Origin of the sequence: Pseudomonas sp. 20P_3.2_Bac5, assembly GCF_025466035.1 — a bacterium.
Classification (GTDB): domain Bacteria; phylum Pseudomonadota; class Gammaproteobacteria; order Pseudomonadales; family Pseudomonadaceae; genus Aquipseudomonas.
Window position 1 is genome coordinate 1 of sequence record NZ_JANLOA010000051.1, and the last position, 57671, is coordinate 57671.

The 57671-nt window shown below is 65.9% G+C and carries 42 protein-coding genes and 1 tRNA gene (1 of these 43 running past the window's edge); 9 read left to right on the forward strand and 34 right to left on the reverse strand.

Annotated features, from left to right (window positions below; all coding sequences use genetic code 11):
- From NTD88_RS08780 to NTD88_RS08795, 4 genes are all read right to left on the reverse strand, one after another.
- Nucleotides 1-158, reverse strand: a 158-nt coding sequence (locus tag NTD88_RS08780; RefSeq protein ID WP_262155147.1) for a transposase, incomplete at its 3' end; no start/stop codon positions are given.
- A 6-nt stretch (nt 159-164) separates the two neighbouring features.
- Nucleotides 165-1178: a hypothetical protein gene (locus NTD88_RS08785; RefSeq protein ID WP_262155064.1), complete on the reverse strand. Its 1014-nt coding sequence runs from the start codon at nt 1176-1178 to the stop codon at nt 165-167.
- Nucleotides 1179-1263: 85 nt separating this feature from the next.
- The gene (locus NTD88_RS08790) at nt 1264-2289 is read right to left on the reverse strand and encodes a hypothetical protein (RefSeq protein WP_262155065.1); all 1026 of its coding nucleotides are present in this window, start codon (nt 2287-2289) and stop codon (nt 1264-1266) included.
- 325 nt (nt 2290-2614) lie between these two features.
- Nucleotides 2615-3682: a helix-turn-helix transcriptional regulator gene (locus NTD88_RS08795; RefSeq protein ID WP_262155066.1), complete on the reverse strand. Its 1068-nt coding sequence runs from the start codon at nt 3680-3682 to the stop codon at nt 2615-2617.
- A 97-nt stretch (nt 3683-3779) separates the two neighbouring features.
- Between NTD88_RS08795 and NTD88_RS08800 the strand changes: the two genes are divergently transcribed.
- Complete coding sequence (locus NTD88_RS08800) at nt 3780-4790, forward strand: hypothetical protein (protein WP_262155067.1); 1011 nt, start codon at nt 3780-3782, stop codon at nt 4788-4790.
- Between the two features lie 45 nt (nt 4791-4835).
- Here the strand turns inward: NTD88_RS08800 and NTD88_RS08805 are convergent, their stop codons facing one another.
- The 3 genes from NTD88_RS08805 to NTD88_RS08815 form a co-directional block, all read right to left on the reverse strand.
- The gene (locus NTD88_RS08805; RefSeq protein WP_262155068.1) at nt 4836-7295 is read right to left on the reverse strand and encodes a TonB-dependent siderophore receptor; all 2460 of its coding nucleotides are present in this window, start codon (nt 7293-7295) and stop codon (nt 4836-4838) included.
- 109 nt (nt 7296-7404) lie between these two features.
- Complete coding sequence (locus tag NTD88_RS08810) at nt 7405-8373, reverse strand: FecR domain-containing protein (protein WP_262155069.1); 969 nt, start codon at nt 8371-8373, stop codon at nt 7405-7407.
- The gene (locus NTD88_RS08815) at nt 8370-8885 is read right to left on the reverse strand and encodes a sigma-70 family RNA polymerase sigma factor (protein ID WP_262130023.1); all 516 of its coding nucleotides are present in this window, start codon (nt 8883-8885) and stop codon (nt 8370-8372) included. The genes NTD88_RS08810 and NTD88_RS08815 overlap by 4 nt, the downstream gene beginning before the upstream one ends.
- A gap of 258 nt (nt 8886-9143) precedes the next feature.
- On the opposite strand from NTD88_RS08815, the gene NTD88_RS08820 reads away from it, so the two are divergent.
- The gene (locus NTD88_RS08820) at nt 9144-9410 is read left to right on the forward strand and encodes a hypothetical protein (RefSeq protein ID WP_095158760.1); all 267 of its coding nucleotides are present in this window, start codon (nt 9144-9146) and stop codon (nt 9408-9410) included.
- Nucleotides 9411-9467: 57 nt separating this feature from the next.
- Here NTD88_RS08820 and NTD88_RS08825 read toward each other — a convergent pair whose 3' ends face one another.
- The gene (locus NTD88_RS08825) at nt 9468-11168 is read right to left on the reverse strand and encodes an amidase (RefSeq protein ID WP_262155070.1); all 1701 of its coding nucleotides are present in this window, start codon (nt 11166-11168) and stop codon (nt 9468-9470) included.
- Nucleotides 11169-11476: 308 nt separating this feature from the next.
- Nucleotides 11477-11551, reverse strand: a tRNA-Gln gene (locus NTD88_RS08830).
- Nucleotides 11552-11841: 290 nt separating this feature from the next.
- Between NTD88_RS08830 and NTD88_RS08835 the strand changes: the two genes are divergently transcribed.
- From NTD88_RS08835 to NTD88_RS08845, 3 genes are all read left to right on the forward strand, one after another.
- A complete protein-coding gene (locus tag NTD88_RS08835) occupies nt 11842-12468 on the forward strand; it encodes a LysE family translocator (RefSeq protein ID WP_095158762.1) in 627 nt (208 codons plus the stop codon).
- 173 nt (nt 12469-12641) lie between these two features.
- Nucleotides 12642-14333, forward strand: coding sequence for a molecular chaperone HscC (locus NTD88_RS08840; protein WP_262155071.1), 1692 nt, complete (start codon nt 12642-12644; stop codon nt 14331-14333).
- Nucleotides 14334-14339: 6 nt separating this feature from the next.
- Nucleotides 14340-15650 (forward strand): J domain-containing protein, encoded by a 1311-nt coding sequence (locus NTD88_RS08845; RefSeq protein WP_262155072.1) that lies wholly within the window; start codon nt 14340-14342, stop codon nt 15648-15650.
- A 274-nt stretch (nt 15651-15924) separates the two neighbouring features.
- On the opposite strand, the gene NTD88_RS08850 is transcribed toward NTD88_RS08845, so the two are convergent.
- Together NTD88_RS08850 and NTD88_RS08855 are read right to left on the reverse strand one after the other, a co-directional pair.
- Nucleotides 15925-17790: a CocE/NonD family hydrolase gene (locus NTD88_RS08850; RefSeq protein ID WP_262155073.1), complete on the reverse strand. Its 1866-nt coding sequence runs from the start codon at nt 17788-17790 to the stop codon at nt 15925-15927.
- A 15-nt stretch (nt 17791-17805) separates the two neighbouring features.
- Complete coding sequence (locus NTD88_RS08855; RefSeq protein WP_262155074.1) at nt 17806-18534, reverse strand: TorF family putative porin; 729 nt, start codon at nt 18532-18534, stop codon at nt 17806-17808.
- A gap of 208 nt (nt 18535-18742) precedes the next feature.
- Here NTD88_RS08855 and NTD88_RS08860 point away from each other — a divergent pair, with 208 nt between their 5' ends.
- Complete coding sequence (locus tag NTD88_RS08860; protein ID WP_095158767.1) at nt 18743-19612, forward strand: helix-turn-helix domain-containing protein; 870 nt, start codon at nt 18743-18745, stop codon at nt 19610-19612.
- Nucleotides 19613-19714: 102 nt separating this feature from the next.
- Here the strand turns inward: NTD88_RS08860 and NTD88_RS08865 are convergent, their stop codons facing one another.
- The 3 genes from NTD88_RS08865 to NTD88_RS08875 all read right to left on the reverse strand — a co-directional run bounded on the left by NTD88_RS08865 (nt 19715) and on the right by NTD88_RS08875 (nt 24269).
- Nucleotides 19715-22033 carry a TonB-dependent receptor gene (locus NTD88_RS08865; RefSeq protein ID WP_262155075.1) on the reverse strand — a complete coding sequence of 773 codons (2319 nt, stop codon included), beginning with the start codon at nt 22031-22033 and terminating at the stop codon, nt 19715-19717.
- A gap of 78 nt (nt 22034-22111) precedes the next feature.
- The gene (locus NTD88_RS08870; RefSeq protein ID WP_262155076.1) at nt 22112-23230 is read right to left on the reverse strand and encodes an aryl-sulfate sulfotransferase; all 1119 of its coding nucleotides are present in this window, start codon (nt 23228-23230) and stop codon (nt 22112-22114) included.
- A gap of 61 nt (nt 23231-23291) precedes the next feature.
- The gene (locus NTD88_RS08875) at nt 23292-24269 is read right to left on the reverse strand and encodes an ABC transporter substrate-binding protein (protein WP_262155077.1); all 978 of its coding nucleotides are present in this window, start codon (nt 24267-24269) and stop codon (nt 23292-23294) included.
- A gap of 85 nt (nt 24270-24354) precedes the next feature.
- Here NTD88_RS08875 and NTD88_RS08880 point away from each other — a divergent pair, with 85 nt between their 5' ends.
- Nucleotides 24355-25440: a GlxA family transcriptional regulator gene (locus tag NTD88_RS08880; protein WP_262155078.1), complete on the forward strand. Its 1086-nt coding sequence runs from the start codon at nt 24355-24357 to the stop codon at nt 25438-25440.
- 97 nt (nt 25441-25537) lie between these two features.
- Here the strand turns inward: NTD88_RS08880 and NTD88_RS08885 are convergent, their stop codons facing one another.
- Genes NTD88_RS08885 through NTD88_RS08945 form a run of 13 tightly spaced genes read right to left on the reverse strand, consistent with a single transcriptional unit; the run spans nt 25538 to nt 45721 of the window.
- Nucleotides 25538-27370: a hypothetical protein gene (locus NTD88_RS08885; RefSeq protein ID WP_262155079.1), complete on the reverse strand. Its 1833-nt coding sequence runs from the start codon at nt 27368-27370 to the stop codon at nt 25538-25540.
- A gap of 14 nt (nt 27371-27384) precedes the next feature.
- A complete protein-coding gene (locus NTD88_RS08890; RefSeq protein WP_262155080.1) occupies nt 27385-31062 on the reverse strand; it encodes a hypothetical protein in 3678 nt (1225 codons plus the stop codon).
- Nucleotides 31059-31916, reverse strand: coding sequence for a hypothetical protein (locus tag NTD88_RS08895; RefSeq protein ID WP_262155081.1), 858 nt, complete (start codon nt 31914-31916; stop codon nt 31059-31061). The genes NTD88_RS08890 and NTD88_RS08895 overlap by 4 nt, the downstream gene beginning before the upstream one ends.
- A complete protein-coding gene (locus NTD88_RS08900; protein WP_262155082.1) occupies nt 31913-33430 on the reverse strand; it encodes a hypothetical protein in 1518 nt (505 codons plus the stop codon). Before NTD88_RS08900 ends, NTD88_RS08895 begins: the two co-directional genes overlap by 4 nt.
- Nucleotides 33427-37983: a DUF6603 domain-containing protein gene (locus NTD88_RS08905; protein WP_262155083.1), complete on the reverse strand. Its 4557-nt coding sequence runs from the start codon at nt 37981-37983 to the stop codon at nt 33427-33429. Before NTD88_RS08905 ends, NTD88_RS08900 begins: the two co-directional genes overlap by 4 nt.
- 31 nt (nt 37984-38014) lie before the next feature.
- Nucleotides 38015-40171 (reverse strand): ComEC/Rec2 family competence protein, encoded by a 2157-nt coding sequence (locus tag NTD88_RS08910; protein ID WP_262155084.1) that lies wholly within the window; start codon nt 40169-40171, stop codon nt 38015-38017.
- A 1-nt stretch (nt 40172) separates the two neighbouring features.
- On the reverse strand, nt 40173-40436 hold the full coding sequence (locus tag NTD88_RS08915) for an acyl carrier protein (RefSeq protein ID WP_262155085.1): 264 nt from the start codon (nt 40434-40436) through the stop codon (nt 40173-40175).
- Between the two features lie 14 nt (nt 40437-40450).
- The gene (locus tag NTD88_RS08920) at nt 40451-41191 is read right to left on the reverse strand and encodes an SDR family NAD(P)-dependent oxidoreductase (RefSeq protein WP_262155086.1); all 741 of its coding nucleotides are present in this window, start codon (nt 41189-41191) and stop codon (nt 40451-40453) included.
- A complete protein-coding gene (locus NTD88_RS08925; RefSeq protein ID WP_262155087.1) occupies nt 41188-42480 on the reverse strand; it encodes a beta-ketoacyl-[acyl-carrier-protein] synthase family protein in 1293 nt (430 codons plus the stop codon). Before NTD88_RS08925 ends, NTD88_RS08920 begins: the two co-directional genes overlap by 4 nt.
- The gene (locus tag NTD88_RS08930; RefSeq protein WP_095158781.1) at nt 42473-42997 is read right to left on the reverse strand and encodes a 3-hydroxyacyl-ACP dehydratase FabZ family protein; all 525 of its coding nucleotides are present in this window, start codon (nt 42995-42997) and stop codon (nt 42473-42475) included. Before NTD88_RS08930 ends, NTD88_RS08925 begins: the two co-directional genes overlap by 8 nt.
- Nucleotide 42998: 1 nt before the next feature.
- The gene (locus tag NTD88_RS08935) at nt 42999-43613 is read right to left on the reverse strand and encodes a hypothetical protein (protein WP_262130053.1); all 615 of its coding nucleotides are present in this window, start codon (nt 43611-43613) and stop codon (nt 42999-43001) included.
- Complete coding sequence (locus NTD88_RS08940) at nt 43610-43996, reverse strand: hypothetical protein (protein ID WP_262155088.1); 387 nt, start codon at nt 43994-43996, stop codon at nt 43610-43612. The genes NTD88_RS08935 and NTD88_RS08940 overlap by 4 nt, the downstream gene beginning before the upstream one ends.
- Nucleotides 43997-44032: 36 nt before the next feature.
- Nucleotides 44033-45721: a M64 family metallopeptidase gene (locus tag NTD88_RS08945; protein WP_262155089.1), complete on the reverse strand. Its 1689-nt coding sequence runs from the start codon at nt 45719-45721 to the stop codon at nt 44033-44035.
- A 496-nt stretch (nt 45722-46217) separates the two neighbouring features.
- On the opposite strand from NTD88_RS08945, the gene NTD88_RS08950 reads away from it, so the two are divergent.
- Together NTD88_RS08950 and NTD88_RS08955 are read left to right on the forward strand one after the other, a co-directional pair.
- On the forward strand, nt 46218-47093 hold the full coding sequence (locus NTD88_RS08950) for an AEC family transporter (RefSeq protein WP_262155090.1): 876 nt from the start codon (nt 46218-46220) through the stop codon (nt 47091-47093).
- 135 nt (nt 47094-47228) lie between these two features.
- Nucleotides 47229-47405 (forward strand): DUF6021 family protein, encoded by a 177-nt coding sequence (locus NTD88_RS08955; protein ID WP_177454477.1) that lies wholly within the window; start codon nt 47229-47231, stop codon nt 47403-47405.
- Nucleotides 47406-47520: 115 nt separating this feature from the next.
- Here NTD88_RS08955 and NTD88_RS08960 read toward each other — a convergent pair whose 3' ends face one another.
- From NTD88_RS08960 to NTD88_RS08990, 7 genes are all read right to left on the reverse strand, one after another.
- Complete coding sequence (locus tag NTD88_RS08960) at nt 47521-48996, reverse strand: ricin-type beta-trefoil lectin domain protein (RefSeq protein WP_262155091.1); 1476 nt, start codon at nt 48994-48996, stop codon at nt 47521-47523.
- Nucleotides 48997-49143: 147 nt separating this feature from the next.
- Nucleotides 49144-49890 (reverse strand): thioesterase II family protein, encoded by a 747-nt coding sequence (locus tag NTD88_RS08965; protein WP_262155092.1) that lies wholly within the window; start codon nt 49888-49890, stop codon nt 49144-49146.
- Nucleotides 49877-51646 (reverse strand): fatty acyl-AMP ligase, encoded by a 1770-nt coding sequence (locus NTD88_RS08970; protein ID WP_262155093.1) that lies wholly within the window; start codon nt 51644-51646, stop codon nt 49877-49879. Before NTD88_RS08970 ends, NTD88_RS08965 begins: the two co-directional genes overlap by 14 nt.
- The gene (locus tag NTD88_RS08975) at nt 51639-51911 is read right to left on the reverse strand and encodes an acyl carrier protein (RefSeq protein WP_262155094.1); all 273 of its coding nucleotides are present in this window, start codon (nt 51909-51911) and stop codon (nt 51639-51641) included. Before NTD88_RS08975 ends, NTD88_RS08970 begins: the two co-directional genes overlap by 8 nt.
- Nucleotides 51908-53710: an acyltransferase domain-containing protein gene (locus NTD88_RS08980; protein WP_262155095.1), complete on the reverse strand. Its 1803-nt coding sequence runs from the start codon at nt 53708-53710 to the stop codon at nt 51908-51910. Before NTD88_RS08980 ends, NTD88_RS08975 begins: the two co-directional genes overlap by 4 nt.
- Nucleotides 53707-56484, reverse strand: coding sequence for a beta-ketoacyl synthase N-terminal-like domain-containing protein (locus tag NTD88_RS08985; protein WP_262155096.1), 2778 nt, complete (start codon nt 56482-56484; stop codon nt 53707-53709). The genes NTD88_RS08980 and NTD88_RS08985 overlap by 4 nt, the downstream gene beginning before the upstream one ends.
- Nucleotides 56472-57671, reverse strand: partial view of a flavin-containing monooxygenase gene (locus tag NTD88_RS08990; protein ID WP_095158793.1) — the 3' portion only. The gene runs 297 nt beyond the window's last position; the window shows 1200 of its 1497 coding nt (coding positions 298-1497); its start codon lies off the right edge, out of view; its stop codon occupies nt 56472-56474. The genes NTD88_RS08985 and NTD88_RS08990 overlap by 13 nt, the downstream gene beginning before the upstream one ends.

Below are 57671 nucleotides of genomic sequence, written 5' to 3' on the forward strand. Positions count from 1 at the left end.
TGCGCCTGGCGCTTGATCCACTTCTCACTCAACGTCGAGAAAAAGCGCTCAACCATATTCAACCAAGATGCCGAGGTCGGTGTGAAATGGACCTGGTAGCGCGGGTGTGCTGCAAGCCTCTGCGAATGCCGCAACTCACGAGCATTCGCGAACTTAATGAAACCTCACCCCAAGCCCTCTTTACTCTCACGACTCGACCAACAAAACCCAAACAACACCAACCCCTCCACCGGCTCATAAAACATCATCACCAGATCCGCCCCCCAACTCTGGTAGTGATACGCCGGCACGCTAGCCACATGATGGAACGGATTACCCGCAGGGCTACACGGATACCCCGCCGTGATTCCACTCTTCTCACATTCCGCATAACCCAGCGTCAGGCTGGACACCGGGAACTTCATGAAGTCCGCCACACCGCCAATCTGCTCGACGAACGTCATCTGCTCAACCCGGTGCAGGGGCACCTTCCTCGCCAGCTCCGACGGGCAAAACAGCAACCCTGATTCGCGATACTTCTCTCGGGCCGCCTCAAAAGCCGCTTTCTGGTCAGAATAATGAGCCTGCAAACTTTCCCGCGCTTCGACATACGGATCAGCAAGGTGCTCGTTACCTGCATGCAGGAAGAAATAACGCGGATCACCCATCAGTCGGTAGCGTCCGTCTTCGACCTTGAAACCAATCCAGTTGGTGTGCAACAACCGGGTGTGCCACGGGGTGTCTTCTGTCGCCTGACCAACGTACTCGTGCTCGGTTGGCTCCAGCGGCCCCAACATTGTCAGATAGCCCGACCACTCTGGGTTCACCACACTCAGGTCAATGCCGAAAAACGGCTGCAAGTGCTCGATGAGGTCGGCCTGATCATCCACGAACACCGTCTCCGGGTCGGGGAACGGGTACAGGCCATAAGGGACGTTTCGGTAGTCCGGCCAGTTCTTCGCTACTTCTCGGAGCACACTCATGGCCTCCCGGTCTGTACTCAAGCCTTCCTTGTAAACCTTCAACAGGGCCTGCGCTGCCTCGAAATGTTCCGGGCTGAGCTGTGCCAGATCATCCGCGTTGACGGTATAGCCGGAACACTCCTGCATCGACAGTACGATCGCGCGTAAACACCTAGCGGACGCCCGATGGTCATGGACGAGGGCGTCCTTGTATTTGAGAAAGGGGGATTCGCTCATCTTTGGTCGTCCTTAGCCCAGATTTTTTGAAGTAAGAAAAACGGCATCCCGAAGGATGCCGTTTTGTATCACACAAAAAGCGCAATCAGGACGCTACGACCGCCGCCTGAGCAGCCTGTGCCTCTGCCGCCGCCCGCGCATTCTGGCGCGCCATGCCGCTGGCGTAGAGCTTGTCCAGCTCGGCCTCACCACGCGCAATCAGCTCTTCCTGAGACTGTGCAATCTTCTTCACCACGAAGTAGTGCAGGGCGGTGAGTGCGGCGTAGCCGACCACCAGTGCAGTGTCGACGTCGTCACTGCGGCGTTGCGTCAGCATGTAGGCGAAGGCCGCCAGGTAGATCAGGCCGCCGCCGTAGGTCAGCAGGGCTTCGATCTTGTGCGAGCCCGGCACGACGTTCTTGGTGTAGATACCGCCATTGCCGTTCCAGTTGATCCAGCCCGCCCAGACCAGCGGCGACATCAGCGCGAACAGCGGGAACATCGCCCAGCCGAAGACCACCAGGATGCCGCCCCAGACCAGCGAGGCCACGGGATGGTATTTGGTGCCGATATCGACGAATTTCTTGCTGGTGGAGTAGTTGATGTCGAGGAAGCTGCGGCCTTTCCAGCTCATGGTGCCGAAGATGTGGCCCGGGCGCGCCTGCAGGTTGCCGTTGCCGGAGTAGGTCACGTCGGTGTCACGGTTGATGTCGTACAGCCAGGTGTTGTGGCTGACCTGCACGTCATGGCTGGTGTGGCTCTCCAGGTTGCCGAAGGCGTTCTGCTGGACGTGGGTGTCGCTGAACACGGTGTGGTTGGTCCTGGTGTCCAGCACGCGGCCGACCAGCAGTTGCATGTCGTCCAGGGCATTGGCGCTGTCGCCGAACACGGTGCGCCCGGATTTGCCCCGCTGCCAGATCGAAAAACCGACGTAGCCGATCGCGGCGCCAATGGCCAGCCAAGGCCAGCGGTAGGAGGTGACGATTTCGATGTTGTACATCAGATCGATTTCGGACTCATAGATGAACCAGAAGGCCGCCAAAGCACCCGCGCCGGCGAAGGCCAGCGCCGATTTGCGCTTGAATGCCGCGTAGCCGGCAGCGACCGTCAGCAGAAAGATGATAAAGCTCACTTCGTATCCTCGTATTGGTAAGACCGGTTTCCGGTTCGGCGACAAGATACCGGCGCCAAGGACCTGAGGCGAGTGAAAGTTGCATTTTGCTATCACTCGGAAAGGCCTCTGAACCGGGCCTTGAAGCGTTTCAGTTGAAGTGGCCTCATCGCTGGCAAGCCAGCTCGCACAGGTTCGGTGCCATGCTTCGATTTTGAGATCAGCGAAGATCTTCGGCGATGAGGCCGGCAGATACAGCCCGGTTGCCTGGCGTGGCCTCATCGCGAGCGAGCTCGCTCCTACAGGTCCGCAGTTTCTGTAGGAGCGAGCTTGCTCGCGAATTGACTCACCGCGAATACCGCGCCAACGCTTTGCGCAGCATCCCCCGCACATGCTCGCGCAACCCCACCGGCCCCAGCACCTCGATATCCGCCGCATTGCTCAACAAAAACAAGCGCAAGCCCTGGCTGTCGAGAATGTTGCAGGTCAGTTTCCAATGCTCGGCACCATCGGGTTGCAACACCTGATCATCAGTCAGCGGGTTCTCCCACAGCCGGTTGTACAGGTTGGCGCCCAGGCGCAGTTCCAGGTGGATTTCGCGGTCGCCATGCAGGGTCATCAGGTGCCGCTGGGCCTCCAGCGAATGCACGTCGTAGCCCTCGGGATCGGCGATGTTCACCCGACCCGTGTCGATCGCGACGATGCGGTGCAGCATCAACGCACACAACTCGCCCGGCCCGTTGCTGCCGTATTTGCCGCGCGGTTTTTGCGGGTCTGGCTGATAACCATCAAGCCACTGTTCTTCCGCCACCAGCGCCGACAGGTAGGTGTTGGAATCCTGGTGGGAGAGGGCCAGCGGCTTGAGTTGATAGACACACAGCGCATCATCCGCATCCCGCGGGCGGTAGGTCACGGTCAGCGGCTCGTCGAGGTAAATCGCCTGTTGCAGGCGGGTCAGCAACGCGGCGTCATAGCGCCCGGGCCGCAGCACCATGAAGCGGGTGCCAGAGGTGATGCGCCGGCCCAGATCAATCCCGCGCGGGGTCTGATGGTTCATCACGTGGATGGCGAAGTTGCGCAGCTCGGTCAGTTGTTCGGTGTGGGTCTTGAGCCCGAAGCGTTCGGCATGATCGAAGATCGCCGACAGGGTCATGGCCTCGATCGGCAGCAATTTGAGCTCATGCTGGTATTTGCTGATCCGCCACAGGATCGGCAGGCCGTTGCCCTGTTCCTCAGGCTGCACCACTCCTTTTCCTTCGAGCCATTCGAGGTCGCGATTGATGGTCTTCAGCGAGCCGGACCATTCGCTGTCAGCGCCGTGCATCAGTTTGAGCAGGGTCGAGGCGGGTTGCGCTTGCTGTTGGCGGCCCAGCGCCTGGAGAAGCCGCTCGCGGCGAATTTCAAAATTTTTCATCGAATCTGGCGGACCTGGACAAAAAGTGGGAAGGCTGGCTGTTTTCATACCCGGGCTGACAGGCGATAGTGCCTGCGCCAGCCCACAGGAGCATTACATGAAGCGTCAGTCCTACCTCGCTGCTACTCACGTTGCCGGTTTTATCGACTGGTTGGCCACCGAGCTTGAATCGGTTTCGCTGTTCCGCCACCAATACGTCGATCGCCGCAAGGCATCCATCTGGCAGTGCAGCGACCTGTTCGACGCGTTCGAAGGCTACCGCTGGAACCATCCCGGCAACGAGCGCCTGGGCTACGACGCCGGCGATTGCCCACGCAGCAACGCCATCGCCCTCGATGCCCTGCGCCGTGACCTGCTGGCGGCCAGCGGCGATGATGCACGCAGCCTGCTGGCCTCGCTGGACGTGATGGCCTGGGGCGGCGTCAGTGCCCGCAATGCCGACTGGCTCAAGACCAACGAGCAGGGCCTGGCGCAGACCCTGCACACGGTCAAGGCGGCGCTCGACGCCGGCGATCCGCAAGCGCCGGTACTGCGCGACAAGGGCCTGCGTTTCAACTCCGGGATGACCAAGGTCTACTCGCTGCTCTGTGAAGACTTCCTGATCTACGACAGCCGCGTGGCGGCGGCGCTGGGCTGGCTGGTGGTCAAGTACTGCAAGGCCAAGCACCTGGCCTGGGTCCCGGCCGAGTTGTGCTTCCCCTGGGCGGCGGCCAAGGAGGGGGTCAACAGCGCCGCGCCGAAGCAGCGCAATCCGGGCAACCCGCACCTGCAGTTCAAGCGCCTGCGCGCCGGGCATCACCATGCGTTGTGGAACCTGCGGGCAAGCTGGCTGCTCAGTGCGGTGCTGGCGCATCCGGCAGCGGCGGACAGCCGTTTCAATCGAGTGACCGGGCCGGTCACGCCGCTGCGGGCGCTGGAGGCCGCGTGTTTCATGATCGGCTATGACCTGGGCACGGACGACGGTGTGCAGGAATGCAGCGACGAATTCGCCCAACGGATTCTGGCGGTGGCGGAAGAGGATTTTGTCGAGATCGACGCCGATGAGCTGATCGGGCAACTGGATGAAATGATCAAGGTGGCGCGGGAGAACAACAGCGGGCGAGTGTGACGCGCGGGGCAGGAGGGGCCGCGTCGGCGGCCCCCACGCCTTGCATCAGAAGCTGTATTTCACGTTGAACATCACGTTGCGCGGGTCACCGTAATAGGCGGTGTTGTAGTTGCCGATACCGCTGTAATACACCCGGTCGAACAGGTTGTTGAGGTTCACCGTGCCCTTGAGCTCGTCAGTGAAATCGTAACTGGCCAGCAGGCCAACCACCGCGTAGCTGCCACGATTGAGCTTCTGCGGCCCGACCTGCTCGTCGAAGCTGTCGTCGATAAAGAAGCTCGCGCTCTGCCATTGCACATTGCCGCCGACGGTGGCCTTGTTCAGCACCCCCGGCAGGCGGTAGCTGGTGGCAGCCTTGAGCAGGTGCTGCGGCTGGGTGGTGGCAACGCGCACATGGTCGGCGTCATAGGACGCCTGGTAGACGTAGCCGGCATTGATGTTCCAGCCCGGCAGCAGCTCGCCGGCAATCTCCAGTTCCACACCATTGGTCGTCGCCCCCGATACCGGACGCATCTCGGCATTGCCCGCACTGTTGGTCCGGCCAGTGCTTTCGGCGAGGTTGTCCTGCTTGAGCTGGAACAGCGCCAGGCTGGCGTTGAGGCGGCCTTCGAAGTACTCGCCCTTGATCCCCACTTCATAGCTTTCACCGGTCAGCGGGTCGATCGGATTGTCGCGGGCATCCTTGTTGTACGGCTGCGGTTTGAAGATGTCGGTGTAGCTGGCGTAGACGGTGTACTGCTCGTTCAGGTCGTAGGTGATGCCGGCGTAGGGGATGACCTCGCCGCGGTTGCTGGTCGGGTAACTGCGGGTCCGGCCAAGCGCGTTGAGGCTACTCAGGGTCCAGTCGTAGTCGTTGACCCGGGCACCGATGATCACGTTGAAGGCATCAGTGGGCTTGAGCACCACGGCCGCGTAGCTGACCTTCTGCGTGGCATCGATTTTCTGCGTCGACCACCACGCCCAGTCGGTGGGGTAGGTGGCGTTGTTGTTCCAGGTGAACGGGTTGACGCTCTCGTCGGTGGTGCCGTCGGTGCGGCGGGACTCGGCGTCGGTCTTGGAATAGTTGTAGCCGACCACCAGTTCATGCTCGCGGCCGAAGAGCTGGAACGGCCCCTTGGCGTACACGTCGAAGGACTTTTCTTCGGTGTCGGTATCGAACTTCGAGGCGCCGCCGTAATAGAAACCGTGGTCGATGGTGTTTGTAGCCGGGTCGATGTGCGCGGCCGACAGCCCGGCGAGGATTTCCCGCGATTTGTACTTGCGGTAGGTGGCGGTGGCCTTGAGCATCCAGTCGTTGTCCAGACGGTGCTCGATGCCGACGAAGCCGCGCGAGGTGTCCTGGTTGCGGTAGGCCCACTTGTCCGCCGGGTTGCTTGAGCGCGACAGATCGACCCGCCGGCCATCGCTGTAGAACACCGGCAGGTGGGCGTTGCTGGTCGCGTCGTTGTTGTTCTTCTGGTAGTCGAAGCCGGCGCTGAGGGTGGTGGCGTCATTCAGGTCGGCTTCGAGGATGCCGTAGAAAACCTGCTGCTCGCCTTTCTGGTAGTCGATGAAGCTATCGTGCTGCTCGCTGCCGGCGACCATCCGCCCGCGCAGCGCGCCGCTGTCCACCAGCGGGCCGGAGACATCCAGCTCGGTGCTGTAGCGGTCCCAGGAACCGGCGCCCGCGCCGACATGGCCCTGGAATTCACGGGTCGGGCGTTTGCGCACCAAGTTGATTACCCCGGACGGATAACCGATGCCGTTGACCAGGCCGGTAGCCCCCTTGAGCACTTCGACGCGGTCGTAGATCAGCGAGTTGCCGATGCTGTAGTTGTCGCGCACGTTGCCGCCGTCGGTGCTCAGGCTGGGAATGCCGTCGTACTGGAAGGCCTGGATTTCGAAGCCGCGGGAATAGTAGGTGTAGCCCTCGGAGTTCTCGCGGTTGACGGTGACGCCAGGGGTCTGTTGCAGCACCGAGGCGAGGTTGACCAGGCCCTGGTCGTCCATCTGCTGGCGGGTCACCACGCTGACCGATTGCGGCGTCTTGCGCAGCGACAGGTCCATGCGCGTAGCCGAGGCGCTCTGGCCGACGGTGTAGGCGCCGGTGCCCTCGGAGGTCGCGCCGAGGGCTGCGCTGTTGATGGTGGTGGCGCCCAGTTCCAGCGAGCCGTCCGCTTTGGGCAGTGGCCGCAATGCGTAGCTGCCGTTGCTTTGCGGCAGCGCTTGCAGGCCGCTGCCCTGCAGCAGAATGGCGAAGCCCTGGGCGACGCTGTAGCGGCCGTCGAGGCCGGCGGACTGGCGGCCTGCGGTCAAGGCGGCATCGAACGAGATGGCGGTGCCGGACGCCGAACCGAAGGCGGCGAGCACCGACGTCAGGCTGCCGGCGGCAATCCGGTAATGCTGCTCGGCGCTGACTTCGGCGGCGCTGACGACGCCTGGCAGGCTGCCGACAGCAATGGCCCAAAGCCCGAGACGGATGGCCACGGCCACGGGTTTCAGCAAGCGTGCGTGCGGGTACTTCATGGTGTTCCTCCCCCAAATGAGGCCGTGCAAACGGCACTTGTCGAGGGATTGGCCGAGCGGGAAAAGCAAATCGTGCAACGCCCCTGAAATTATTTTCCGCGTGGGACGCTCAGGCGTCGGCGGGCAGCACCGTGACCCAGTAATCGCTGCGCCGCACCACCCGCAGGCCGAAGCCGCTTTCCAGCGCCGCCAATGCGCGGTTGGTGTCGTCCAGCGGGAAGGCGCCGGAAATCTTCAGCCGGGCGATAGCCGGATCGCAACGCAGCCAGCCATGGCGATAGCGCGACAGCTCGGCGAGCAGATCGGCCAACGGCCGCTCGATGGCGATCAGGCTGCCGTTGCGCCAAGAGGCGACCGCAGCGTCGCTGGTTCTCGCCGCGCCGACGCTGACGCGATCGAAACGCACCTGCTGGCCGGCCTCCAGACGCAGCACTTGTGGGCTCAGCGCCGGGCGCACCTCCACGGCTTTTTCCAGCACCGCGACCTCGCACCAGGCGTCGTCGCTTTGCACCGTAAAACGCGTGCCGAGGGCGCGGACCTGGCCTTGCGCGGTCTCCACCAGGAATGGCCGAGCCAGTGAGTCCGCCGCAGTCTCCACCAGCAGCCGGCCGCTGAGCAGGCGCAGCAGGCGGCGGTCGTTGTCGAACGCCACATCCAGCGCCGAATGGCTGTCGAGCAGCAGCGAACTGCCGTCGGCCAGCGTCAGGCGGCGTTGTTCGCCGACGCCGGTGTGGTAGCTGGCGGTCATCGCGATGCGCCAGTCGCTGTCCCAGGTTCGCCAGCCCAGCGCGCCGACGCCGGCCAACACCAGCAACTGGCGCATGACCCGCCGGCGTGTCTGCCCGGCGTTGCGCAGGGCCGAGGCGGCGACCTTGCCCGGTACGCCCTCGACCATCCGCCGCACCTGTTCGACCTGCTGCCACGCCTGGCGATGCAGCGGGTCGGCGTTGTGCCAGAGCTGCCATTGCTGGCGCTCGGCTTCGCACTCGCAGCCCGACGACAGCCGCGCGTACCACTGCGCGGCGCTGCGCAGGGCATCGCGTTCGGCCGGGTCGAGGACGGGGCGCGCGTCGCTCACAGCAGGCCCATCTGCATCAGGCAGCAATGCTCGACGGCCTTGGCCATATGGTTGTTTACCGTACGCAGGGAAATACCCAGGCGCTCGGCGATCTTCGGATAACTCAGGCCCTCGAGCTGGGACAGGATGAAGGTCTGCTTCACCGTGTCGCCGAGTGCGTCGAGCATGCGGTCGATCTCCACCAGGGTCTCCAGAACGATGGCCTGTTCTTCCTGGGACGGATGCTCGCGCTCGGGCAAGGCGGCGAGGGCTTCGAGGTAACTGTGCTCCAGCGCCCGGCGCCGGAACAGGTCGATCACCAGGCCCTTGGCCACGGTGCTCAGGTATTGCCGCGGCTCGCGGATGTCCAGGGCCTGGCGTGCCTTGATCACCCGCACGAAGGTGTCCTGGGCCAGGTCGGCGGCATCGCTGCTGTTGTCCAGACGCTTGCGCAACCAGCCACGCAACCAGCCGCAATGGGTGGCATAGAGGTCATGGACGGCGGAACGCAGGGCGATATCGTCGGCGGGCATGAGAAAACATCACTAATGAGAATTGGTTGCAATTCTCACCTTGTTGTAGCGGGGTTTGCAATGACTTGTTACGGCTATTGAGCCGGGAGGGAAATGCCCAGTTCGACGGGGCAGGGCTGAGACCACCCGGTACGCGAACTGCTGGATGCACTGAGGGTTTCAGCCGCGGGCTGATTTCCGAATGAATCTCTGCCCGTCCGGGGTGGTCACAAAAATGTCGACCATCCCCAATCGAGCCCGCAGGGCAGAGAGGTATTCATGAGCAATGATGAACTGGAGCGTGAAGTCCTGACCCGTTTGTTGCACGCGCACCCGGAAGGACTGGGCAAGGAAATTCTCGACAACTACCGCGGCGAAAAGGCCGTGGCCGGGACGCTCAAACACCTGCAGGAACGCAATCTGATCCACGGCAACCCGGTGACCGTGCAGGACCATGAACCCTCGGTGACCTTTCCGATCAAGCTGACCAGTGCCGGCGTCGATGCCGCGCGGCGGGCGGATGGGGCAGGCGCTCAAGGACGTTAATCGTTGCAGCGACCGCGACGGTCCGGCGCCCCCGAACCGTCGCGGTTGCCTGCGCTGTTACAGCACCGGCGTACGCGGCGGAATCATCCGCCGGTTGCCGGTGGCTTCGAACGCCGCGCCGAGGCGCAGCAGGTTCGAGTCGTCATAGGCGCGACCGGCGAAAGTCAGCCCCACCGGCATGCCGATATCGGCCATCACGCCCATCGGCACGGTGACGGTCGGCACGCCGAGGTGGCGAATCGCGAGGTTGCCGTTGGCGACCCAGACACCGTTACTCCAGGCGATATCCGCCGACTCAGGGTTCACATCGGCATCCGCCGGGCCAACGTCGGCCACGGTCGGGAACAGCACCGCGTCCAGCTTCAGCTCATCCATCCAGTCTTCCAGGTCGATCTTGCGGGTCTTCTCCAGGCCGCGCAGACCGTCCGGCACGGTGCTGATTTCGTTCCACGGGGTGATGCCGCGCTCGGCCATTTTCACGTACTCGTCCATGCCGGCGGCGAGGTCGCCTTCGCGGTTGGGCAGGGTGCCGGGGTCGTGCGGGAAGATCTTCGGCCCGTCGACATCCACCAGGCGATTGAGCTTCGGATCGCCGTTGGCCTGGAGGAAATCGTCGAAGGCCCAGGCGGTCAGGTCCCACAGTTCATGGTGCAGGAACTCCGGCGAGACGGTGCCGCGGTTGAACACGGTCGGTGCGCCCGGACGGTCGCCTTCGCAGTTGGACACCAGCGGGAAGTCCACTTCGATCACTTCGGCACCGGCCGCTTCCAGGGCCTGGCGCGCCTGCGTCCACAGGTCGATGACCGAGTCGCGGGTGTTGATGCGCTGGCCGGTCGGGCCGCCAATGCCTGGTGTTTCCGAGGTGCCGGCCAGTTCATCGGCATTGATGTACATGCGCGGCACGCCCAGGCGTTTGCCGGCCAGGGCACCGGCGCCCACCGCCAGTTCCTGGTAGGAGGCCGGGCGCACCGAGGCAACGTTCGGGATCGGCACCCAGGTTTGCAGGCGCCACAGGTCGCCACGGGTGTCCTTGTCTTCGGCGACCACTACGTCGAGCACTTCGAGCAGGTCGGCCATGGTCCGTGCGTAGGGCACCACCACGTCCATGGTCGGCGTCAGCGGCCAGTTGCCGCGAACCGAAATCACCCCACGCGACGGGGTGTATGCACACAGGCCGTTGTTCGAGGCCGGGCCGCGACCGCTGGACCAGGTTTCTTCCGCCAGGCCGAAGGCCGAGTAGCTCGCAGCGGTGGCAGTACCGGCACCGTTGGACGAACCGGAGGCGAACGGCGCGGTGAGGTAACCGGCGTTGTACGGGCTTTCGGCGCGGCCATAAACGCCGCGCTGCATGCCGCCGTTGGCCATGGGCGGCATGTTGGTCTTGCCCAGGCAAATCGCCCCGGCAGCCCGTAGGCGCTCGATGGTGAAGGCGTCGCGATAGGCCACCAGCTCGGCGAAGGCCGGGCTGCCGGACGCGGCGGTCAGGCCCTTGACCAGATAGCTGTCCTTGGCGGTGTACGGAATGCCGTCCAGTGGGCCGAGGGTTTCACCCCGGGCGCGGCGGGCGTCGGAGGCTTCGGCTTCCTTGAGGACTTCGGGGTTGCGCACCACCACCGCGTTGAGTGCGGTGGGCGTGTCGGCGCCGTCGTAGGCATCGATCCGGGCAAGGTAGGCCTTGACCAGTTCAACTGCGGTGGTTTGCCCGGATTCGAGCGCGGCACGCAGTTGGGCAATGGAAACTTCGGTGACCTCGATCATGCAGCTTGCTCCGGTGACTGACAGGTAACAGGGAAAGTGCTTCCCTCACGCAGGGACATCAGGCTTTTCAAATTGTTATCTCGTTCGATACCCCGTTGTGCGGCTTTACGCAACAGGGCGGCCTAAAGTGGGCGATATATTTAACACTTGGCGCTGAACAAGGGAATGGGGACTACGCCAGACCTGATGATTTTGGCGATAAAGGGCAGCTTTCGCTATTTGGAGGTGTAGAAAAATACGAACAGTCGAACGCTGTCTGCCGAGGCATCAGGATCATTCAGAAGGGAGGGTGAAGCAGAAGAAGAAAATGGCAGGGGCGGCTGGATTCGAACCAACGCATGGCAGGATCAAAACCTGCTGCCTTACCGCTTGGCGACGCCCCTGTTGCGACGGATGAAAGTACATCCAGATGCAGAATCCTGCTGCTTGCGAAGACGATTTCGCGAAGAACCCTGTGGTCCGTTGCAGGATGGGCGGCAATTTATCAACTTTTGTTACGTCTGTGAAGCCCCTTTTAAAACGAAAGGGGTTTTAAAACAGCGACTTAGTTTGCGGGTCACCGTCATTGGCTCCGGCGAAAAGCCGACAGCATCGCGTTGGCGCCCGCAGATGGGGTAGGGTTGCGGACCGCATCTAGCGAAATTTCCCACATCCCCAAGGACGGAGAGCGATCGTGTTCCCATTGGATATCTGGCTGGCCTACACCGCCGCCTGTCTGCTGCTGGTGATTTCCCCCGGTCCCGACAACCTGCTGGCGATCGGTCGCGGTCTGAGCCAGGGGCGGCTGGCGGCGATCGTCTCGGGGGTGGCCTCGGGGGCCGGCATTCTCTTTCACACCACCACAGCAGCATTGGGCCTGACCCTGTTGATGCAGACGTCGGCGGTAGCCTTCTGGGTCGTCAAGATCATCGGTGCCGGTTACCTGCTTTGGCTGGGCATCAAGGTGCTGCGCTCGCGCAACCTGATCAACTTCGCGCCGGCAGCCAGGCAGCCGCTGCGCAACATCTTCCTCACCGGTTTTCTGTCCGCAGCGCTCAACCCGAAGCCGGGTCTGTTCGTGCTGGCCTTCATCCCGCAGTTCGTCAATCCGCAACTGGGTTCAGTGACGCTGCAGATGTTTGTCTATGGCGTGTGGTTCGCCGCGCTGACGGCGGTGGGCTTTGCGCTGATGGGGGTGTTCGCCACCGCGCTGACCCAGTCGCTACGCCAGCGGCCACGGCTGGTTAACGGCCTGAATGTCGGGGCAGGGGTGACGTTCGTTGCCTCGGGTGTCTCGGTGGTGGCGCTGACCCAGAAATAAATCCTGCCCTCGGTTTGGCACGCGACTGAAGACTGCCCGGGAATTTTCGTTCAAGGGGTGTGTCGCATCTCCCACGGGCCACTTTACGTGGTCCCATCGCGTCGCTCTAATAGCAAACCCGCGGCTCGGGCTGGCCCGCGCCGGTTTTCCGCATTACACAAGGAACAGTGACCGTGATCATTGGCATCGATCTGGGTACGACCAACAGTCTGGTCTCGGTATGGGACGGCGAGTCCGCCCGTCTGCTGCCCAACGCCCTTGGCAATTACCTGACGCCCAGCGTCGTCGGCCTCGACGACCAGGGCCAACTGGTGGTGGGCGATATCGCCCGCGAGCGCCTGCAGACCCACCCGCAATTGACCACCGCACTGTTCAAGCGCCACATGGGCAGCGGTCGCGAAACCCGTCTCGGCCAGCGTGCCTATCGCCCCGAAGAACTGTCGGCGATGCTGCTGCGCAGCCTCAAGGCGGACGCCGAGCGGGCGCTTGGCGAGACGGTCAGCGAAGCAGTGATCAGCGTGCCGGCCTATTTCAGTGACGCCCAGCGCAAGGCCACGCGTATTGCCGGCGAGCTGGCGGGGCTGACCGTCGAAAAACTCATCAACGAACCCACCGCCGCCGCCCTGGCTTATGGGTTGCACCAGCGCGACGAAAGCACTTTCCTGGTCTTTGACCTTGGCGGCGGCACCTTCGACGTGTCGGTGCTGGAGCTGTTCGAAGGGGTGATGGAAGTGCGCGCCAGTGCCGGCGACAACTTCCTCGGCGGCGAAGACTTCGACGACAGCCTGGTAGCGCACTTCGTCGCGCGGATCGGCGCGAAAGACCTGCCGGACGTCAATCGCCCTGAACTGGCCCAGCGTTTGCGCCGTGAAGCGCAGCGCGTCCGCCATGCCCTAGGCCACGCCAGCGAAGCGCGCTTCAACCTCAGTGACGACGGTCGCGAATGGCACCTCGACCTGACCCAGGACGACCTCGCGACGGTGGTTCGCCCCTTGCTCGACCGCCTGCGCGCGCCCATCGAACGAGCGCTGCGGGACGCACGGATCAAAGCGGCGGAACTGGACGAGGTGCTGCTGGTGGGCGGCACCACGCGCATGCCGCTGGTGCGCAAGCTGGTGGCGTCGCTGTTCGGGCGCATTCCTTCCATGCAGTTGAACCCGGACGAAGTGGTCGCCCAGGGCGCGGCGATCCAGGCGGCGCTCAAGGCCCGCGATGCTTCGCTGGAAGAAGTGGTGCTGACCGATGTCTGCCCCTACACCCTCGGGATCGAGACGTCGGTGCAGGTGGCGCAGGGTTATCAGAGCGGGCATTACCTGCCGATCATCGAGCGCAACAGCGTGGTGCCGGTGAGTCGTTCGCGGGTGGTGTCCACCTTGAGCGATGGTCAGGAGCATGTGCTGGTGCGCATCTTCCAGGGCGAAGGCCGGCTGGTGCAGAACAACATCTTCCTTGGCGAGCTGGACATTCCGGTGCCCAAGCGCCGGGCCGGCGAAGTCGACCTCGACGTGCGCTTCACTTACGACAACAACGGCCTGCTGGAAGCCCAGGTGCACCTGCCGATCAATGGCGAGACGCGCACCCTGGTGATCGAGAACAACCCCGGCGTGCTGGACAAGGACGAAATCGCCCGGCGCCTCGCTGACTTGCAGCAATTGAAGGTGCACCCCCGCGACCAGCAGACCAACACCTTGCTGCTGGCGCGGCTGGAGCGCCTGTATCAGGAGCACCTCGGCCATCGCCGCGAGCACATCGCGCAACTGGCCCAGTACTTCCAGCAGGCGCTGGAAACCCAGGACGAGCAGCAGGTGCGCAAGGCCTACAGCAGCGTTGCCGAGCACCTGGCGCAGATCGAGCAGGAGGGCTGAGGGTTCATGAGTCATTGGCAATTGCTGGACCTGACCCCTGACGCGGACGAGCGTGCGGTAAAACGCGCCTACGCCCGGTTGCTCAAGATCCATCGTCCTGACGAAGACGCCGCAGCTTTTCAGCAACTGCGCGAAGCCTACGAAACCGCGTTGGCCGAGTTGCGCTGGCGGGCGCAGTGGGAAGAGGAGGACGAACAGGACGAGGCGCCGGAGCCGCTGCCGGTTCTGGCCGCAATCGATGAAGGCGGGGCGTTGTCAGTCGCCCCCGCACCCGCGCCGGTTCGGGCTGAGCCGGAGGAACCGGACTATGCCGCGTACGTTCGCGCCATTCCGGAGCCGGCTATCTCGATGGGGCAAATTCGTCAGTGGTTCGCCGAGGGCCACGAGCATCGGCTGCTGTCGGTATTGCCGCAGATCCTCGCCAGCGAATGGATGCTGTCGTTCGATCGCCGGCAATGGTTCGAGGAGCAACTGCTGGATTGCCTGGAGCATGAGGGACATTGGTCCGCCGCGTTCTTCGATCAGTTGGCCGCGCGCATGGACTGGAGCGATGCCAAGGGTCATATCCCCTGCTCGGGGCCGCGCTGGCGCCACCTGATGGACTTGCGTGCGGCAGCGTTCGAGGTGGACGGCGTGCGGCGTGACGTGCAGGGCCCAAACCCGGACGCGGTGCTGTCGTTCCTGTTCGTGCGGCAAAGCGATCTCGACCGACGGCAACTGGCCGATGGCATGGACGCGGACCAGTGGGCGCATTGTCAGCAGGTGGCGGAAAGCTTCGAACAGCGCAATCCGACAACGCTGCAACGCTTGGGACTTGAACTGGTGGATGACTGGCGGGCGTGGCTGCCACGCACGGCGGTGCCGTTCTGTCTCTATTTGTGGTTGCTTGCCTGTGGATTCATGGCGCTGAAATTCCTGCCTCTGGCGCAAACCCGGCCTTCCGCTTACGTCCTCCGGGTGGTGTCGTCGGGGTTGCTGGCGGCGGCGGGCAGTGTGTGGGCTTATGTCATCTGGCGCAGGATCGCCATGTGGCTGACGCGGCTGGATATGCCCCTCAGTCGCGCGGTGTTGCCGGACAGGCTTTATCGCCGGGGCGCGGGCCTGTTGATCCTGCGTCATGTGGTGCCGTGTGCGGCGCTGTCGTGGCTGGCGGCGTGGCATCTGCGGGAACTGTCATCGACTTGGTGGCCGGTGCCGCTGGCGGTGTTTCCGTTGGTGCTGTACCTCGCTGATGCCACCTTGCGCGGCACTATTCCTGCGCCGTGGAGCCGGATGTACCAGGCCTTGACCCGGCCGACGGATGAGGCGGGTTGGTAATGCGTTCCGTCGCTTTTGCTCTTCGTGCACGTTAGTTCAGACGCTGCAAATTGCAAAAAAAAGCCCTCGCAACCTGACAGTGCGAGGGCAAACGAGTGGAACCCCATTGACGTTGTTGCCTCAGCCCCGGTCGACCCGGTACACGCCGATCAGCACTTCACTGTCGCTGACGTCATCGATCGTGCCGACGTGGGTATAGCCCTTTACCCGGCGGAGTCCTGACGGACGGCACGGTGTGACAGTAGTAATGCATTCATGGTCGATTCCTCACGGGTCAGTTGGCTGCCGGGTTTAGCGGGTCGGGTCTGCACGGCTGTTTCAGCAGGCTGTCGCAGGCCGGTTGCGCCGCAGGCACCTGGACGCCCTTGAGTTCACCCAGCACCAGCGTCGAAGGGTGCTGCGCGTCATGCAGCAGTTTCGGCTTGGCGGGCAGGGCGAAGGTGTCGAAGCCATAACCGCCGGTGCGCCCCGGCGCGTCGATCCACAGGCGCACTCTTGAGCCTGCGCGCAACGGATGGGAGAACGGCGGGATTTCCACCCGGCCCAGTACGGGCGTATCCGGCAGCATCGGTTCGACGGCATCCGGGGTGTCCAGCCGCCAGGGGCGCAGCGCGGTGGACTTGCCGTCATCCAGCTTGCGCGCCGACATCCGCAGCCAGCCGCGCTGGATAAACACTTCCTGTCCGTCGGGCAGCAACTGGGTGAGGGTGACCTGCACGTCCAGGTCCGGCCCCATCGGCGTCGACAGCCAGAGGTCGGCGCTGCCGGGGCCATAGCTCAGCAGGTCGCGCGTCAGCGGCGCGCTGGTGTACGCCAGGCTGCCTTTTTCCCAGCCCGGTTTGAGCTGACCCCAGGCGTTGTCTTCCTCGTAAGTGTTCACGTCGGGGCCGGCCACCGGGTAGGCGTATTCGTCCGGCTCGCCCTCGGGCTTGCCGCCTTCGATCAGCTTGCCGCCGCCGACCAGGGCAAAGCGCACCGGGGTGATGTCCAGCGGCAGGCGCTCGCGTTGCAGCGTCCAGCCGGGGGTGGCGGTTTCATTGAGGTCGTGCGGGGTGTCGCGTTGGGCGCTGGCGGTCTCCTGCCAGATTTCGACGTGCGGGGTGCCATTGAAGTCGTTGTCCTGGCCTTTGACAAAGTGATCGAAGAAGGCCACCAGCTTGTCGCGGAAATGCCGGGACTCGTAGAGGTCGTGCGGGCCGTTGCTCTGCACGGTCCACAGTTGTTCCGGGCGCACGGTCTCGTGGTAGTAGCCCTCGCGGGCCATGACCGCCTCGTCCTGCCAGGCTTCGAAGGACAGGATCGGCACCTGGATCAGGTGGGTGCGGTCACGGAGGTTGCGCTGGTTGACCCACTCGTCGCGCAGCGGATGGCGGATCAACTGGTAGGTCAGGGCGTGCTTGCCGATGTCCGCTTTGTTCTTCGCCAATTGGCTCAGGCAGCGGCTGTCGTTTTCGCTGGTGGCGCTGGCCTTGACCGCGGCCCAGCGCTGGTCGAGGTACCAGTGCCAGCCGGTGACGAACTCCGGCGCCGGCACCCCGCCCGGTGCCCAACTGTCGCCGCGGGCATCGCCCAGCACCATGCCGGGGGCGATCGCCTTGAGGCTCGCAGGGCGCTCGGCGGCGGTCATCAGTTGCGACATGCCGGACCAGGACCAGCCAAACATGCCGACCTTGCCGTCGGACCACGTCTGTTTTGCGATGAACTCGATGGCGTCACGGCCATCGGTGCCGTAGGCCGGACCGAGGAAATCGAAGGTGCCCTGGGAGCAGCCGGTGCCCCGGGCCTGCACGCCGACCACGGCATAGCCGAGGCTCACCAGTTGCTTGTCGAGATCGACCGAGAAGGTTTCATCGTCAGCCAGGTAGGCGCTGCCGCCGATGCTGCCGGAGTCGTAGCCGCTGTAGCGGACCAGCACCGGGAAACGGCCCTGGTTGGCCGGCAGCAGCGCCGAATAGCGCAGCTCGGTGCCGTCCGCCGTCTTGATATAGCCGGTTTCGCGTTTGGCCCAGAAGGGTTGCCATTGGCGAGCCGGGGCGGAGCTGACGTCCTGGCCGGGAATGTCCTGAGCGGCGTACGCGGTGCCGCCCAGCAGTGTTGCGGCCGCCAGGCTGGCGGCCATTGCAGTTGTGCGAAAAAGCATGATGAGCACCCTGGATCAGAAGCGTTTCGAGGCGGAAACCATCAGCGTCGCCGAGCAGATGTCGTCGATGCCCTGGGTGGATTCGCATTCGGCTTTCGAGAGGTCGGTATCGACGTAGGCGAGGCGCCAGGCGACGCCCAGCAGTTCCTTGCTCAGCCCCACCTCCCAGTCGCGATAGCCGCTGCGGGTGCTGCCGTCGTGGCTGACATAGACCGGGTCCTTGGCGTCGGAGTAGCCGAGGCGCAGGTCCAGCGTCGATTCCCAGGGCAGGTCGAGGGTGTAGCCGGCCCAGATCACGCCGCGGTCGTCGCCGTAGGGTTTGACGTCGCGGGTGTACTTCACGCCCAGCGTGGCGTTCCAGGCCGACAGTGTGCCGATCCACTCGCTGTAGTTGAAGGCGCTCTCGCGGGGATAGTCGTATTCGTAGTAAATGAGCGAGGCGCTCAGGGTGTCGTTGAAGGCATGCTCGATACCGACGTAATAGTCGTATTCGCGACGGGCATCGCTGTCGAAATCGATGTTGGATGTGAAGATGCCTGCCAGCAGGCCGCTCGAATGATGGAGGCTGACATCGAACTGCAAGGCCGGTTTGTTAAGGGTTTGCGAGATCCCGCCGGTGCGGTAGTCGCTCATCGCCGCGACCAGCACATCGAGGGTGAAATCCGGGTTCAGCTCCACGGCCTGTGCTGGCAAGGCCTGGCTCAGCAAGACCGCTGCGCCGAGTCGCACTGTGATCGCTTTCATCTGCTCCGCTCCGTTTATTATTCTTGACGGCAGATTGACGCTTTAATAGTTATTTGTATTACTGATTTTGTTGTGTGAGGCTTGTCGTGCGACGCGTCATTGTCGTAGACGTCCTTAATTTATTGGCTTTATGCGGCGTGCCTCTATCCGTCTTGCGCATGAAACGGGTAGATGATTAATAAAATTAACAAATTACCGGGGTAAGAGCATGGCGATCAAGGTGCTGGAAGCTCACGAAGTGAGCGAGCATCGTGTGGCGTTGCCGGGCTGGCAGGAGCAGTACACGCAGATGTCGGCGGGCCATTTTCATGGCCGGCTGGTGCATGCGCAGACGGGCGCCGTCGAGCTGTACGAGGAGCACATGAACCTGCGTGTCGAGCAGGAATTCCATGCCCCGCCTGATGCCCTGGTGTTCAGCTTCGACATGAGCGACGACGCGCTGTACCTGCTCGATGGCCAGACCCGCAATGCCTGGGTCACCCCGGAGAACTACCGCGAGGTGGCGGTGGTGTTGAAGCAGCCGGCGGCCTGGAAGCGTTCCGCCGCGGAGTTTCGCCAACTGGTGTTGCAACCGCTGCGCTCGACCGGCTGCCGCTCGTTCGCCGACTCGCTGAGTGGCGTGCTGGCGGGTGCGCTGGAAGGCCATGTGGACGTCGATGCGCCGGGCTTCGCCGAGCAGATTGCCGAGGGTTGCTTCCTGTTGCTGGACGAGGCGCTGGACGTCGGAGCGCGCCGGCGTTCGGAGAACCAGGCGCGGCGGGTGGTCGAGCGGGTCAAGGAAGTGGTCAACGACTGCCCGCAGGACAGCTTCGGCGTGCTCGACTTGGCGGAAGCGGCGGGGGTGTCGGTGCGGCATTTGCAGCAATCGTTCATGCGTTACGCGGACATGCCGCCGACGGTCTGGCTGCGCAATCGCCGCTTGAATGCGGTCAGGCGTGATTTGCTGGCGGCGGACCCTGGTCAGGTGACTGTGGCCGAAGTGGCGATGCGCTGGTCGTTCTGGCACCTGGGGCGGTTTTCGCAGTCGTATCACGCGCTGTTCGGGGAGTATCCGAAGGCGACGTTGAAGCGGGGATAGGCAGATTTTGTGCTGCCCTTCATCATTGGCAAGGCCAGCACCCACAGCGGGGGCTGGCCGGATACACCAACGAGGTCTGCCAAAGCCGACCTTCAGCCTGGCCTAAAAGTCATACCGCCCCGTAACCCCCACCGTCCTCGGCGTTCCCAGCACCCCCGTGTACCCGCCATTCGGCGAGTTCCACAGCGTGGTGTAGTAGGTCTTGTCCGCCGCATTCTTCACCCATAGCGACACATCCCACTGCCCATCGGCGAGGTCGCCGCGTACGCCGGCCGAGAGGTTGACCAGCGCATAGCTCGGCAATTGCGCATGTTCCGAGTCGTCCACCGTGCCCACGGCATGGGAGCGGAAGGCGTAGCTGGCGTTCACGTACGGTCGCAACGGGCCGGCTTCCCATTCATAGGTGCCGCTGGCGTTGAGGATCCATTTCGACGCGCCGACCACGGTGTGCCCGCTCAGGTCGCAGGACGCCGGCGCGCCGGGCTGCAAGGCGACTTCGGCCGGGCAAGGGGCGTTGTTGTAGTCGAGGTAGCGTACGTCGTTGAGCGAGCCGTTGAGGTTCAGGGTCAGGCCACGCACCGGCAGCAGGGTCGATTCGAATTCGACGCCGCGGCTGCGCACGGCGCCGGCGTTGGTCAGGTAGCTGGTGAGGTTGGCGTCGTCGTAGGCGTTGGTCTGGTAGCCGTGGACTTCGGTCCAGAACAGGTTGGCGTTGAGCAGCAGGCGCCGGTCGAGCAGGGTGCTCTTGATCCCCAGTTCGGCGTCGTTGGCCCGTTCGCTGCCGATCAGCAGGGAGTCGGCACCGGCCACCGGCGCGCTGGCGACGCTGAGGTTGACGCCGCCCGATTTCTCGCCGTGGGACAGCGAGGCATAGCCCATCACCTGGTCGTTGAAGCGATAGGCCAGGCTGACCAGCGCCGACGGGCTGAAGCTGTAGACGCTGAGGTCGCCCGAGTCATACGCGCCGAGGCGCGCCTGGCGGACGCTGGCCGCCGCACCGCTGACCGCCGCGCCGCCGCTTGGCGCGTAGCGACCGACCCGCGCTTGCTTCACCTCGTAAGTGCCGCGTACGCCGGCGGTGAGGTCCAGGCGCGGGGTCAGGTGCCAGGTGCCTTGGGCGAACAGGGCGAAGCTGTCGGTGTCGATGCGGCCTTTGCCCAGGCTGTAGACGTTGTTCAGCGCGCCCTGCGGCGTGCCGTTCCAGGTGTCGGCCAGCGGGCCGTAGTCGGTGAAGACTTCGTTGCGCATTTCCTGGCGGAAGTAATAGGCGCCGAGCACGTAATCGAAGCGTTCGCCGGTCGGCGAGGCCAGGCGCAGTTCCTGGGAATACTGCTGGTCCCGCGCCGACTGGCCGACGTTGTACATCACCGGGACGTTGAGTTCGTCGTCGTTGCGCGGGGTGAAATCCCACCAGCGCCAGGCGCTGACGGAGGTCAGGGTGTAGTCGCCGGGCAGGCTCCAGTTGGCTTCCAGCGAGGTGCCGCCCTGGAACACTTTGACGTTCTGGTCGGCGTCGAGGTTGACGTGGCGCCCCTGGGCCAAGGTCGCGCCCACCGCGGCGGCGCGTTGCTCGTAGCGGTTGACGCCGTTGATGGTCGGGCCGGTACTGAACAGCGAGCGGGTGCCGGCGCTGGAGTCCTCTTCGTTGTAGTCGGCGATCCAGCGCAGGTTGAAGGATTCATTCGGTTCGAACAGCAGTTGCCCACGGAAGCCCTGGCGGGTTCCGCCGCCGAGGGTGTGGCCGTCGTGGTCGTTCTCGACGTAGCCGTTTTCCCGGGTGCGATAGGCAGAGAAACGCCCGGCCAACTGGCTGGTCAATGGCCCGCCGATGCTGGCGTGGGTCTGCACGTAGCCGTCTTCGCCAAACGAGGTCGAGACGCTGCCTTCCGGGGTGAACGAGGGCCGGCGGGTGCTGATATTCAGCACGCCGGCGGTGGTGTTCTTGCCGAACAAGGTGCCTTGCGGGCCGCGCAGCAGTTCGAGTTGCTCGATGTCCAGCAGGTCGAACACGGCCATGCCGGGGCGGCCGAGGTAGACGTTGTCCAGGTAGATCCCGGCGCTGCCTTCCAGGCCGTCGCTGGCCGGGTTGTTGCCGAGCCCGCGGATCGACAGGCTGGACTGCCGCGGGTTCATGAACGACACGTTGACGCTGGGCAGCGCTTGTTGCAGGTCCTGCACGCGGTACAGGCGCTGGTTTTCCAGGGTTTGCGCCGAGAGCACGGTCATCGCGGTGGGGACCGTCTGCACATCCTCCACACGGCGGCGGGCATTGACGGTGATAGTCTGCAAGGTCGCGTCATCGGCCTGCGGGCCCTCGACGGTTTCGGCGCTGTAACCCGGCGAGCAGGCCAGGGCCAGCAAACCGGGAAGAAAACGGGGCCAGGCGCACGCGCGGCTGTTTCGTTGCAAAGGCATGGTCATCATGAACTCCTGTGATGAGTGAACCTCTCGCTGCGCGTGGTCTGCGTAAGCGTGATCGGAAGGGTTGGGGGTTATGGATCAGTCGCGCAGCCAGGGCAGCTCATGGGCCTGATAGCGGTGGGCGCGGAAGATCGCGTTGTTCTCGCCCGGCAGGTAGGCGCGGGAGGCGGCGTCCGGGTAGGCGGCGAAATGCGGGTTGATGTATTCCCAGACCACCTCACCCTCGCGGGTCACTTCGAACAGCCGGCCGAAGTTGGCCTCGGTGATCAGCGTGTTGCCGTTGTGCAGGCGCTGGGCGCCGCCCATGAACGGGGTGAAGAAGGCGTAGCCGGGGGTGTCGGCGTACTGCCATTCGATGCGCTGGGCATGCGGGTCGACCTCGATCACCCGCGAGTGCGGCATCGACACGTGAGGCCGCGAGATGCCGTTGTCGAACACCAGGATGCGGCCGTCTTCCAGTTCGCTCGGGCAATGCTGCTGCGCCACCAGATCGTGGCCGAGGCGCCAGAGCACGCGGTCGCTGGCCTTGTCGACGGCGATCACCGAGGACACGCTGCGCAAACTGAGGATGACCTTGCCGTCGCGGCCCGGCGTCACCGAGTTGGTCATCGGCCAGTGGTAGCGCTCGAAGCAGGCGTGCAGCGGGTAGTCTTCCGGCGCCAGGTGTTCCCAGCTCCGCCATTCCCAGACCAGCGTGCCGCTGCGGTCGACTTCCTTGACCACGTCGCCGTAGATCACTCCGCCTGGCGCCTCGCTGCCGGGAATCCCGCCGAGCACGCGACTGGCGATATCCAGTGGCAGCGGCTCGGCAGTGGTGTAGAGCAGGTTGCCGTTTTCCAGCCATTGGGCGTCGTGGTGGTGGGTCAGGTCGGTGTATTCCCAGACCACTTCGCCGTCCGGTGTCACCTCGCTGAACGCACCGCCATGCCACACCGACCAGCCTGGAAACAGCTCCGGCGAGTCCGGGTGGTTGCCGTTGTAGCCGAGGTTGCCGTTGCCCAGGATCACCGCGTCGCGGCCGGGGCGTTGCGGCAGTTTCCAACGGTGCACTTCTTCGCCGCGCAGGTTGATGAGGAACACGTTGCCGCCGGCGGTCTGCGGGGCGAACAGGGTGTAGCCACCGGCCGAACGTTCGGCATCGACGGCGATCAGGCCGGTGGCGTGGCGACGCAGGGTGGTGCGGTCGAGTGCAGGCATGACTTTTCTCCAGATGAGCGGCGCCCTGCCGGCAACTGCGGCATGGCGCGAAGGTTTCAGATCAGGGGTGTTGTGGCAGCAGGCGGTTGTAGCGGTCGTCGAAGGCTTCGATGACCTTCAATGGACGGGGAATCAGCCGGGCCTCGGCGAAGCGGTCGGCCAGGCGTTGTTGCAGGCCGGCGACCCGGGCGTCCAGCGCGACGTACCGCAAGCGCTGTTGGCCGAGCATTTCCTGCAACAACGGCAGCGGCAGGCGGGTGACCTGGCTCAGCCGCTCGGCCCAGGCGTCGGGGTGGGCGGTGGCCCAGGCCTGGGCTCGGGCCAGGCGCTGGATAAAGTCGCCAAGCAGCTCGGCCTTGTGCGGATCGTTCAGCGCCGCGAGGCTGGCGACGGTGAAGTTCAGCCCGGTCTCGGGCCATTGCGCGCCGTCCACCAACTTGCGCGCGCCGCGCGAAGTGGCCTGGCCGACGAAGGGGTACCAGACCGCCCAGGCATCGAGCTTGCCGCTGGCGAAGGCGTTCTGCGCATCGATGGGGCTGGCGTAGATCACATTGACATCCTTGATGCCCAGGCCGGCCTCGGCCAGCACGGCGAGCAGCAGGTAATGGCCGCTGGTGCCCTTGGCCACGGCGATGCGCTTGCCCTTGAGGTCGGCGGGAGTGGTGATGGCCGAGTCGGCCTGGACCAGCAGCGCATTGTTGTTCTGCGCGCCTTCGGCGGCGGCCACCACGCGCACATCGAAACCACCGGCCTGGGCGAACACCGGCGGCGCGTTGCCGACCACGCCGACATCCACTGCGGCGGCGCTCAGCGCTTCCATCAGCGCGGTGCCGGTGCCGAACGGGTGCCAGTCGAGGGTGTAGCCGAGGCCATGGTCTTCACCGGCGGCGCCCAGCAGCGCCTGGATCAGCCCGCTCTGATCACCGACCTCCAGCTCCGGCGCGGCCTGGACGGGTAGGGCGCCGAGCAGCGAGGCGAGCAGCAGCCAGGGTGTCAGATGGCGACGAAGGCGCTTGGCAGGGAAGGACTTTCTGGGCATCGTCTTGGCTCTTGAATCGGAAAGTGTTGCCAGTATGTCCACGCCCGTCCAACGCCACCATGTCAAACACCCCTCGTTTTCTGCCATGTCGGCGCCGCGAACCGTGCTGGTGCTGGCGTTTCCCGGCGCGCTGCTGCTCAACGCCGCCGGCCCGCTGGAGGTGTTCGCCGCTGCGCCGCGCATTCTGGGCGGCGAGCTGAAGCAGAACCCGCCGTACCGGATCGTGCTGGCTTCGCCATTGGGCGGCGAGATCGAGACGATTTCCGGGATTGCGGTGATGACCCGCTCCCTGGCGGACGTCGAGGCCGAAGCGGAGCTGGACACCCTGATCGTCATCGGTGGTCCGGGCGTGTCGAACCTCGAGAGCGACCCTTACGTCAACGCCTGGCTGCAGCGCCACGCGCCGCGGGCGCGGCGGCTCTGTTCCATCGGCACCGGCGCCTTCGCCCTGGCCGGCGCGGGTTTGCTGGAAGGTCGGCGGGTGGTGACCCACTGGAGCTTTGCCGAAGAACTGCAACAGCGTTATCCGGCGCTGAGCGTGGAGCGCGAGGCGCTGTACCTGCACGACGGCCACCTGTGGACCTGCGGTGGCGCCAGTGCGGGCATCGACCTTGGCCTGGCCCTGCTGGAACAGGACCTTGGCCCGCATGCGGCGCTGACCCTGGCGCGTTATTTCACCTTGTTCCTGCGCCGCTCGGCGGAACAGGCCCAGCTCAGTGCACCGCTCAAGGCGCAGAGCGACGCCCTGCGCAGCGACCGTGACCAGCGTCTGGTGCGCCTGCATGCCTGGATCGCCGGCAACCTCGACAGTGATTTGCGCGTGGAGCGGCTGGCGGAAAAGTTCGGCATGAGCCCCCGGCATTTTGCCCGCGCCTACACCGCCGCCACCGGCGGCACCCCGGCGCAGACGGTTGAGACCTTGCGTCTGGAGGCGGCCTGCCGGTTGCTGGAAACCAGCCAGGAGCCGATCAAGCGGATTGCCGAGACAGTGGGCTTTGGCAATGAAGAACGCATGCGCCGCAGTTTTCAGCGGCAATTGGGGGTGAGCCCGCTGGGGTATCGGTCACGTTCGCGGGTCGAGGGCGGGGGTGAGGAGAGTCCGGTGGCGGGGCAGACCGGATATCGGTATGAGGAGCGAGTGTCGATTGCGTTGGACCATCTGGCGCAGTAGGAGCGAGCTTGCTCGCGAAGGGCTGCGAAGCGGCCCCATAGGCCGTGACCCTTTTGGGGCGCTGTGCGCCCCTTCGCGAGCTCGCTCCTACAGGCACCTAAACCGCCACCGTCTGCGCACTGAACACCGGCGAGTTCTGCCCCCCTGCGTTCTGCACCAGCATCGCTAACGGCTGCAACCCATGGCTGTCGGCCTTGCCGCTGCGCTGGCTGAGGGTCAGGGCTCCGTAGCTGCAGGCGAGGGTGGCGGTGGTGGTTTTGTCGTTGAAGGTCAGGTAGACGTTCAGGCCATCGGTGGACCAGGAAAACCCCTGGCTGGCAATGATCCGGCTCGACAGCGAGTCGCTGCGGTTCAACTCCCAGGTGCCGATATTGCGGACGCGGTTGAAGCTCAGCACGTTGTTGATCTTCGGTCCGCCGCTGCCGCCGCTGACCTGGCTGGTGGAGACGAAGGTCTGCACGTAGCCCGGCACGCTGTAGACCTGCTGCGAGGCGGACGCCTGCAGGTTCTGGTGGCCCGTGACCAGCAAGTTGACGGTGCCGGCGCTGTCGAGGGTGATGCCCAGCGGCGACACCCCGACCGTGTTGTTGACCGCTTGCGATACGGCGTCGGTCACCGTCCATTTGCACTTCACCGGCACATTCGGGTTGGCGCCCTCGAACGCGGCGACCTGGGGATCCACGGTAAAGCCGCTGATCACCGGCGCGTTGGCGATCACGGTGATGGTCTGTTGTTCGCTGGCGACCTTGGCACCTTTGCTGTCGTAGCCATCCAGCGTGTAGGTGACGGTGTCGTCCGGTTGCGGATCCGGTGAGTAGGCGCTGGCGCTGGCGGGCACGGCGACTGAATAAGGCGTGCCGTTTTTCGCCCAGCTCAGGGTCTGGCGGGTGAGGGCGAAGGTTTCCCAGACCAGTTGCACCGGCGTGCCTTGCTTGATGACGCTCGGCGACAGGCTGATCAGCCGCAAGATGCCCGGCTGCGGTTTGACCTTGACCAGCGCCAGGGTCTTGTAGCCGTCCTGGTAGCCGGGGATGTTGCTCCATTGCAGATATGCCAGGGTGGTGCCGACGTCCAGTTGGGTAATGATGTTGCCCAGGATGAATTCGAAGCTGGCGGCGTCGCCGGTGCCGAGGATCTGCTTGTTCTTCAACTGGTCCGGGGTCAGGGTCCAGCTCGGCGTGCCCTGGGTGTTGGCGCTGATCGACCAGAGGTTGCCGTAGTCCTGGATCGTCCCGCGGGTGAAGGCGATGGCCTTTTCCGCCGAGGTCAGGGCGCCGGCGCCGCCTTTGCTGGCGTAGGCGAAAGACAGGGTGAAGCTTGGGGTCTTGCTGCCCCAGCTCACGTCTGCGGGGACGATCGGCGTGTTCGGCGACGGGTTGCTCAGGCGGAATACCAGGGAGCTGGCCATCGGCGCGTTGATATTTTCGGTGATGTAGACGCTGTTGCCGCCCGTCACCGCGAAGTCGATGTTCAACGGCAGCAGCTTGCCCGGGTCGTTCTGCGCCAACACTGGCAACTGCACCGCGTCGCCGTCGGCGAGGTAGGCGTCGATGCCCAGTTGGCGCGCGCCGGGCAGCCCGCTGACGCTGAGCCCCGCGAGGCTCACCGCAATGCTTGCGCCGGCCTTGAAGGTCATGCCGGCTTCAAGCGCCAGGCACCACACCGGCCCTTGCGCGGTGTTCTGGAATTGCACTTTCCAGCCGGCGCAGGTCACCTGCACCGAGGCCGGGTCGGCGACCAGGTTGGCGAGAAACAGATAGAGCAGGGCGGTGTTGCCGTTGGCGTCGTCTTCGGGGACCGGCAGGCTGCCGGCCAGCGCCATGTCGGCGCCGCTGGTGTTGCTCACGGTGAGCGTCAGCGTCTGGGTCTGACCGAGGTAGACGACCGGTTTGCCATCCGAGTTGGCGATGCTGAAAGCGAGTCCTGACATGGGTTGTTGCTCCCTTAACCGTTAGTGCGCACCAGCCGCAGCCAGCCTTCTTCGATGCGTTGAGGCGACACCAGGGTGGCGGTCGGAACCGCCGCGCCGGGCACGTCGCTGGTCCAGCCGGTACCGGCGCTCTGGCGCGTGACCCACTGCCATGAGTAGCCGTTTTCTTCCGGCGTTGGTACCGGCATCACCACCCCGGCGCCGACCATCGGCGTGGTCAGGAAGGTCACGGCGATGCGGTCCAGCGCCGGTTGCCATTGCGCCCGCGGAATCGAAATGGTTTTCACCGGGAGGATGCCGGAGGTGGCGTTGACCGAGCCGTGCGGGTCGATCAGCAAGGTCAGCGTCAGGCCATTGCCAGGACTGGAGGCGGCCACCGGCGTGACCGCGGTCTTGTCGATGTCCACCGGCACCACGCCGTTGCCGCCGAGCGCGGCGGGCGAATAGAAGGTGGTCCACTGACTCTCGCTGCCGTCTTCGATGAAGTAACCGACCATGCCGTCGTCATACAGGCCGAAGTCGCCCAGGCGCACCGGGAAGTTGATGTTGCCGATACCGGCGCTCGGCCGTGGCTGACCCGGTTTCAGGGCGACACTGGCGGCGAAGGCATCCCAACTGCCGTCGGCGGCCGGCTGGCCTTGCAGCTCCAGGCGTAGCGAGGCGCGGACCACCGCCAGCGGACGGCCGATCAGCACGCTCAGGCTCGGGTCGGCAGTGGGCGCCGACGGGCCGCTGGCACCACTGGCGTTATCGAGCGTGGCGAGCAGCGCGTTGAGGAACGACACGCCTTTCGGCTGGTCGTAGAGTGCCCGGACGAAGTTGGCCAGGTACGGGTTGATCGAGGCCATCACCTGAGTGAACGGCAAGGTCCAGTTGTCGCTGCCCGGCGCACCTTGCCAGCGCGGGCCGAGGGTGTTGAGCGAGCCGATCGGTGCACCGTTGGCGTCATAGATCGCCAGCGCGTCGTCGAGATGGTTGAACAGCACCCACCCGGAGATCGGCGCGTGGCCCTGGTCGCCGCATTCGGCCTGGCCGTCGAGGGCGCTCAGCCAGCGGAATTGCAGGCGTGCCGGCTGGGTAAGACGGGGCGGCAGAACGATCTTGCCGTTGTCGGCAACGCCGCCGTTGGCCAAGCGCTGCTTGAGTCGCTCGGCGATGATCGGCGTCGGCGCAGGCAGGTCCACCGCCTGGCCGTAGGCATCCACCAGCCGCAGTTTGCTGATCCGCAGTTCACCGGTGCGTAGCGGGTTGAAGCCGTTGTTGGGTGCTGGCGAGGCGACGTTGGCCTCGGCGACTTGCGGTGCCACTTGCTTGTTGGTGAAGTTGCGCACGATCAGCGAGGTGCTGAGGGCGTCCATCACCGGCAGTTGCAGGCTCTGGCTGCACATCAGCAAGCCCTGGTTGAAGCCGTTGAGGCTTTGCGCCATGGCTTGCAGGTCGAGTTGCCCGAGGATGCTTTCCAGCACCGGCGCGTTGGGGTCGTCCGGGTAGTTGGCGAGCCAGGTCTTGAGCTGCGATTGCAGGTTGATCTCGGTGCGTCCTGCCAGGGTCACGGTACCGGAGTAACTCTGTAGCGCCGATGACGGTTGCAGGCCGGGATTGGCGTTGAAGTCCAGTCCGTCCGGGTCGAGGGTGAAGGACCCGGTGACCGCATCGGCGCTGTAGTCGCCGCCGCCGTCCGAGAGGCCGACATGCTGGTACGGCGAGAACTGCACTTCCCAGTTGAGGAAGGTCGGCAGCCACGGTTGCTGCCAGGTCTTCAGGCCCACCGGAGACGGCGCCGTGCCTTGCAGGATGACGTTCGCGTCGTCGGCGTTGCTGGCGCTGCGCAAGGCGTGCTGGGCGTCGCTGATCTGCCCTTCCAGTGCACGAGCGGTCAGCGCGTTGGCCGGTTGCTGGCCGCTTGCGCTGACCAGTTGCCGCGCCAGGGCCGGCGCATGCAGCGGGTCGAGGGTCAGGGTCTCGGCCAGCAGCGCGTCCAGTTCAGGCGGGTAGCTGGCGCCGCTCGGCGCTGCTGCCAGGCTGACCTGCGGGGTCACCGTGGCGCCACGCAGTTTCACGCTGTTGACCAACTGGCTGCCGACCCGGCACGCCAGCAGGCCTTCGGGGTGGAAACGGCCGTCGCCACCGTGACGGGCCGAGGCCTGGGTGGTCGGGCGACCGGCGAGCAGGATCACCGGGTCCGCCGGCTGCCAGTAGCGTGGAGCCGACGACGGCTTGACCTCCCACCCCGTGCCGAGGCTGGTGCGCAGGGCGGCCAGCGCCGTGTTGATCTGTGTTTGCGTGGTGTCGATGCTGCCGGGGCTGGTCGGCGCGCCGCTGAGGGTCTTGATCGCGGCCAGGTCGTAGTTGCCGATAAAGGCGCGGGCCTGGTCGGCGCTGAGGTTGGTTGGATTGGCCAGGTTGAACTGCAACAGCATGAACTTCGCCCAGTCGACGAACAGTTGCTGGCGCAGCGCGTCGAGGTCGCCGTTCTGTCCGTCGAGGCTGCGTTGCAGGCGGTTGATCTGTTCCAGTTGCGCTGCGGCGGCGTCCGGCAACTGGCCGTTGTTACCCGCCGGGTTGGCGCCGGGTACGGTGATCTGGCGGGCCACCCATACGGTGCCGCCCGGCAGCGCCGAGAAGCCCGACTGATGCACGGCGTCATCGGCGGCGGCAGCACCGCCGACCTTGCCCAGTTCGGCGAGCATGCCTTGCTGGAACACGTTGAGCAGGGTTTCCAGGTCGGCCACACCGGGGTTGCGCGCCTGCAGCAGGGCCGCCACGGCCTCGGCGGTGTTGTCGGCGATGACCACGTCGATGCCGCTGGCGCTCGGCGGGATCAGCCAGGCGCGCTCCGGGTCCCAGCTCAGGCCGCCGAGCTGGCCGCTGCACACGGTGCGGTCCGGTACATCAGCGGTGTTGCTCACGCTCCAGTTCAGGCGCTGGGCGATAAAGGCCTGACGGTCTTCGACGCTGGTCGCTTCCTTCGGGTACACCAGCGTGCCCAGCGGATCGTCGCTGCTGTCGGCGTACCAACCGACCACCGAGTACGACAGCGGGGTTTCCGCGGTGAAGCCCTGGGCCTGGGCATCGTCCAGCGGGTCCCAGAACGAGAACACGTTGGGGCAGTGCGGATACGCCGCCGCATAGGACGGCGTGCCGTAGCCGACCGTGGTGTTGCTGCTGGCGTAGGTCGCGGCCTTGCGCCCGGCCCAGTCGGCCTGGCGATAGACCCGCCCCTGGTACATGAACGGCTTGCCCGGGCTGCTCGGGTCCGGGGTGATCGGCACTGCTCGCGAGGCGATGTTTTGCGGCAGGCTGGCGTCGCGCTGGGTTTGCAACTGATCGCTCTCGATCACCCAGGCATTCTGCTGGGTGCTGCCGTCGGCACCCGCGATACGGGTCACCATCCACAGGTTGGGCGCCTGAAGAAACTCGACCTTGCCCGAGCCGTCGGTGCCGCCACGGTTGATGCTGTCGGGCAAGGCCCAGTGCAGGTGAATGCCGGGCTGCATGGCCTCGGTGCCATTGACCGAGTCGAACGGCCGGGGCAGCAGGGGCTCGGCCAGGTAAGGGCCGGCGTCGCCGGACCAGGGCATCAGCGAGAAGTCGCTGGCCACCGCGGCGAAGGTGTTTACCGTCGCTGCATCGGGCACGCCGATGACCAGCGCGGTCACGTCGATGGGAACGATCAGGCCGCTGCCGCTCATGCCGATGCCTCCTGGGTGGTATTTTTGAAGCGGACCGTCTGGACGCCCTCGACCAGTTCGAGGGCGAACTCCGCAGGCGTGAAGGGGCGTTGTTGCTGGGTGCCAGGCACCAGGTTGGCGTTGTTGGCGACCAGTGCGGTTTCCAGTGCCTTGGCCAGGTCGGCGACTTTCAGTACGCGCTTGCCACCACCGGCGCTGCGGTAGGTCACCGCCACGCTGGCCTTGTCCACCTGATCGCCGGGCCGGGTGTTGGCCGGCGCGCCGGACGGCACGGTGACGTAGCGCAGCGACTTGCTGGTCTGGCCGATATCGACGCCGAAGTGCATCGCCTCGGACGGTTCGCCGATGTCCACATAGCTGATCTGGCCGGTGGTCATGTACAGCAGCACCGTCGGCGAGAGCACGTCCTGGCGCAGCACGCCGGTCAGGCGCTTGCCGTTGGCGTCATAGGCGCGGACTTCGATGCCGGGCCAGCCGGCGACCACGTTCGAGCGCAGGACAAAGCCGCTCACCGTGCCGGCAGGTGCGACAGCTGCGTACAGCCGCGCCACCAGCCGCGCGTCGAGGGCGGCGTCGCGGGTGCTGGAGCGGCCGAGGCTGGTGGCGCCTTCGAACAGCGCGTTGATCCAGTTGGGATCGAGCACGAAGAAGCGGATCGATTCGGCCGGCAGCATGGCTTCATCCGGCACCAGATAGCCGAACGGCACGCCCTTGAGCACCGCGAGTTTGCTCAGCCACTCGGTAATCGCGCCGGGCACCGGGGCGCTGTCGGGCGGGGCGGCCAGCAGGTTGGCGCGGCGGGTCACCGATTGCACCGAGAACAGCTGGCTGTTGCGTTGGGCGAGCAGGGTCATTGGTCTTGCTCCGCAGAAGGGCTGGAAGAACGGGCGCACTGCGCGCTGAGGGATTCGGCGATCAGGCCGATGGCCAGACCGCGCAGTCCGCTGCGGCCGACAGGCGCTGCTGCCGCGCCGCTGCGCAGTGCCGAATCGGGCTGCACCGAGGCGTGCAGGCGCAGGGTCAGGGCCAGGGTTTCGCTGTGCTGGGCCTCGGCCCGGGCTTCATTGCGTTTCCACCCATAGAGCGTGCTGGCGTAGAGGTCGTTTTGCAGACCGAGGCCGCGGCCGATCTGCCAGGCGGCGGCGTAGGTGACGTCCATCAGGCCGGTGGCCGGATCAAAGCTCACCGCCTGGTCGGCGACCACCAGCGGTGTGGCCGCCGGCGGCGGCACGATCACCGGCACTGAGGCGAACGGCAGCAGCGGGCCGCGCAGCCACGACACGGTGTCGTCGCCAAGACGGGTGTGGTGGTTCAGCGCCGTGTAGCCCATGGCGAAGGCGTTGGCCACGGTCTGTTGCACGGGGCTGCCGGTGCTGGCCGGGGCCGGACGCCGCAGCGGCGCGCAGTCCACCGCTTCGAGGTAGCCGCTGAAGGTTTCCTGCGGGTCCAGCGAGGTGAACTTCCAGTTGGCCAGCGACACCAGGCGCAGGGTCTGCGCGGTGCCGCCGCTGGCCAGGGTCAGCGGCGCAGCGGTTTCGCCATCGCCGGTCGGCAGGAAGCGCGCCAGGCCTTCCAGCGACACCAGATGGACCACGCACTGGCGGTTTGGCGCCGGCAGGCGGTTGCCCACCACCACCGAGAACGAACCTTCCTGCTCGGCCTCATCTTCGGCCTGCTTGCTGGTCAGCGATACGCTGCGGGCATGGGCCAGCCAGTCCAGTTCGTCGAGGGTCGGCGCAATGGCGGCGAACAGATCCGCCGGCACATCGATGACCTGGCACAGGTCCCACCAGTTTTCCCCGGTGGACAGGGTGAAGGCCGGCGCCTTGCCGTCGGCGCCGCTGAGCAGCGCGTAGCCGTCGGGGTAGCTGGCGGTGGTGGCCGGCAGAGTGCTGGTGGCCGGCGTGCCCTTGCTCGCGGCGTCTTCGGCGCTGCGGTAAAACGGCTGGCGTTGCAGGTCGCCGGCCTGCACCGATTGCAGGGTCGGCGCTTCGTCGGTTTCGAACAGCAGCAGGGCCAGCCACGAGGCGTTGTCGGCTTCAAGTTCCGGCGAACGCTCCCAGGGCAGGGTGCGCCGGGCGAAGATCACATGGGGCAGCACATTCTGGTACTCGCCCTGGTTGTCCGCAGGCGGAAACCGCGACACCAGCTCATCGGGGTTGAGGCTGAAACGCTCGCCGCGCACGGCGAAGCGCCGGCTGTTGACGAAGGCTTCATCGAACGCCGCCTTGGCACTGGCCTTGGGGTCGGTGTTTTGCAGGTGCTGGGTGACGGTGATGCTGTAGTCGCCGGCCATCAGGGGCGGTAGCCAATGCGCGACGAACTGGACGGTGCCGTCGCTCAGGGGCGTGGTCGTGGCGCTGGTCATGGGCGGGCTGCTCCGGAACTGGACGAGGAAGGTTGGGCGCCGAGCACCGACAGCACCGGTGCGTGGAGCAAGGTGTTGGCGGCGTTGGCGGCCAGCGCGCTGACATCGACGCTGGTCGCGGTGGTCAGGCCATCGACGGCCAGTTGCGCGAGAATCGCCGAGCGCGCGGCGCTGACGGTCGGGTCGACCAGGGCCTTGGTGAACACCGGCAGGGTGTCGGTTTGCGGGTAGCCGGTGGCGGCGGGCACGCTGGGCACGGGCCAGACCACGCTGCGCTGGTCTTCGATTTCTTCGCGCAGCACACCGAGGTCGATGGGCAGCGGCGTCACGTCGGGGTTGTCGGTCTTGGCGGCGATGCGCAGGCCGGTCATGGCGTTGGGCACGCTGCGCGCCGCGGTGTCGTTGAGGTTGGCCAGGCTCGGGTCCAGCGCGGCGGTGGTCGACCAGGTCGCCGAGGGCAGGTTTTCCAGCACCGCGCTGACGTCCACGCGGATGTCTTCGGCGCTCATTTCGCCGCCGAGCTTGCTGATCACCACGGTGTGGCTGGAGGCGAAGTTGGCATTGTTCACGCCGACCGGGCCAACGCCGAAATCGGTGTTGCTCGCGGCGATGCTCTGCGCCGCGCCGGAGCCGGTGTAGCTGGCCTGCTTGCTCGGCACTGCGGACCAGGTGGTCAGCTCGAAGCGCTCGGGGTCGAGCACCCAGTCCATGCCGCCGACGCCCTTGAGGTCTTGCAACATGCCGTTGGCCACGCGCACCAGGCACACCGCATCGGTCTGCTTGACCGGCGTGCTGTCGTTCAGGCTCTGCGGCAGGTCGGCCAGCAGCAGGCGGTGCGGCGCGCTTTTCGGCGGGGCAGTGCCGCCACCGGGCAGGAACGAACTCTTGAAGTCGCTCCAGTCGATCGGCTTGACCTGGCTGTTGGCGCTGTCGCCGAAACTGATGGTGATGCTGATGACAAACAGGTCGGCGGTGGCGGTGCCGGCGAAATCCGGGCCCCACAGGTGAACCTGCACGCCGACGTTGACGCTGACGGTGAACGAGGTGATGCCCAGGTTGACCTTGTACGACGCGCCAAGGCTGATACCGATGTTGGCGTCATAGTGAAACGGTTTCCAGCCCAGCAGGAAGTCCACCCAGGCCTTGAACCAGGCGCGCAGGTCGCCGCTCTGCCAGACCGCTTCGAGGCTGCCGCCGGCCATCACCGCCGACGGCACCAGGGCGAAGTACAGGCCACCCTTGACGGTCAGTTCCGAGGTCACGTTCCAGTTGAAGCCCAGGCGCGGTACGTCGGGGTACCAGCTCGGTTTGCTGTACGCCGGGTGGTAGCCGCCCAGCGACACCACGAAGTCGCCGGCCTTGTAGCCGTTCGGGTCGTCCGGGTTGTCCTTGGTCCAGGCCGCTACGACAAAGCCGCCGGTCAGGTGGCAATCCTTGGACAGGATGTACGAGTTGGCGGTCAGTTGCGCGCCGAGGAACAGCGTGCCGCGATTGAAGTTGTAGTCGGCCTTGAGCACCAGTTCGGCATAGCCGATGGGCGAGGGAGTGGCCGGTGGCACCGACACCGTCGCCATCCCCAGCAGGGCGATTTCGAATTCGTTGCCGAGCTTGCCGGTGGCCAGCAGGAAACCCTTGATCATCTGGAACGAGGCGACCCGCACGCCCAGCGCCAGGAAGTACTCGCCGTAGGACGGCGGCACGTAGTTGTGCATGACTTTCAGGGCTTGCGACGGGTCTTTGCCGGCGAACGGCGAGTCGCCGTTGACCGCGGCGATCAGCGGCATCTGGTTGAGTGTGTCGAGGCCCGGAATGATCAGGTCGCGGTTGAAGCCGAAGCCTGCGGCCAGTGCGTCCACCTGCAGGAACGGCGGGCCGCCGATCGGCGCGGAAAGCACCGCGTAGGCGAACAGCGACGGCGAGCCGTCGAGCGAGGCATAGGACGCCAGCGCCGACAACTGGAATTGCGGGAGCTTGAGCAGCAACTGGCCGTCGTACTCGATCAGTTCCTGGCCTTGGTCGTCTTGGGTCACCACCTTGAGCAGGCCACCGGCGATGGTCACTGAGGCATTGCTGTAGCCGATGAATACGCCGTCGAGGCTGGCGCCGTCGGGGATCGGCGGCAGCACCGGGCGGAAGGCGATCGATGCGCCCATCAGCTCGATATTGATCCCGCCCATGGCGAAGCCGCCGTCGAGCATCAGCCACACGCGCTGGTCGCGGTAGGCCACGCCGACCCGGCTGAGGGAGATCGGGCCGAAGCTCTTCTGCACGTTGACCCACTTGCCCTGGGCCTTGGAGGTGCCGGCCGGGGTCGGCGCGTTGGCAGCGGTGTCGGTGTCCGCGTCCGCCAGCAGCGCCTGCTTGGGTTTGTCCGGTTGGGCGAATGCCAGTTGCAGCGGCTTGGCCGCCTTGCCGCCGAGCATCAGGTTGGCCGACAGCACCACCCGGCCCGTGGCGCTGAGGGCGGGCACCACCGGCAGGCCCTCGGGGATCACCGCATTGACCGCGGTGATCTCGTCGGCGCTGAACACGCCGGAGGCGATCACCAGGCTCATGCCGTTCAGGCCGATATTCTCGATGGCCGCCAGGTGACTGCCGACCACCGGCAACTGCGAAATATCGGCTTCGACCTGAATGTCGACCACGGCTGCGTACAGACGCCCGGTGGTGGCCGCAGGCACGCAGACCAGGCTCACCGCCACGCTGTCGGTGCTGGCGGTGAGCACCAGTTGCGACTTGTTGAAGTCGTAGGTGAAAGAAGCCTGTTTGAGAACCGGCAGCAGCTCCGCCGGCACCCCGGACAGGTCGATGGCGAAGGTCTGCGCCACATCGATCAGGGCCAGGCTCTTGCCTGCCGTGGGCACCAGTTCGGCGCGCAGCAGCTTGACCTTGCTGTCCTGGGTGAAGGTGACCTTGAAGGTCGCGGCGCCGATCACCACTTCGCCGGTGAAGTTGCCTTGCCAGGCGGCTTGCGGTTTCGACAACTGCAGATCGATGCTGAAATCCAGTTGCGCACCGGCAATGGTGAATTTGCCGGCACAGGCAAAGGTGAAGGTCGAGGTAGCGGTGTCGAGGCTGGCCGCGAGGTTCTTCAGGTCGAAATCGTTCAGCGCGGCCGGGCAGGTCACGTTGAATTTTGCCGCGACATCACTGATCACTTCGCCGATGTGAATGACCTGACCGTAAGCGGTACTGCCCGCGATCTGCCAACCCTTGTCGTAGCCGGCCTGCACGGCGATATCGATCCCGCCCAGGGTCAGCTCGGCGCTCATCTTGCCGGTATTGGCCCCGCCGCTCCTGGCAATTTCCAGGTTGACGCTGTTCAAGGCCAGCGGCCCGGCGCTGAACACGTCCTGCATGGCCAGCGAGAAGCTGTAGCTGCCCTCGGTGGGCACGGTGTTGAAAGCCAGTGCGGTGATGGTGGTGTCGGGGAAGCCGCTGGCATCGCCGAGGTACTCGATGACCACATCGCGGACCTTCACCGGGGTTTTCGGCGACAGGCCGCCACCGAGTTGCAGCGGTGGCAGGCCGACCGACAGCAGCAGGTCGGCGGGGGCCTTGTTGAAGGTGAACGGCAGGGTGGCGTTGACGCTGGCTGACAGCAGTTTTCGTTGTTGCCAGTCGAAGGCGATCTGCACGCTGTCCAGCACCAGGTTGGCCAGCGGCAGTTTCGCCACCGCGTCGTTCACCGCAGTGGCCGCGGCATCGCCGGCGATCAGGCCGGCGAGGGCGGCCAGCGCCGGTTGCTGGTCGCCTTTGGCACTGACGTCGATGGTGACGAGGCTGCTGCCGTTGAGGCTGACGCTGACCGTCCACGGCTGGCCGCCGATCAGCAGGGCGCCACCGACACTGGCGCTCAGGCGGGTGACGGCCTGATCCATTTCGGTCTTGGTCGCGCTGGCGACGGTCACCCAGACGCCGGTCAGGCTCGGCCCGCCCTGCACCAGCGACCAGTCGCCGCTGACCCCGGTGGTGACTGCGCACGCGGTGTCGTTGTCGCCGCCGTAGTTGGCCTGCACCTCGATCTGGCTGAACGGCATGTCGCTGAACAGCGGCAGATCGACCGGCAGCCAGCCGCCGAAGCGATTGGCGAAGGCGAAGTTGCCCACTGTCAGCAGCGGCAGGTGGCTGTCCGGCGGGTTCAGTTGCAGGACCAGGGCGGCGTCATCGCTGAGGCTGCCGCTGAAAGCAATCACGGTCTTGCCAAGGGTCGCGCTGGCGGCGCTGCTCAGGCTGGCGCTGATCGCCTGGCCTTGGGCGCTCTGGGCGAAGGTCAGGGTCAACTGGCTGAGGCTGGCGTTGGCGCCCAGGCCATTGAGCGTCCATTCACCGCTGGGCGTGCCGCTGACGGTGAAGCTCGCTGGCCAGCTTGCGCCGGGGTCGCTGACGCTGGCGCTGGCGAGGGTCACATTGCAGGCACCGAACAGGTTGTCCAGCGCGCTGATGCCGGTGGTCCCGGCCGCCAGCGCGAGGCTGCCGGAGGCGTCGATCTTCTGTTTGAGCTGGACCTGCAACTGGCTCAGGTCCTGCGTAACGGCATTCATGGCAGTCATTGCGTGTTGCCTCCAGAAAGAGCGGTCCGCCTCAGGACAGGTTGTCCTGTACGACCTGATGTGCGGTTGCCTTGTAGTAGCTGACGGTGAACAGCGGGTCGTCGCCGGTCAGGGCTTCGCGCAGGGCGGCGACGGCCTGCGAAGAATCGACCCCGGCCTCTTGGAGGGCGAAGTGCAAAGCCTGCTCCGTCGATTGAAGGCCGCCGTTACCGCTTACCGCCCCGGCGATGGCGCCGGTGACCGCACCGGCCGCGGTCTTGCCGCAGGCGCGGGTGATCGCGACCGCGACCAGTGCCGGGCTCGGGTTGGTGCCCGCGCGGGCGGCCAGTTTGTAGCAGTCGGCGAGGTTGCTGAGGGTGTCGCTCACGGCTACGCAGACGTTGTCCGCGCTGTTGATCGCCGTCTCGGCCAATGACATGGCCTGTTGCACGCTGCTGGCACTGTGCACCTGTTGCGCAGCCGTGGTGGCTTGACCCGCGAGGACCGCTACCCGGCCCGCGCCGTTGGCAAGGATGTCGCGGGCCTGTTTGGCCTGGTCGAGGCCCGATTGCACGGCACCGGTGTAGGCGGGAAACGGCACCAGGTTGTTGATCACCTGGTAGGCCGCGGCAAGGCCGTCGATGCAGCCTGGCAGGGCCGTGAGCCCGGCGAGGGTGCCGGGAAGGGCAGCACTGGCGGTGGCGGAAAACTGCTCTGCGGTGTCGACGCACTGGTAGATGTCGGTCAGCGTGCCGGCGCGGCCGAGGATTCTTTTCTGCAGTTCGACACCGTCCAGCCAGTCGTTCAGGTCGGGGGGCATTGCTGTCATCTGCTGCAGGTATTCGCTCTTGACGCCGCCTGCCCTCTTGCTGCGCAGCACCCACAAGGCCGACGCGGTGTTGCTGGCCTCCGGGGTGTTGACCAGTGTCTGCACTACATCCACCAACGTGCCCTTGACCGCAGCTTCGGCAGCCGTCTGCGCCTGCACCAGGGTCAGGCTGATGCCCGTGGCCTTGGCGGCGATGTCGGCGACCGCGAGGACCGCGCGATAGGCGCGGCCGGGAAAGTTGCGGTTGCCAAAGGCCTGGGCCTCGCTGACATCCACGCGGACGTGGCCAGGATGGTTCCCGGTGGAAGGATCACCCGCCACGATACCGAGGGAGACGAACACGTTATCGGTGTTGTCGGCGCTGTCGAAACCGGTGAAGTAGGTTCGCCTAGGCCGGCCGGGCGAAGCGGGTGGCACCGGCAGGGTGTAGCCGACGCCGCGCGGGTAGCCATTGAGCACGTTGACCGTTTCTTGCGCCGGGTGACCGTGCTGGTTACCCGTGCTGTTGGACACCATGACCGCCAGCGGACGCATGCGCTGCACGAATTGCGCCGAGGTGGCGGTATTGGCGCCATGGTGACTGGCCTTGACCACCAGCACGCGTCCGGCGGCGTTGTCATTGGGGTTGGCGAGGGCGGCGATCACGCTTTCCTGCGGATCTTCGATATCACCGCCGATGTAATAAGTGAACTCGCCGAAACGCAGGAGGAAGGCCAGGCTACAGGCGTTTTCCGCCTCGCTGACCCCTTGTGCGGCCAGGACCGGTGTGCCGTTGGGGCGCTGAACCCATTGATTGCAAGCGACGCAGGTCAGGGTCGGCGCGTTGGCGCCGGTGGCCTGGAGGATTTCCGCCTGGGGGCCGCTGATCAGCCACTTCGCCGGCTGGTTGATGGCCTGGGCCACTTGAACTGGCGTGTCACCTGCGGGAATCGCTGCAGAGCCTTTCTTATTGACCATGGACAAGAGAATGCCGGGCGCTTGATCGGCGGCCCTGACAGCACGGGTGACGCGATTGCGCCCAGTCCTGCTGTTGATCGCATTGAGGTAGCTCAGATACAGGTTGCTCGGTCCGAGGGCCGGCCAGCCACGGTCATAGACCCGCGCGGTATCGTAGGTGGTGACGTTTTTCTTGAGCAGTGTCACCAGCCCGCCAAGGTGGTCGGCGTCATAGTGAGTGGCGACGAGCGCATTGACGCTGGCCAGCCCGGCCGTTGTGGTGATGTAGGTGTGGACATGGTCGGCAACGCCCGCGAGGCCGCCGTCGATCAGCACCGAACGCAGTTGCTCGCCCACGGGATTGTTCGGGTTGCGGGCGACGATCAAGGTGGCGTCGCCGGCCTTGCGCACATCGATATGGTGGATCTCCAGGGACCAGGCCATGTCAGACACTCACCCTGCTGTACACCGCGCCGCTGAGGGTATCGATCAGCGCATCGATGCTCGACAGTTGGTTCAGTTGCTCCACCGGCACCTTGACCTGCAGCTCGCGCATGGCGTCGGAGACGATGGTGATGATGTCCAGACTGCTGGCGCCCAGGTGATCGAAGCGCAACTGGGTGTCGATCGGCCCGAGGTCGAGAAAGGCCAGCGCGGCTTCGGTGTGTTTGAGCACTACCTCGCGAACCTTGGCGTGGATGTCGTGCATTGCATGGCTCCTTGTCATGGCACCCAATCCAGGCCACCGGTGAGGTGCATGGCCTGACCGTTAACGAATCCGGCCCCGTCCGAGGCCAGGTAGAGCACCGCCTGCGCCACGTCGTGCGGCGTGCCGAGGCGACCGCTCGGGCATTGCCCGAGCCAGTGTTCGAAGGTTTTCGGCGGCGCGCTTTCGCGGCTCAGGTCGGTGTCCACCAGGCCCAGCACCAGCGCATTGGCGGTGATGCCGCGGCGGCCGTATTCGCGGGCGAGGGTGGCGGCCATGGCGATCAGACCGGCCTTGGACACGTTGTAGGCGATCTGCCCGGTCATGCCGTGCGCGGCCACCGAGGACAGCAGCACGATGCGCCCCCGGCGCTGGGCGATGAAGCCCGGCAGCAGGGCACGACACAGGCGGAAATTGCCGTCGAGGTTGACGTCCATCACCGCCCGCCAGTCGGCGTCGGGCAGGCTGACGGCGAGGTTTGGACGGTTGATCGCGGCGTTGCCCACCAGCACGTCGATGCCGCCGAGGGCGCTGTCGGCCTGGTCGCACACGGCATCGATGGCGGCGGCGTCGGCGAGGTCCAGGCGCAGCGCGACGCAGCGTTGCTCCGGCGCGGTCTGCGCGGCGTGGCGCTGCACGGCGGCCGCGGCGTCGGCGTCGTGGTTCCAGGTGAAGGCGACGTTGTGCCCGGCGGCCAGCACCTGCTCGACAATGCAGCGGCCGATGCCGCGGGTGCCGCCGGTGATGAAGAAGTTCATGGCTGCGACTCCCAGCGGCCCAGCACCGCCACACAGTTGTTGCCGCCGAAACCGAATGAATTCTTCAGCAGGTAGCGCACCGGGTGCGCCACCGCGCCAGCGGCGCAGACGTCGAAGTCGAGTTCCGGGTCCGGGTCATCGAGGTTGATGGTCGGGTGCAGTTGCCCGGCGCGCATCTGCGCGATGGCCGCCACCAGTTCCACCAGCGGCGCCGACCAGCAGGTATGGCCGAGCATGGATTTCGGAGCGTTGACTTTCATCTGCGCCAGATGACGGCCGAAGGCGCGGCGGATCGAACGCGCCTCGGTGATATCGCCCAACGGCGTCGAGGTGGCGTGGGCGCAGATGAAGTCGATGTCTTCCGGGCGCAGGCGCGCTTCGCGCAGGGCGGCCTGGATCGCCCGTACCTGACCGTCTTCCTGTGGGCTCGGCTGGCGGCTGGCATCGGAGCGCGCCGCCACCGCCAGCACTTCGGCCAGCGGCTCGGCACCGCGGGCCACGGCCAGATCAGCCCGCTCCAGCACCAGACAGGCACCGCCATGGCTGGGCACGAAGCCTTCGCGGCGGCGGTCGAACGGCCGGCTGGCTTGTTCCGGGCAGTCGTTGAAGGCGCGATGGCTGACCGCTTGCATCAGTGCCAGCGCGTGCAGTTCCAGCGGCGAGTAATCCAGCACCGGCGCCAGCACCACCACCCGCTCGACGCCGCCATGACGAATCTCGTTGAACGCCGCGCGCAGCGCCAGCGCGCCACTGGCGCAGGCACCGCCGACGGTGTAGCCGGGGCCGCGGATGCCAATGACTTCGGAGGCCACGGCGGCATGATCGGTGTCCAGCCCGGCGAGGCCGAATTGCACGTCGATGTGGTCGGGGTCGTGTGCGAACTGGCGGAAATTATTGAAGTAGTAGTTCTGGCCGATGTTGTGCCCGCCGACCACGATGGCGGTTTCACCGTCATCGCCTGGCGGGTGTTCGAACAGGCCGGCGTCTTGCCAGGCGCGGCCGGCCATCAGCACCGACAGCGCGGTCGACCACGGCAGCCGGTTGCTGGCCCGGCGCAGGCGCAGGCGGGCGGCGTCCGGCAGGCTGTCGGCGAGCGCCGCGAGGCGTGGGCGGGGTTCGAAACCTTCCATGCTGCCGCCGACCTTGGTGGCGATCTCGCGATCGAAACCGTGCCAGCGGGTGATGCCGGAGCGGCCGGCGAGGAGGTTGTCCAGCAGGGTGCCCGGGTCTTCGCCCAAGGCGGTGAGGACCGACATGCCGGTCACCACGATACGCGGCAGTTCAGACACGGCAGCCCTCCATCACCACGACGCTGCGCACCGCGCCCTCGACGCTGATGCGTCCGCCGAAGACTGCCAGCATGCCGTTGTCGTCCAGCAGGCGGACTTCGATATCCATGATTTCGCCGGGGCGTACCTGGCCGAGAAACTGTGCGCCGAACACGCGGGTGGCGAGCACTTGCAGCGGTGTCGCCGGGCAACCGCTGGCCATGTGCAGCAGGCACTGGCCGGCCTGGGCGATGGCCTCGCCCTGCAGCGCGCCGGGGTAGATCGGGTTGCCGGGAAAATGGCCGGCGAGCACCGGGTCTTCAGGGTCGACCCGACGCTGCGCGAGCAAGGCCTGCTGGCGTGGGTCCCATGCCTGGACCCGGTCCAGCAGCAGAAAGGGCGAGCGGTGCGGGAGCATCTGCTCCAGCGGCGGAAAAACCACGACGGCGGATGACGCCGCCGTCGGTTGCAGCAATCCACCGCGCCGCAGCCGGGCCAGCGCGGCGGTGACATCCAGGGCAGCGCTGGTATCCGCCATATCAGGCGGTCCGCGCCTGGGACACGGCCACGGCATTGTCCAGCACCCATTGCAGCACGCCGTCGGCGTCTGGCTTGGGCACTGAAGCTACGGCGCAGGACGCGGCATTGCGGCAGGCGATGCCTTGGCCTTCATAGCCGGCGAACCACACGGCCTCGTAGGCGGCGATGGTTTGCAGTTGTTCGCCGCTGGCGCTGAGCAAGGCCTTGCTCAGCGGCTCCGTGAGGGCCTTGATCGCGGCGCGGTAGCCTGTCACCAACTGGATGAGATGCGTGTCGAGTTGGGCGCCGAGTTTGAGGGTGCGGGTTGCCTGCACAGCCTGCTCGTAGACCTCAAGCGTCTTGCCGACAAAGTAGTCGTTCTCCACCGCCGGGTTTTCCGTCGAGGCACGCTTGGCGAACGCCACCGCCAGCTCGCGGAACTCTTCGGCACTGAAGAATTCGTCCTGCAGGCCGAGGAACACCTTCACCGACAGCGGGATCGGCAGCGTCGCCAGCACCTCCAGCGGCAGTTCGGTGGCGTTGTGATCGGCGAACATCTGGCGAATGGTCGCTTCGGGGAAATCATCGCAACGGGCGAGCTGAATCACCCGGTCCACGGACATGGTGTAACTCATTGCGAGTTGCTCCTGGAAATGGTGTAGACGGCCGTGATGGTGTCCCCGGTTCCAGGGCTTGCCACGGAGTAGTTGTAAGCCGACGCGCCGCCGCCGTTGCCGATGACGTTGATCGCGTTGGTACCGTTCATGGTGAACGCCAGCACGAACTGGGTACCGTCATCGGCCTGGTAGGTGATCCTGCCGTCGGGGGTCTGGCCGTTGGCGATGAACACCGATACCGGCGAGGTGTTCGCGGCTACCTGGGTTGCCGGCGTGGTGTTCCAGTTCGCGCCGTTGAGGCTGTACGCGGGCTGATAGACCAGCACCAGCCTGACGTCGGTTTTCAGGTTGCCGGTACAGGTACGGTTGGGGGTTGGACTGCTGCCGCCGCCACTACTCATAAGCGTTCTCCATGATGGCCTTGCTGTGTGGGTGGGTCAGGATGCCGCGGCCAGAAGCGTGCCGGACAGGATGCCTGCCGAGACACGGCTGACCGTGTTTGGCAAAGCGGATAGGGTCGTGGCTGCCGCTGGCCAGGCCACGGCATTGCGCGTGGCGCCAACCGGGCCATTGCGGGTGGCGGCGGTGAGAAACACCGAGGCTTCGTCGCGCACGGCGCAGTTCAGGTCGAGGGCCGGAACCAGGCCGCTGCTGCGGACGTCCTCCAGGCCCTGCCACTGCCGTGCGCTGGTGACCTTGACGTGCTTGAGCGTGGTGCCTTGGGCGGCGAACACATGGATGAACTGGCCTTGCACCGCAGCGCCGGCGGCGAGGCAGTCGATCGCCGAGCCGTTGCTCAGGCCCAGTTGCGAAGTGACTTCGCTCCACTTGGCGTCCCAGGTATTGGCGCCGTTGCGCACACTCAGCCAGATGCCCTTGCTGCCCGAGGCGAACACGAACAACTGACCGTTTGCCACCGCGCAGGCGACGCGGGTGCAGCCGGCGGGCAGGCCGGTCGAGCTGATGGCCGAGAACGCACTCCAGGCGGCGCCAGAAGGCTGGCTGGCGAGCCAGACCTGGCTGCCGGACAACGCCGTGACGACCACTACCGCCCCGGCGAGTGTGGCGGCGATATCGGTGGGCACGCCCATGTTGCCGCTGGCCAGCGGGATCGGTTGCAGGCTTTCCCAGTTGCCGACCACGGTGGCGGAGTTGTGACCGATCACGCCGTTGGCCAGGGTGAACACGTAGAGCCGGCTGGCCAGGCTGGTGGTCGCCAATGCCTGGATCGGCGCAGGCTGCACCGGTGCGGACACTGCTTTCACCGCCGACCAGGCGCCGAGCCCGTTCTGGCTGGCCAGCCAGGACAGTCCGGTGGTCTGGTGATAGGGCGCGAAGGAATTGAGCAGTTCGTTGTAGCAAACCAGACAGAAGTCGGCGGCGGGGTCGCGCATCAGGCAGTTCTGGCTTGGCCGGTAGATGCCCTGGGCGTAATTGCCGCCGCCCTCGAAGGCGCCGACCATCCACGGTTGCCAGCCGCTGGCCGACGGGTTGGAGGGCAGGGCGGTGTAGCCGGGGGTGAGGTACTGCGCCCACTTCAGCGTGGCGGCGGCGAGGTTGGTGGTGAGGTTGGGGCTGCTGGGCTCGATGTCCGTGTATGTGCCGGGCTGGGCGGCGTACTCGACGCCGAGCCCGGCCGCCAGTTGGGCGATGGCCCGGGCCAGCAGCGCGACGTTGCCGCTGTCCAGGGTCAGGGTGCACTGGTTGCCGCCGAAACTGCCGCCGGCCACGCCGGTGTTGGCGATGACCACCGCCAGGTGCCAGGTGATCCCGGCAGCGTTCAGCGCGGCGTTCACCAGACTGGGGGAGGCCGCGATGCAACTGCTGGAATTGCCGTCGGCACAGGACACCGTGCCCAAGGCGTTGTTCACCGTGACCGGCGTACCGCAACCGGTGCCCGAGCCAATGCCCGACGCCGCCGAGACGGTATCGATCATGTAGACGTTGATTGCGTCGCTCAGGCGCCAGGAGATCGGGATGATGTCGCTGAGGCCAGCGAGCAACGTGGCCACTGCCTGGTGGAAGCCGGCGAGCTGCAAGGAGGTAAAGCCATCGCCGGTGATCGCGATGATGAAGCGTTTGCCATCGTCACCGTTGTCGACGATTTTCGTGCACGACGAATCCATTCGAATCACCCTCATCCATAAGGTCGAAAATTCTTACTGGCAAACGCGAATTGTTTTACTTCGGTGGCGGCATCCTGCTATCGCGTTTGAGCGCCCGTCAAGGCTGTTCAGAAAAATTTCATGGATACAAGATGGCCGTTTCACTGCTTTTTTTGGCTAAAAAGCCGGTGGTAGAGCGCTGGCGTGCGGATTGACGGGCTAGCACATCTGGCGTGCTTATCGCTGACCCGGATCAAAGCTTTGTGTGCATAGCAGGGCGTTTGGCGGTGAATGTTCAGTTGTCGGTGGTGGTTGGGGAGATTGAGTCGAGGCCGCCCGGTGCGTGCCGACGGTTTTTCTGCGCTCTGGAGATCGAGCGCCGCCCGCGCGGCGCTCGATCTCAAGCCCCCTGAAGCGCCACCGGCAGACGCCATACAGCCAACGCCTCAAGCTGCGGTCCTTGCACCCGCTGCCCCGGGGCTTCTAGCATGGCCGCTTTTCGCAAAGGAAACGCCGCATGCTGGCTTCGCTGTTCGCCGTTCTGGCGCCGGTCTTTATCGTGGCCGGTATCGGCTTTATCTGGGCGCGCAAGGGCCATGCCTATCCCACGGATTTCATCGCCAGCCTGGTGATGACCGTCGGCACGCCGTCGCTGGTGTTGTCCACCTTGCACCGGACCCGGCTCGACTCCGCCGCCTTCACCAGCATGGCCCTGGCCTGTGTGCTGTGCATGGTCGCCATGGCGGCGGTGGGCTATGCGGTCAGCCGTGCCTTTCGCCAGCACTGGCGGGTGCTGATGCCGGCGTTCATGTTTCCCAACACCGGCAACATGGGCTTGCCGGTGGCGCTGTACGCCTTCGGCGAGCAGGGCCTGGCCCTGGCGGTGGCGTTTTTCCTGACCCTGTCGAGCTTTCACTTCACCCTCGGTATCGCCCTGTCCGGTGGCGTCGCCTCGTTCCGCGCACTGCTGAAAAATCCGATCGTTATCAGCCTGGCGCTGGCATTGCCGGTGATCTTCTTCGATCTTGAACTGCCGCGCTGGCTGGGCAACACCGTCGACCTGCTGGGCGGCATGACCATCCCGCTGATGCTGCTGACCCTCGGCGTGTCGCTGGCCAGCATCCGTCCGCAGCACATCGGCAGCGGCATGCTGATCGGCGCCCTGCGCATCGTCATCGGTGCCGGGGTCGGCTGGGGCATCGGCGCGCTGCTCGACCTCGATCACCTGGCCCACGCCGTGCTGGTCATGCAGTCGGCGATGCCGGTGGCGGTGTTCAACTACCTGCTGGCGGTGCGTGCCAACCGCGCGCCGGAGCAGGTGGCGAATGTGGTGATGTGCTCGACGGTGCTGTCGTTCGTGTGGCTGCCGGTGGTGTTGGCGGGGTGGATGTAGGGCCCGCGCGGACCCTCAATCACTCACTGACTTTCTCCCGGCGTTGAGTCCGCCACCTGACCGCCTGGCAAAATCGACTGAACGTCTGCGTCCGCGAGGCGACCTAACCCTGTACCCACACACAGGAGTCACGCCATGCACGACAAACCGAGCGACGACCAAGGCCCGCATTCTTCGGAACATTCCAGCGGCAACGACGACCCGGGCTTCGACCCGGATTCCCCGGACCTCGACGATCCCCAGGTCGATCCAGCCGGCCCGGCCAAGGCACCGCTTGGCGGGCCGGGCAACCAGAGCGGCAAGCACGACTGAACCGCCATGCGCGCGCTGGCAGCGCGACGCACGGCGGACTTTCATGACGCTCGCCTCAGCCACCCGGACCCGGCAGGGTCGCCACGTGTGCTGAGGCGTTATCGCATGGCGCTGGTCAAGGCGTTGTCAGGTTCAGTATCCGCCACCGGGATCCAGGCATACCGCTGCCAGCTGCGTCGGCTTTGAGCGTATTGGTGGTTGTTCTGTTCAAGTAAAGATATTCCTGATTGCCCAAGGTTCTGAACTGGGCTGCAATTTCCTCCCAAGCATAGCCTTCGTGACACATTCTAAGCACCACATCCCTGATCAGACCCTCATTGCCTTTGGCCAGGCAAAGCGTCTGATTGGCCTTCAGCCGGATCAAGACCTTGTTTCCCGCCTGTACTTGCACCCATTGCTGATTGGGGTTGTTCTTGTCGCATCCCCAGAGCCCTACCGTTGTCTCCCCGGATAGCCCGTGGGAGTCCACGCACATAGACGTATTGTCCAGGCTTTGAATCTGGAACGCTCGAGACTGCCCATTGTAAGAGGCCATCATGGAAGCCTGCTGTAGCCACACCCGGGCCATGTCGGCGGTTTTGGCGTTACCCAGGGGGGCACCGTTTATGGAGCGGTTCGGCGTCGAGTAATACGGCAGGTCGTTGCCGCAGAGGATGGTGCGGTACGTCCCATCCGAGTGGCCAAACGCATAGCCGTCCTGACCTTCATTGCAATGGCTACCCGAGGCGTTATGGCCGACTTCATGGCGAAAAACCTTCACGTCGGTAACGTCATTGACGGTGTACCGACCGGGTTTTGATCCCCATCCAACGGCCGTGTCTTGCTCGGTGGGCATGAAAAAGCCAGCCACCAGACTGGACCGTGAGTAATTGGGAAATATTGAAGCCAGCGATGAGAGGGTTTCGCCGGTCACTGGATGGTTGGTCGGGGTCAAGGCGATCTCTCCCACGACCAGCCTGACGCCCGTCACGCCGGAGTTCCTCAGGCCTAAATTCACGGTTTCTAACTGCGCCAGTGTATGGGCTGTCGTGTCACCCACGTAATCGGCAGCGGCGCGTGAATAACCCATCAGCACGGTTATCTGGGTCTCGCCGTTGCGGTTATCCAGCGGTTCTTTCTGGGCATCGGCCCTGACTTGCTCCTGCGGGTCGAGCAGCGTGTCGTCTTTCAGATAGTCCTGTTTCTTCTGCTCATTAAAGGTCTGTGTGCCGTCCGCGTGGCCGAGCACGATGCCGCTGCGGTTCGAGGTGTTGACCAAGGCAAGGAAGCTGCCGTCGTCGCGGTTCACGATCACGAGGAAACCGTCTGGCTCGTCCCCATTGCGAACGAGATTGGCGCTGCTGAGGTGATAGCCCGGCAGCGATGTCCGAGGTTCCAGTTTCGGTGCTTTGACGCCCGCGAGCAGTGGCGAGGTCTTGGCCTCGGCACGGTTTTCGAGCAGCGCCGGAACGTCCAGAAAGTGGCCGCGTTCACGCGGGGTAGAGACGGTAGCAACGGTTTCGGAAGCGGCTCCGGATTCCGCGCACGCCAGTGAGAACCCGAGCAACAACACGATGCCCGCGAAGCGAATTCGCAGTTTTGATCTGTTCACGATAGTGTCCTGTTCGATGAGTGAAACAACTCATGAAAGTTCAGGAATGCCTAACGCAAACTTAAGGAACCCCTTTCACATATATAGATCCCGGTGTCTTGGCCCTCAAGTAAACCGGCAGTGTCTATATCGACTAATACCTTGTAATTACTGGTCTTCAGACTTCTGCTCCAACGCCCGCAACACCCACCCCATCTCCTCCATCACCGCAAAATGCCCCCCTTCGATCATGCGCAGGCGGAAGTCCCCACTGCTGACCCGCTCCCACGCCACCAGGGATTCATACCCCACCTGCGGATCATCGATGGCGCCAAACACCCGCACGGGAATGTCCAGCGGACGCGGATGCTGGTGCCGGTAGTCGAGGAGCAACGTCAGGTCCGCCTGCAGGATCGGCACGGCGATGTCCATCATCGCCCGGTTTTCCAGCACTTCGCGCGGGGTACCGGAGAGGTCGCTGAGGTAGTCGCGCAGGGCCTGGTCATTGAGTTCCGGCAAGCCGGCGCATGCCGGCAGCCAGTCCGGGCTCTGCCGCGATGACACCAGCAGCGCCACCGGCCGCCGCTCGCCCTCGGCCAGCAAGCGCCGCGCGGTTTCGTAGGCGAGCAGGGCGCCGAGGCTGTGGCCGAACAGCACCAGGGGTTTGTCTGGCAGCGCGCGGCATTGTTCGGCGAACTGCTCGGCCAGCGCGTCCACCGAGCGGGCGAAGGGTTCGCGCAGGCGGCGGGCGCGGCCTGGCAGTTCCACCGCGTACAACTCGCACAGCCCGGCCGCCGGTTTCTTCCACGGGAAGAAGCTTTGCGCGCTGCCGCCGGCGCAGTGAAAACAGACCAGGCTGAGCGGCGCCGCGGCGTCGCTCAGCCACTGCACCAGCGCCGGTTCAGCCGGCTTCATTGAGCAAGTCCAGTTCCGCCGCGAGGTAGAGCTGGCGCATCTTGCCGCGCTGGATCTTGCCGCTGGTGGTCTTGTGGATGCTAGTGGGCTGGACGAAGACGATGCGATTGAGGGTGATGCCGTGGTTGTCCACCACCGCGCTGCGCACCGCGGCCTTGAGCTGGCGCGGGTTGTCTTGCAGCCAGCGCTTGATTTCGCGGTTGAGTTCGATGGCGGCGACGATGGTCTGGCGCTGCTCTGCGTTGTCGTGGCTGAACACCGCGCAGCTTTGCGGGCGCACGTCCTTCAGGGCTTCGATCACGGTGTGCTCGATGTCTTCCGGGTGCAGGTTGCGCCCTTCGCAGATGATCAGGTCCTTGAGCCGGCCGCAAATGTACACCTGGCGGTCCTGTTCCTCGACGAAACCGAGGTCGCCGGTGCGCAGCCAGGTGTGTTCGCTGCCGTCGTCGAGCCGGGCGCGGAAACCGGCCTCGGTGGCCTCGGGGTTCTGCCAGTAGCCGCTGGCGATGGCCGGGCCGCGCAGCCAGATTTCACCGATGCGTCCCGCCTCGCGGCGCTGCCGCGTGGCCGGGTCGACCACCGCCACCTGCACTTCCCACGACGGCTCTCCACAGCCCACCAGAACCTGGGTCGCGGCCGGGTCGGCCGGTGCGCTGAGGCGCTGTTCCACGGCCAGGGTCAGCGGGTCGGCCTGCACCGAGCGCACTGGCTGGCCGTGGGGGCCGCCGCTGACGAACAGGGTGGCCTCGGCGAGTCCGTAGCAGGGCAGGAAGGCATTGGCGGAAAAGCCGTGGGCGCTGTAGCACTCGGCGAAACGTTGCAGGCTGGCCGGGCGGACCACGTCGGCGCCGTTGAGGGCGTGGCTCCAGTTCGACAGGTCGAGGCCCTCCAGGCGCCGGGCGTCGTAGCGTTCCACGGCGAGGTTGTAGGCGAAGTTCGGGCCGCCGGCCAGCCGCGCCTTGTAGCGGGCGATCGCCTGCAGCCAGATCAGCGGCTGCCGGACGAAGGTCGAGGGCGCCATGATCACCGTGTGGTTGCCCAGCACGATGGGCAGCAACTGGCCGAGGATCAGCCCCATGTCGTGGTGATGCGGCTGCCAGGTGACGAAGTCGCTGGTGTGATCCAGCGCCCAGGCGTCGCGCATCATGCGCAAATTGGCGCTGATATTGGCGTGGCTGACCATCACCCCCTTGGGCGCCGAGGTGGAGCCGGAGGTGTACTGCAGGAAGGCGATGTGCTGCGGGTCGCGGTCGTCCGGGCGCGACCACTGCACGTCGGCGTCGCAGGCGCCGGTCGGGCTGAGCATTGCCAGGTCCGCCGCGGCGCTGCCGGCGAACGCCTGGTGCAGCGCCGCGCGTTCGCTGTCGGCCACCAGCAGCAGGCGGCTGCCGCTGTCGTCGAGGATCTTCAGGCAGCGCTCGACCCGGCGCCGGGTCGGCAGGTTGACCGGCACGGCGATGCGTCCGGCCATCAGGCAGGCGAGGAAGCTGGCGATGAATTCCAGCCCCTGCGGAAAGAACAGCGCGATGCGTTCGCCCGGCTGGCTGTGCTCGCCCAACTGGCGGGCGATGGCGCTGGCGCGGCCGAGCAGTTGCCGGTAGGTCAGGCGCTGCTGTTCCTCGCCGTTGTCGTCGAGCAGGGTGAACAGCACTTTGTCCGGGTGCAGGCGCGCGCGCAGCGCGAGGCTGTCGTGGATCGCCAGGCTGCCGGTGGCCGAGGCCAGTTCCTGGGGGCTCAGGCAGGTCTTGTCAAACATGCGCGGATTCCTCGCGGTTGGCCTGGCTGACGATCTCGGCGATGGCCGCCGCCAGTTCGCTGATGCTCGGGTGTTCGAAGACCAGGGTCGGCCACAGGCGCACGCCGAAGTGTTCTTCGAGGCTGCCGATCAGGCGGGTGCCGACCAGCGAACCGACGCCCAGGGCGCCCAGCGGCGTGTGCAGGTCGATCTCGTCTTCCGGCAGGTCCGCTTCCTTGCAGATGAAGTCACTGATATGGGTTTGCAGGCGTTCGGTCAGGCTCATGGGCGTGTCCTTGAAGGTGCGTCGTTGGCAACGGGGCACAGCAAGTCGAGCAACTGTGCCGCGGGTAAGGGAACCGCGAGGTCCGGGGCGTGCTGCCGGCGCCAGTGGTTGAACAGCCAGAGCGAGGCATCGCCGCGCAAGTGCGCCTCGCGCGCTGTGTTTTGCATGCGCGCGTGCAGGGCGCGCCGGCCTTCGCCACTGTCGCCGTCGTCGCTCAGGTAGAAAGCCTGGGCGATCTCGTTTTGTGCCTGGGCGGCGCGGTCGAGCACGTAGCCTTGGCTGCGGCTGTGCAGCTCGGGGTAGCGCCAGTCGCTCAGCCACTGGTGCGCCTGGCGATCCATTCGCGCCAATTGCTGCTGGCATGACGCCGACACGGCGGCCTCGGCGGCGAGCAGGAACACCGCGCCGGGGGCGATGAAATCCACCCCCAATTCGAACATCGCCCGGGCACTGCTGGCGCTGCCAATCAGGCCCGCAGCGCCGATCAGCGGGCGACGAATCTGGCGTTCGCGCCGGGCCAGGGCTTCCAGCAACAGCGGCAGGTGGTGGTCGGCGGCGATCAGCAAGGCGTCGGCGTGGGCGAGGCCGGCATCGAGGTCGCATTGGTGTTCCAGGCGCACCAGCCAGTGCACCGCCGGCCAGCGTTCGCGCAATTGCGCGGTCAACTGGTGGGCGGCGATTTCGATACAACCGATGCCCAGCCCGGCGACCTCGGCCAGCCGCGCCGTACCGCCGAGGCGGACGCCAAAGCGGCCGCGCAAACGCGGGTTGGCGTTGTAGCGCTCCAGGGTTTCACGCAGGCGCGCATCATCCAGATCATCGGCGTCCAGCAGGCCCATGGCGCCGTGGCGGGCGAGTTCGAGCAGCAGCGCTTCGCCGCCGAGGTCCGGGGGCAGCGCCGCCACCAGCAGCGGGCGTTCGCGCACCGCTCGCGGCGGTGGCGGCGGGATCGGCGCGTGCTCGCGGATGTCCTTGAGCATGCCGGCGAGGATCGGCGGCTGGCCGATTTCGATGAATTCCTCGACGCCGGCGCCCAGCAGGTGTTGCACCACCTGTTGCCATTGCACCGGGTGGCTGAGGTGGCGCGAAAGGGCATCCACCAGGCCGTCGCGGCGGTGCGGGCGGGCGTCGATATTGGCGATCACCGGGAACGCCGGCTCGCGAAACTGGTGGCTGACGCTGCGCAGGAACTCGCGGAACCCGCGCTCCGCCGCCGCCATGTGCGGCGTGTGGAACGGCCCGCTGACCTTCAGCGCCAGGGCGCGGATCCCCCGGCCGGCGGACAGCGTCAGCAGGTGGTCGAGGGCGGTGTGCGCGCCGCCGACGATGATCTGCCGCGGGCTGTTGATGTTGGCGATGGCCAGGCCGCTGTCCGGCAGCTCCGCCAGCAGGTGGCGGACCTGCTGCTCATCGTGGCCGAGCACCGCCACCAGCCCACCGTCCTCGACCTCGGCCATCAGCCGCGCGCGCTCGACGACGATGCGCAGGCCGAGGACGAAATCCAGCACCCCGGCGGCGGTCAGCGCGGCATATTCGCCGACGCTGTGGCCGGCGGCGAACTGCGCCGTGGCGCCGTCTTCCCGCGCCGCCAGCCAGCCCAGCCAGGACACCACATAGATGGCCGGCTGGGTGTAGCGGGTCTGGTTCAGGTGCTGGTCGGGGTCTTCCAGGCACAGGCGCTCGATGGAATAACCGAGCACCCGGTCGGCCTCGGCCACCAGCGCCGGAAAGCGCGGGAACAGCGCTGCGCCCATGCCCTTGCGCTGGCTGCCCTGGCCCTGGAACAGCCAGGCGTTCATGCGCTCACCCGGCTTAGAGCCCGCGCAATGGCGCGCATCGCCAGGCCCTCCAGGCGCAGGACGCAGCGGCCATCGGCGTTGCTCAGGCTGACGGCGAATTCGTCAGCGTGGCGGACGATGCCCAGGTGCCGGGCGCCGGGCAGCGCCTCGGGATCGAGGGCTAACTGGCGAATGCTGAACGGCAGGCACGGCGTCGGCGCCTGGCCGAGCACTGCCGGCGCGGCGCACAGGCTGGCCAGCAGCGCCGCCCAGAACGGCAAGTCATCCACGCCCTGGCAGCCGAAGGCGAGGCTGGCGTGCAGGCTGTTCGGCGTGCTGCGCAGGTCTTGCAGGGCGCGGCCGATGGCGCTGTAGCCCAGGCCCTGTTCGGCGAGGCTGGCATACAACGCCTTGGCCGCCAGAGTGGTGGTGCCGGCCTGGGGTTGCAGCGCGGCGGGCATCGGCGCCGGCTCGCTGCGTTGCACTTGCAGCAACACCTGCTCGCCCTGGCTGACCTGCCAGTACGGCTCGGCCAGGGTGAAGCGCAGCGTCTCGGTGCTGTCCAACTCTTGCGGCGGGCCGAAGCGCAGGTCGCGCCAGGCCAGCGCTTCAACAGGATTCTGCCGTAGCGCCTGGCCGATCAGTCCGGCCAGCGCCATGACCGAGCCGGGCAGGGCGGTCGCGTTTTCCCACGTCGCGAGCCAGGCCTGCGCCGCGTTCGGCGTGGCCCGCGACGCCGCAGTGAACGCCGGGGTGTACCAGACCCGCTCCAGGCGCCAGGGATAAGCCGGCAGCGGGATCTTGGCGGGGCGCGGCCGTTCGCCGTACACGCTGGCCCAGTCCGGGCTGGGCACTTTGCTGCTGGCCCAATGCGCGGCCCACTGCGCCAGTTGCCCGGCGCCTGTCGGGGCGGCGACGGCTGTTCCGGCGACGCTGCACAGCAGCCCGTGGTGATGACCGTCGAGGAAATCGCGCAGGCGCTGGAACAACTGATCGCGACTGTCGGCGACGAACGCGAGGCGTTTGGGCATGGCGTCGCGGCCCTCCTGCAGGGTGCGGGCGATACTGGCGAGGCTGGCGTTGGCCAGGTGCGCGGCGGGCAGGGCGGCAAAGCTGTCGAGGCGCGGTTCGGCGGGCGCTTGGGGCTGGGCTTCGGTGGCCAGCCGCTGCGCCACCTCTTCAAGACTCACCGCGCCGCGCCAGGCGTCGATCGGCACGTCCAGTTGCAGGGCGTCGAGCACTTGCTCCAGGCAGCCGACGAAGTAGCCGGCGTCGACATTCAAGGCCGCCAGCCGGGTCGGCGCGGTGTCGCTTGTCGGCATCAGCCCGAGCAGGTCGCGCAGGCGTTCGAGCACGGCCTGGCGCAGTGCCGCGTTGCCCGCCGCGCCAGTCTCGGCGAAGGCGTCGAGCAACTGGCGGGCGCGGGCGCGCAGGCCGGCGTCGTCCTTGGCCGACAGCAGGATCAGGCACGGTTGGTCGTCAGCGTTCGCCAGCTCGGGCGCGGCGGCGGCGCGCAACACCACATGGGCGTTGACCCCGCCAAAGCCGAACGCGCTGACCCCCGCCAGCAGCGGCTCGCCTGGGTTTTGCGCCAGCGCGGCGGTGCCGCTGGCGAGCTGGAAGGGGCTGTCGTCGAGGTTGATCTGCGGGTTGAGTTGGCGGTGATGCAGGTTGCCGACCTGTTGCCGGTGGTGCAGGCACAGCAGGCTTTTGATCACCGAGGCAATTCCGGCGGCGGCTTCCAGGTGACCGATCTGGCTTTTCAGCGCGCCCAGCACGATCGGCGCGCCGTCGCCCGCGGGCACGGCCTTTTTCAGCGCGTTGATTTCGATCGGATCGCCCAGCGGCGTGCCGGTGCCGTGGGTTTCGATCAGCCGCGCCTGGCGTGGCGAATAAGCGGCCTGCGCCCAGGCTTGCTGGATCACTTCGCTCTGCGCCTTGGGGTTGGGCGCGGTAAAGCTGTGGGCCCGCCCGCCGTGGTTTTGCGCGCTGCCGAGCACCTCGCCGTAAACGTAGTCGCCGTTGGCCCGGGCCGCGTCGAGCGAGGTCAGCACCAGCGCCGCGACGCCTTCGCCGCGCACATAGCCGTCGGCGTCGGCGGAGAAGGTCTGGCAGTGCCCGGCATGGCTGAGCATGCCGGCCTTGGCGAAGGCGATGAACAGCTCGGGGCCGAGGAGCAAATTGACCCCGCCGACGATCGCCACGTCGCACTCGCCGCCCCGCAGGGCCTGGCTGGCCCGGTGCAGCGCCACCAGCGAGCTGGAGCAGGCGGTGTCGATGCTTTCGCTGGGGCCGTGCAGGTCCAGGCAGTACGACACCCGGTTGGCGATGGCGGTGAGGGCGATGCCGGTGCCGCGCCAGGCATCGCTGGGCACGCCGTCGCGGCGCATCAGCGTCGGGTAGTCGGCGTGGCCGACCCCGACGAACACCCCGACCCGGCGCTGCGCCAGGTGCGCCGGCGCGTAGCCGGCGTCTTCCAGCGCGGCCCAGGCGCATTGCAGGAACAGCCGCTGTTGCGGGTCCATGCTCTGCGCTTCGCGGGGCAGGATGCCGAAGAAGCGTCCGTCGAAGCGGTCGACATGCTCGATGAAACCGCCGCGCTGGCAATAGCTGGTGTCTTCGCCGGCATTCAGTTCGCTGTCGTAGTCGCGCCAGTTCCAGCGCGCGTCCGGCACCTGGCGCACGGCATCGCCGCCGTCGCGCAGCAGGTGCCAGAACGCGCGCAGGTCCGGGGCGCCGGGAAAACGCCCGGACATACCGACCACGGCCAGGGCCGGTGCGCTTATCCCTGGCATGGATCGCTCTCCACGGCACTCGCCTGCGGCTGGGCCAGCGCGCTCAGCGCGTCGTACGCGTAGGCCTGGACCAGCAGCGGGCTGACGTTGCCGGTGGCCGTGGCGCGGTCGCGGCCCTGGCGCAGCTCTTTGGCCAGGTAGTGCAGGTAGGTCGGGCCGTGCATTTCGTAGTTGTTGCGCGGCGTGGCGAGGAATTCGCGCTCGATCACCTTGCGCTCGGCGGCGATGTGCTGGCGCTCGCTGTCCGGCTCGGGGCGCAGGTACTGGCCGGCGAAGTAGTCGGCGGTCAGTTCGGCCTGGCGCTCCATCATGTCGAGGAAGCCCCAGGTCACTGCCTGGAACAGGCCGATAAAGGCCAGGTTCGGCACCTCCGGCAGGAAGATCCGCTGGAACAGCGGGATGCGGTTTTCCTCGACCTTGAGCAGCTCGGCCGGCAGGAACGGGAAGTCGGTGTGGTAGCCGGTGGCGTAGATCACCGCGTCCACGTCGAGCTGGCTGCCATCGACGAAATGCACGGTGTTGCCGTCGATGCGCTGCACCTGCGGCACCACCTTGAGCTTGCCGTCGCCGACGCGGTTGGCGAAGTTTTCCGAGAGGGTCGGCAGGCTCGACATCATCAGGTGGTCGGGCTTGGGCATGCCCAGTTGCTTGCGCTTGGCGATCAGCGCCTTGTACAGGCCGGTGAACATCAGGCCGCTGAGCGGGTAGGGCAGGATTTTCTTCACCCACCAGTCATTCAGGCAGCCCATGACCTTGTCGATGCGGATGCCGAACAGGTAGTGCGGCAGCACGTAGACGCCGCGGCGCAGCGACAGGTAGGTCATGCGCGCGTCATGGCTGACGTCCACGGCGATCTGCGCGCCGCTGTTGCCGACGCCGACCACCATCACCTGCTTGTCCTGGTAGCCATGGCGGTAGCGGTACTGCTGCGAGTGGATGGCGTCGATGCGGGTGTCGGCGGCGTAGTCGGGGAAGTTGGGCGTGTTGTGGTGCCCGTTGGCGACCACCAGGGCGTCGTAGTGACGGACCTCGCCGGAGCCGAGGGTCACTCGCCAGACACCGTCCGGCAGGCGTTCGGTGCGTTGCACCGGGCAGTCGAGGTGGATCGAATCACGCAGCTCGAAGTGCTCGACGAAGCTGTCCAGGTAGGCGTGCACCTGGCGGTGCGAGGGAAAGTCCGGGTAATG

What these genes read in the sequence shown, in the direction of transcription:
- NTD88_RS08900 (WP_262155082.1), bottom strand. Translation starts at nt 33,430, where the DNA reads ATGACCAGCGCCACGACCACGCCCCTGAGCGACGGCACCGTCCAGTTC.
- NTD88_RS08935 (WP_262130053.1), bottom strand. Translation starts at nt 43,613, where the DNA reads ATGAGTTACACCATGTCCGTGGACCGGGTGATTCAGCTCGCCCGTTGC.
- NTD88_RS08850 (WP_262155073.1), bottom strand. Translation starts at nt 17,790, where the DNA reads ATGCTTTTTCGCACAACTGCAATGGCCGCCAGCCTGGCGGCCGCAACA.
- NTD88_RS08915 (WP_262155085.1), bottom strand. Translation starts at nt 40,436, where the DNA reads ATGCACGACATCCACGCCAAGGTTCGCGAGGTAGTGCTCAAACACACC.
- NTD88_RS08875 (WP_262155077.1), bottom strand. Translation starts at nt 24,269, where the DNA reads ATGCCCAGAAAGTCCTTCCCTGCCAAGCGCCTTCGTCGCCATCTGACA.
- NTD88_RS08860 (WP_095158767.1), top strand. Translation starts at nt 18,743, where the DNA reads ATGGCGATCAAGGTGCTGGAAGCTCACGAAGTGAGCGAGCATCGTGTG.
- NTD88_RS08855 (WP_262155074.1), bottom strand. Translation starts at nt 18,534, where the DNA reads ATGAAAGCGATCACAGTGCGACTCGGCGCAGCGGTCTTGCTGAGCCAG.
- NTD88_RS08885 (WP_262155079.1), bottom strand. Translation starts at nt 27,370, where the DNA reads ATGTCAGGACTCGCTTTCAGCATCGCCAACTCGGATGGCAAACCGGTC.
- NTD88_RS08940 (WP_262155088.1), bottom strand. Translation starts at nt 43,996, where the DNA reads ATGAGTAGTGGCGGCGGCAGCAGTCCAACCCCCAACCGTACCTGTACC.
- NTD88_RS08880 (WP_262155078.1), top strand. Translation starts at nt 24,355, where the DNA reads ATGTCGGCGCCGCGAACCGTGCTGGTGCTGGCGTTTCCCGGCGCGCTG.
- NTD88_RS08800 (WP_262155067.1), top strand. Translation starts at nt 3,780, where the DNA reads ATGAAGCGTCAGTCCTACCTCGCTGCTACTCACGTTGCCGGTTTTATC.
- NTD88_RS08795 (WP_262155066.1), bottom strand. Translation starts at nt 3,682, where the DNA reads ATGAAAAATTTTGAAATTCGCCGCGAGCGGCTTCTCCAGGCGCTGGGC.
- NTD88_RS08980 (WP_262155095.1), bottom strand. Translation starts at nt 53,710, where the DNA reads ATGAACGCCTGGCTGTTCCAGGGCCAGGGCAGCCAGCGCAAGGGCATG.
- NTD88_RS08895 (WP_262155081.1), bottom strand. Translation starts at nt 31,916, where the DNA reads ATGACCCTGCTCGCCCAACGCAACAGCCAGCTGTTCTCGGTGCAATCG.
- NTD88_RS08825 (WP_262155070.1), bottom strand. Translation starts at nt 11,168, where the DNA reads ATGATCGAGGTCACCGAAGTTTCCATTGCCCAACTGCGTGCCGCGCTC.
- NTD88_RS08805 (WP_262155068.1), bottom strand. Translation starts at nt 7,295, where the DNA reads ATGAAGTACCCGCACGCACGCTTGCTGAAACCCGTGGCCGTGGCCATC.
- NTD88_RS08815 (WP_262130023.1), bottom strand. Translation starts at nt 8,885, where the DNA reads ATGCCCGCCGACGATATCGCCCTGCGTTCCGCCGTCCATGACCTCTAT.
- NTD88_RS08865 (WP_262155075.1), bottom strand. Translation starts at nt 22,033, where the DNA reads ATGACCATGCCTTTGCAACGAAACAGCCGCGCGTGCGCCTGGCCCCGT.
- NTD88_RS08785 (WP_262155064.1), bottom strand. Translation starts at nt 1,178, where the DNA reads ATGAGCGAATCCCCCTTTCTCAAATACAAGGACGCCCTCGTCCATGAC.
- NTD88_RS08910 (WP_262155084.1), bottom strand. Translation starts at nt 40,171, where the DNA reads ATGGCCTGGTCCCTGGAGATCCACCATATCGATGTGCGCAAGGCCGGC.
- NTD88_RS08870 (WP_262155076.1), bottom strand. Translation starts at nt 23,230, where the DNA reads ATGCCTGCACTCGACCGCACCACCCTGCGTCGCCACGCCACCGGCCTG.
- NTD88_RS08920 (WP_262155086.1), bottom strand. Translation starts at nt 41,191, where the DNA reads ATGAACTTCTTCATCACCGGCGGCACCCGCGGCATCGGCCGCTGCATT.
- NTD88_RS08970 (WP_262155093.1), bottom strand. Translation starts at nt 51,646, where the DNA reads ATGTTTGACAAGACCTGCCTGAGCCCCCAGGAACTGGCCTCGGCCACC.
- NTD88_RS08890 (WP_262155080.1), bottom strand. Translation starts at nt 31,062, where the DNA reads ATGAGCGGCAGCGGCCTGATCGTTCCCATCGACGTGACCGCGCTGGTC.
- NTD88_RS08975 (WP_262155094.1), bottom strand. Translation starts at nt 51,911, where the DNA reads ATGAGCCTGACCGAACGCCTGCAAACCCATATCAGTGACTTCATCTGC.
- NTD88_RS08845 (WP_262155072.1), top strand. Translation starts at nt 14,340, where the DNA reads ATGAGTCATTGGCAATTGCTGGACCTGACCCCTGACGCGGACGAGCGT.
- NTD88_RS08930 (WP_095158781.1), bottom strand. Translation starts at nt 42,997, where the DNA reads ATGGCGGATACCAGCGCTGCCCTGGATGTCACCGCCGCGCTGGCCCGG.
- NTD88_RS08985 (WP_262155096.1), bottom strand. Translation starts at nt 56,484, where the DNA reads ATGCCAGGGATAAGCGCACCGGCCCTGGCCGTGGTCGGTATGTCCGGG.
- NTD88_RS08945 (WP_262155089.1), bottom strand. Translation starts at nt 45,721, where the DNA reads ATGGATTCGTCGTGCACGAAAATCGTCGACAACGGTGACGATGGCAAA.
- NTD88_RS08950 (WP_262155090.1), top strand. Translation starts at nt 46,218, where the DNA reads ATGCTGGCTTCGCTGTTCGCCGTTCTGGCGCCGGTCTTTATCGTGGCC.
- NTD88_RS08955 (WP_177454477.1), top strand. Translation starts at nt 47,229, where the DNA reads ATGCACGACAAACCGAGCGACGACCAAGGCCCGCATTCTTCGGAACAT.
- NTD88_RS08820 (WP_095158760.1), top strand. Translation starts at nt 9,144, where the DNA reads ATGAGCAATGATGAACTGGAGCGTGAAGTCCTGACCCGTTTGTTGCAC.
- NTD88_RS08905 (WP_262155083.1), bottom strand. Translation starts at nt 37,983, where the DNA reads ATGACTGCCATGAATGCCGTTACGCAGGACCTGAGCCAGTTGCAGGTC.
- NTD88_RS08965 (WP_262155092.1), bottom strand. Translation starts at nt 49,890, where the DNA reads ATGAAGCCGGCTGAACCGGCGCTGGTGCAGTGGCTGAGCGACGCCGCG.